This is a genomic window from Bacillus sp. OV166 (genome assembly GCF_900177675.1).
In the GTDB taxonomy this organism is placed as follows: Bacteria; Bacillota; Bacilli; order Bacillales; family Cytobacillaceae; genus Neobacillus.
Genome location: NZ_FXWM01000001.1, coordinates 6,093,673 through 6,151,343, shown reverse-complemented (window position 1 = coordinate 6,151,343; position 57,671 = coordinate 6,093,673). Strand labels below are relative to the sequence as shown.

Genomic DNA, 57,671 nt, shown 5'->3' with positions numbered 1-57,671 from the left:
TTCCAAGATGTTACGTTCCACTATCAAATGGAAGAAACAGCAGCCCTTCAGCATATTACCTTTGATGCGTCTCCGGGTGCAACGATTGGCCTTATCGGTGCGACCGGTTCAGGGAAAACAAGCATTATCCAGCTTTTGTCACGCTTTTATGAGCCAACGGAAGGGACCATTCTCATTGATGGCCGCCCGATTCAGGAATATGAATTGAAAATGCTGCGTTCACAAATTGGGGTTGTCTTACAGGAAACCTTCCTTTTTTCATCGACGATCAAAGCGAATATAGCATACGGAAGACCAGACGCGACGATGGAAGAGATTATCGATGCAGGAAAACGTGCTCAAGCCCATGATTTTATTATGGAATTGCCTAATGGATATGACACCATGCTTGGCGAACGGGGAATGGGTCTCTCAGGGGGACAAAAGCAACGAATTGCAATTGCCCGCGCCATTTGTACCAATCCTACTATTCTCATATTAGATGATTCGACAAGTGCGGTGGATATGGAAACCGAATTTCAAATTCAACAGGCCCTTCAGGAAGTGATGAAGGGGCGGACCACATTTATTATTGCCCATCGGATTTCATCGTTGAAGCATGCAGATGAAATATTAGTCCTTGAAGACGGGAACATCATTGAACGAGGCACGCATGAACAGCTAACCTCCGATAATGGTGCCTATCAAAGAATTTATACCCTTCAATACCAGGATCAAGCAGCGATTATCGAAAAGGCAGTAAGGTAGGTGGAACATGAAAGAAAATCGAAAGAAACAACTGATATTAGAGCGATTTCATTACTCTGAGGATCTAGTGATTGATAAACCGTTTAACTGGAAGCAAATGTTGCGATTGTTACTGTATTTAAAACCCTATGTTAAAAATTTACTGCCGCTTTCGTTTGCCGCTGTTATTATTTCAACGGCGATCCGTTTAATTATCCCGATTTTAATTGGAGTATACACGCTTGATCGGGCTATTATTGAAAAAGATACAACCCTGTTGATGCAGCTTGTGTTTATCATTTCAGGATTATATTTGTTATCGTATTTGAGCAATTCGTTAAGAATTCGCTGGATGAACAGGCTTGGCCAAGATGTAATTTATGATTTACGCAGGCATTTATTTACACATGTACAATCCTTATCACATAGATTTTTTGATCAGCGTTCAGCTGGATCCATTCTAGTAAGGATTATGAATGACATTAATTCCTTACAGGAGTTATTTACAAGTGGGGTCATTAATCTTTTAACCGATTTTCTCCTATTGTTCGCTACTATTTTTATCTTATTATCACTGAATGTAAAGCTCACCATTGCGATTATGATTATTTTGCCGATTATGTTTTTCATTTCAACCAGCTTGCGAAAAAAAATCCGGTTATTGTGGCAAGACGTTCGGCTTAAACAGTCAAAAATAAATTCTCACTTAAATGAGAGTATTCAAGGTATTCGAATTACACAATCCTATACGCAAGAAAAAGAAAATATCCAATTTTTTAAGGGGCTCAACCAAGAAAATTATCAAACATGGAAGCAAGCAGTCCAAAAAAATGCGATGTTTGGCCCGCTTATCGAGATGACGAATGCTGTGGGGACGGCTATTCTTATCTGGTATGGGGCGGTTCTTGTTGCACGAGGCGAGTGTACCATCGGAGAATTTGTTTCGTTTGCCTTTTATTTAGGCATGTTCTGGGAGCCGATATCTCGTCTTGGGCAATTGTATAACCAGCTTCTAATTGGAATGGCTTCTTCTGAGCGTGTCTTTGAGTTTTTAGATGAACGACCTAGTGTGATAGAATCTCCTAATCCTATTAAACTTTCCTCGATTAAAGGCCATATTGATTTTGAAGAGGTGGAGTTTTCTTACGATGGAAAACGTAAAGCGTTAAATGGAGTTTCTCTTACGATTAAAGCAGGTGAGACGACAGCGCTTGTCGGGCATACTGGTTCAGGGAAAACAACCATTGCTAATTTGGTGAGCCGATTTTATGATGCTACAGAAGGTATTGTCAAAATTGATGGCTGTCCTATACAAGATTTATCGATTGCCAGCCTACGTTCGCAAATTAGTGTGGTGCTGCAGGATACGTTTATCTTTTCGGGTACCATTATGGAAAACATTCGCTATGGGAATCCCAACGCCAGCGATGAGGAAGTGATCGCAGCGGCAAAAGCAGTAGGCGCTGATCATTTCATTACTCAAATTTCGAAAGGGTATCAAACAGAAGTGGAAGAACGAGGCAATGTCTTGTCAGTAGGGGAACGTCAGCTTCTCTCCTTTGCAAGAGCACTCCTGGCTGACCCGAAAATTCTCATCCTTGATGAAGCAACAGCGAGCATTGATACAGAGACTGAGGTAAAAATTCAAGAGGCATTAAAAACATTATTAAAAGGTAGAACCGCCATAATGATTGCTCATAGGCTCTCAACCATCAGAGAAGCAGACAAAATTATTGTACTGGACCATGGACATATCCTTGAGCAAGGAAATCACAACACACTAATGGCAGAACAAGGAGTTTACTATGAACTAGTAAAAGCCCAATACAAAATGCTAGGCTAGGTGCCTGTGCGTTGCAATCCCAAAAGTAGACAAAATAAAATAGGATTTAGAGAAAGGAATCAGGAATAATCGCTCTGGTTCCTTTCTTCTTCTCATCATTTCGAAGGGTTGAATTTGGTTATGATTCGAGAGGAAGGGGGTGTTATCTCAAAAAAGCTTTGAGGAAATGAACAGCCGATTAAAAAAAAGAAAAACTTTCTGTTGCATAAGTAAATCGAAGGTGCTATTATAAGGAAGTTGCTTTTGACGGCAGTTTTATTAGTTAAAAGTGATGCGAAAAAAGTTAAATTATTATATTGACATAGTGAAAGAGATTCGATATAATAATAAATGTCGCTTCTGACATGATTGATTGTTCTTTGAAAACTAAACAAACAAAAACGTCAACAAACAATAAAAAAATCGTGTTTCTTCTATTAATATGAAGAACATGAGCCAACGTAACAAAATGAGCTAATCAACTTTCTTGGAGAGTTTGATCCTGGCTCAGGACGAACGCTGGCGGCGTGCCTAATACATGCAAGTCGAGCGAATCAATAGGAGCTTGCTCCTGTTGGTTAGCGGCGGACGGGTGAGTAACACGTGGGCAACCTGCCTGTAAGACTGGGATAACACCGGGAAACCGGTGCTAATACCGGATAATCCTTTTCCTCTCATGAGGAAAAGCTGAAAGTCGGTTTCGGCTGACACTTACAGATGGGCCCGCGGCGCATTAGCTAGTTGGTGAGGTAACGGCTCACCAAGGCGACGATGCGTAGCCGACCTGAGAGGGTGATCGGCCACACTGGGACTGAGACACGGCCCAGACTCCTACGGGAGGCAGCAGTAGGGAATCTTCCACAATGGACGAAAGTCTGATGGAGCAACGCCGCGTGAGCGATGAAGGCCTTCGGGTCGTAAAGCTCTGTTGTTAGGGAAGAACAAGTATCGGAGTAACTGCCGGTACCTTGACGGTACCTAACCAGAAAGCCACGGCTAACTACGTGCCAGCAGCCGCGGTAATACGTAGGTGGCAAGCGTTGTCCGGAATTATTGGGCGTAAAGCGCGCGCAGGCGGTCCTTTAAGTCTGATGTGAAAGCCCACGGCTCAACCGTGGAGGGTCATTGGAAACTGGGGGACTTGAGTGCAGAAGAGGAAAGCGGAATTCCACGTGTAGCGGTGAAATGCGTAGAGATGTGGAGGAACACCAGTGGCGAAGGCGGCTTTCTGGTCTGTAACTGACGCTGAGGCGCGAAAGCGTGGGGAGCAAACAGGATTAGATACCCTGGTAGTCCACGCCGTAAACGATGAGTGCTAAGTGTTAGGGGGTTTCCGCCCCTTAGTGCTGCAGCTAACGCATTAAGCACTCCGCCTGGGGAGTACGGCCGCAAGGCTGAAACTCAAAGGAATTGACGGGGGCCCGCACAAGCGGTGGAGCATGTGGTTTAATTCGAAGCAACGCGAAGAACCTTACCAGGTCTTGACATCCTCTGACACTCCTAGAGATAGGACGTTCCCCTTCGGGGGACAGAGTGACAGGTGGTGCATGGTTGTCGTCAGCTCGTGTCGTGAGATGTTGGGTTAAGTCCCGCAACGAGCGCAACCCTTGATCTTAGTTGCCAGCATTCAGTTGGGCACTCTAAGGTGACTGCCGGTGACAAACCGGAGGAAGGTGGGGATGACGTCAAATCATCATGCCCCTTATGACCTGGGCTACACACGTGCTACAATGGATGGTACAAAGGGCTGCAAGACCGCGAGGTTTAGCCAATCCCATAAAACCATTCTCAGTTCGGATTGCAGGCTGCAACTCGCCTGCATGAAGCCGGAATCGCTAGTAATCGCGGATCAGCATGCCGCGGTGAATACGTTCCCGGGCCTTGTACACACCGCCCGTCACACCACGAGAGTTTGTAACACCCGAAGTCGGTGGGGTAACCGTAAGGAGCCAGCCGCCTAAGGTGGGACAGATGATTGGGGTGAAGTCGTAACAAGGTAGCCGTATCGGAAGGTGCGGCTGGATCACCTCCTTTCTAAGGATAAAGCTGGACATATGAGCCAGACAAAACAGTTTGTTTGATAGACGTTTCTTGTTTGTTTAGTTTTGAGAGTGCAATTCTCTCAAGACACGTTCGTTCTTTGAAAACTAGATAATCGTAATGAAGAAGTCAATGTAAGAACCGAGTCAATGCCATTTTAGTTTTCTCTCTTATATAAGTAAGAGAATAACCTTTTAGGTTAAGTTAGAAAGGGCGCACGGTGAATGCCTTGGCACTAGGAGCCGATGAAGGACGGGACTAACACCGATATGCTTCGGGGAGCTGTAAGTAAGCTTTGATCCGGAGATTTCCGAATGGGGGAACCCACTGTTCGTAATGGAACAGTATCTTTACCTGAATACATAGGGTATGGAAGGCATACCCGGGGAACTGAAACATCTAAGTACCCGGAGGAAGAGAAAGCAAACGCGATTCCCTGAGTAGCGGCGAGCGAAACGGGACATAGCCCAAACCAAGAGGCTTGCCTCTTGGGGTTGTAGGACACTCAACATGGAGTTACAAAGGAACGGGGTAGATGAAGCGATCTGGAAAGGTCCGTCATAGAAGGTAAAAACCCTGTAGTCGAAACTTCGTTCCCTCCTGAGTGGATCCTGAGTACGGCCGGACACGAGAAATCCGGTCGGAAGCAGGGAGGACCATCTCCCAAGGCTAAATACTCCCTAGTGACCGATAGTGAACCAGTACCGTGAGGGAAAGGTGAAAAGCACCCCGGAAGGGGAGTGAAATAGTTCCTGAAACCGTGTGCCTACAAGTAGTTAGAGCCCGTTAATGGGTGATAGCGTGCCTTTTGTAGAATGAACCGGCGAGTTACGATCCCATGCAAGGTTAAGTTGAAGAGACGGAGCCGCAGCGAAAGCGAGTCTGAATAGGGCGTATGAGTATGTGGTCGTAGACCCGAAACCAGGTGATCTACCCATGTCCAGGGTGAAGTCCAGGTAACACTGGATGGAGGCCCGAACCCACGCACGTTGAAAAGTGCGGGGATGAGGTGTGGGTAGCGGAGAAATTCCAATCGAACTTGGAGATAGCTGGTTCTCTCCGAAATAGCTTTAGGGCTAGCCTCACGTAGTAAGAGTCTTGGAGGTAGAGCACTGTTTGGACTAGGGGCCCTCATCGGGTTACCGAATTCAGACAAACTCCGAATGCCAAAGACTTATCCGTGGGAGTCAGACTGCGAGTGATAAGATCCGTAGTCAAAAGGGAAACAGCCCAGACCACCAGCTAAGGTCCCAAAGTATACGTTAAGTGGAAAAGGATGTGGAGTTGTTTAGACAACCAGGATGTTGGCTTAGAAGCAGCCACCATTTAAAGAGTGCGTAATAGCTCACTGGTCGAATGACTCTGCGCCGAAAATGTACCGGGGCTAAACGTATCACCGAAGCTGTGGATTGACATCTTAGATGTCAGTGGTAGGAGAGCGTTCTAAGGGCGTTGAAGCTAGACCGTAAGGACTGGTGGAGCGCTTAGAAGTGAGAATGCCGGTATGAGTAGCGAAAGATGAGTGAGAATCTCATCCACCGAATGCCTAAGGTTTCCTGAGGAAGGCTCGTCCGCTCAGGGTTAGTCGGGACCTAAGCCGAGGCCGAAAGGCGTAGGCGATGGACAACAGGTTGATATTCCTGTACCACCTCTTTATCGTTTGAGCAATGGGGGGACGCAGGAGGATAGGGTAAGCGCGCTGTTGGATATGCGCGTCTAAGCAGTTAGGCTGAGAAGTAGGCAAATCCGCTTCTCGCGAAGGCTGAGCTGTGATAGCGAGGGAAATTTAGTACCGAAGTTCCTGATTCCACACTGCCAAGAAAAGCCTCTAGCGAGATAAAAGGTGCCCGTACCGCAAACCGACACAGGTAGGCGAGGAGAGAATCCTAAGGTGAGCGAGAGAACTCTCGTTAAGGAACTCGGCAAAATGACCCCGTAACTTCGGGAGAAGGGGTGCTTTTTGAGGTGAATAGCCTCGAAGAGCCGCAGTGAATAGGCCCAGGCGACTGTTTAGCAAAAACACAGGTCTCTGCGAAGCCGCAAGGCGAAGTATAGGGGCTGACGCCTGCCCGGTGCTGGAAGGTTAAGAGGAGGGGTTAGCGCAAGCGAAGCTCTGAATCGAAGCCCCAGTAAACGGCGGCCGTAACTATAACGGTCCTAAGGTAGCGAAATTCCTTGTCGGGTAAGTTCCGACCCGCACGAAAGGCGTAACGATCTGGGCACTGTCTCAACGAGAGACTCGGTGAAATTATAGTACCTGTGAAGATGCAGGTTACCCGCGACAGGACGGAAAGACCCCGTGGAGCTTTACTGTAGCCTGATATTGAATTTTGGTACAGCTTGTACAGGATAGGTAGGAGCCTGAGAAGCCGGAGCGCTAGCTTCGGTGGAGGCGTCGGTGGGATACTACCCTGGCTGTATTGAAATTCTAACCCGCACCCCTGATCGGGGTGGGAGACAGTGTCAGGTGGGCAGTTTGACTGGGGCGGTCGCCTCCTAAAGAGTAACGGAGGCGCCCAAAGGTTCCCTCAGAATGGTTGGAAATCATTCGCAGAGTGTAAAGGCACAAGGGAGCTTGACTGCGAGACCTACAAGTCGAGCAGGGACGAAAGTCGGGCTTAGTGATCCGGTGGTTCCGCATGGAAGGGCCATCGCTCAACGGATAAAAGCTACCCCGGGGATAACAGGCTTATCTCCCCCAAGAGTCCACATCGACGGGGAGGTTTGGCACCTCGATGTCGGCTCATCGCATCCTGGGGCTGTAGTCGGTCCCAAGGGTTGGGCTGTTCGCCCATTAAAGCGGTACGCGAGCTGGGTTCAGAACGTCGTGAGACAGTTCGGTCCCTATCCGTCGTGGGCGCAGGAAATTTGAGAGGAGCTGTCCTTAGTACGAGAGGACCGGGATGGACGCACCGCTGGTGTACCAGTTGTTCTGCCAAGGGCATCGCTGGGTAGCTATGTGCGGACGGGATAAGTGCTGAAAGCATCTAAGCATGAAGCCCCCCTCAAGATGAGATTTCCCATAGCGCAAGCTAGTAAGAACCCTGAAAGATGATCAGGTTGATAGGTCAGAGGTGGAAGCGTGGTAACATGTGGAGCTGACTGATACTAATCGTTCGAGGACTTAACCAATTTTTAAGGCAACTTGTTTTTACAACTTCTTCTGCATTATCTAGTTTTGAGGGAATGATTCCTCTAAAAAAATAGTCTGGCAGCAATGGCGAGAAGGTCACACCCGTTCCCATACCGAACACGGAAGTTAAGCTTCTCAGCGCCGATGGTAGTTGGGACACGCGTCCCTGTGAGAGTAGGACGTTGCCAGGCTTACCCTTTGGGGTTATTTTTTTGCCAACATTAAATATGGCCCCTTGGTCAAGCGGTTAAGACACCTCCCTTTCACGGAGGTAACACGGGTTCGAGTCCCGTAGGGGTCACCAAATTTGGAGGATTAGCTCAGCTGGGAGAGCATCTGCCTTACAAGCAGAGGGTCGGCGGTTCGATCCCGTCATCCTCCACCATATTTACCTTTCATACTTTACGCCGGGGTAGCTCAATTGGTAGAGCACGACCGAATAATCTTCCTGAATACACTTCAGCATACAGACCGAGCTGCTGCTTGCATAAGCTTTCTGAGGTCAGGATGACGATAACTAGGACAGCGTGAACAATTTTAATATTTTTCCAAACTATTTGCCGGGGTAGCTCAATTGGTAGAGCAACTGACTTGTAATCAGTAGGTTGGGGGTTCAAGTCCTCTCGCCGGCACCTTGTACGAGCGAGCCATTAGCTCAGTTGGTAGAGCATCTGACTTTTAATCAGAGGGTCGAAGGTTCGAGTCCTTCATGGCTCACCATTTTAAATGAATATGCGGGTGTGGCGGAATTGGCAGACGCACCAGACTTAGGATCTGGCGCCGCAAGGCGTGGGGGTTCGACTCCCTTCACCCGCACCATTTAATTTTCATACGCGGAAGTAGTTCAGTGGTAGAACATCACCTTGCCAAGGTGGGGGTCGCGGGTTCGAATCCCGTCTTCCGCTCCAATTGTTTTAAGCCGGGGTGGCGGAACTGGCAGACGCACAGGACTTAAAATCCTGCGGTAGGTGACTACCGTACCGGTTCGATTCCGGTCCTCGGCACCATTTAAGTTCATTAATTTCATATGCGCCCTTAGCTCAGCTGGATAGAGTGTTTGACTACGAATCAAAAGGTCGGGAGTTCGAATCTCTCAGGGCGCACTTTAACGGGAAGTAGCTCAGCTTGGTAGAGCACTTGGTTTGGGACCAAGGGGTCGCAGGTTCGAATCCTGTCTTCCCGACCATTCTTCACTTATAGCTTTATGGGGCCTTAGCTCAGCTGGGAGAGCGCCTGCTTTGCACGCAGGAGGTCAGCGGTTCGATCCCGCTAGGCTCCACTTATTCGGAGGAATACCCAAGTTTGGCTGAAGGGATCGGTCTTGAAAACCGACAGGCGGGTCATACCGCGCGGGGGTTCGAATCCCTCTTCCTCCTCCATATATTTCATTAATATATAATTTCTATTGTCGCGGGGTGGAGCAGTCTGGTAGCTCGTCGGGCTCATAACCCGAAGGTCGCAGGTTCAAATCCTGTCCCCGCAATATGGTCCGGTAGTTCAGTTGGTTAGAATGCCTGCCTGTCACGCAGGAGGTCGCGGGTTCGAGTCCCGTCCGGACCGCCATTTTTATCCCAGTAGGTTAACTACTGTTATTATAGATTTTTTTTAGAAAAATACATATTCTAGGCTCAGTAACTCAGTGGGTAGAGCAGATTGCTTACATCACTGAAAAACATCTGCGGCAATCTGCGAGAAAGTACGTGAGTTCTTTCGAGCAAAGGACGTACGGAATTATATATTTAGGGAATCATCCTAATTACGGCTCAGTAGCTCAGTCGGTAGAGCAAAGGACTGAAAATCCTTGTGTCGGCGGTTCGATTCCGTCCTGAGCCATCATTAAATATAAGACTCTATTAGTAGTCTTATATATGGAGGGGTAGCGAAGTGGCTAAACGCGGCGGACTGTAAATCCGCTCCCTCAGGGTTCGGCGGTTCGAATCCGTCCCCCTCCACCATTCTAGTTAGGCAGCATAGCCAAGTGGTAAGGCAGAGGTCTGCAAAACCTCCATCCCCGGTTCAAATCCGGGTGCCGCCTCCAAATTTTTAATGCGGGTGTAGTTTAGTGGTAAAACCTCAGCCTTCCAAGCTGATGATGAGAGTTCGATTCTCTTCACCCGCTCCAAAGTGGGCCTATAGCTCAGCTGGTTAGAGCGCACGCCTGATAAGCGTGAGGTCGATGGTTCGAGTCCATTTAGGCCCACCATAATATTATTCCGCAGTAGCTCAGTGGTAGAGACGAGCAAAGGCATCATGAATATGCTGCGAGTTGTACACGCCGAGCCGCTCCTTGCGTTACTTACTGAGGCGTGACATGGTTGTAATATAACAAAGATTAGGGAACATATTTAATTATTCCGCAGTAGCTCAGTGGTAGAGCTATCGGCTGTTAACCGATCGGTCGTAGGTTCGAGTCCTACCTGCGGAGCCATTTTTTTAAACTGAAGGGACCGTTCGCTTGTTCCTTTTTATAAAAACCACCTTTTAAAAAAGAAATTATTTTTTTAAAGGTGGTTTTTCTGCGTCTAAATAGAGATAAAATTCCTGCAGTTGGGAACTAACTACATAATTTTGGAGAGTTTACAACATAATTACGGATACTTACAACATAATTACAGACGCTTACTACATATTTTATAAAACTTACGACATTCGCTGGATGAAAATTAGGAATTCATTTGGGCAGAGGATATTTACTACCTAATTTTGGTGACTTATACCATCGCAGTAATAGTTTTAGGCACGAATCATGGTTCAGCAACTAATCTTAGTTCCTTTTTAAAAGTGTCATGTTGAGGACAGTTCTCGACATTCTTCACAGGAATTTGGAGTACTAAATCTAGTAATGGAGCGGTCTGAGGCTTCTTTTAATCAAGCGTTTGGATAGTATCAAAAAGCCACGATTTTAATAGAATCATGGAGGTTTAGGAGAAACTGATCAGTTTTTGTAGAAAGGTGGGTTATTTCCTGCGGAATGTCCAAACGCATCTCGACAATCTACATGCAGGAGTTGTAAGGGAATTCCTTTTATTTCAGTACTTTCAGCTATTTCAATCAAACGTTTAAATAGTATAGCTTATACGGTATTTAGTCGAAAGAGTGTCGTTTCGTGACGTTATCGGTTTGATTGCTATTATCCCCCCTTTTTTCTTACATTTTTCAACATTAATTATATGGATTGGGAAGGATGCATCGATATATATCAAGGATGTAGGCGATTTTAATCAAACGTTTGATTAGTGAGGAAACTTGGGAGAAAAGGGGGAGATTTGTCAGTTCATAAAGACCCGAGGACGGTTCTTGGAGGTTATGGGAACCATCGCTGAGGACATTGAAACTCCCTGAGGCATTATTTCTGCTGCTTAGCCCTGAAAAGGTGCTTTCTTAATTCAGGTGCCAGTCGCCGAGCGATAAAGATATAAAAACCATGCTGTTTTTTTACCAGCATGGTTTTTAGACTATGGTTCGGAGTTTATTCCTCGAACGCTTCCATCAATTCCCGTAAAGCTTTGATGGCCAGTTTTACACTCTCTTTTTTATTTTTATGAACTCCAGTTCCTAATAATTCATCGTGTTGAGGGAAGGAATTATTCGCTAAGCTTTTGTAGCCCTCTGGAACTGTGAATATTTCTACAGTAATCGTAAATCCCAGGCTTATATAGATTTTTATAATTTCTAGTTCTTCATTTTTAACTTTTGTTACAATTCTCATACGATAATCCTCTCCAGATAGAAAGCAATAAAATTCATAGATTTAGAATGTATATATTTATATTTACTTAAACTAGTATACGCTAAAATCCTACCCTATTTCCAGTGCCTGTTATGCCCCGATATTTGTTGAGATTGCATGTGGCCAGGGTTTTGGTTGTTGATTTAAAAAGATAAGATATTGTAATCTCAAGAAATAGTTTTAAGGAAGTGAACTTTCCTAAAAAAAGAAAAACTTTCTGTTGCATTTGTAAATTGGAGGTGTTATGATAGCTAAGTTGCTTTTAACGGCGGTTTTAATAGTTAAAAGTGGAAACAGAAAAGTTAAATTATTATATTGACATTGTAATAGAGATTCGATATAATAATAAATGTCGCTTCTGACATGATAGATTGTCCTTTGAAAACTAAACAAACAAAAACGTCAACAAACAATAAAAAAAATCGTGTTTCTTCTATTAATATGAAGAACATGAGCCAACGTAACAAAATGAGCTAATCAACTTTCTTGGAGAGTTTGATCCTGGCTCAGGACGAACGCTGGCGGCGTGCCTAATACATGCAAGTCGAGCGAATCAATAGGAGCTTGCTCCTGTTGGTTAGCGGCGGACGGGTGAGTAACACGTGGGCAACCTGCCTGTAAGACTGGGATAACACCGGGAAACCGGTGCTAATACCGGATAATCCTTTTCCTCTCATGAGGAAAAGCTGAAAGTCGGTTTCGGCTGACACTTACAGATGGGCCCGCGGCGCATTAGCTAGTTGGTGAGGTAACGGCTCACCAAGGCGACGATGCGTAGCCGACCTGAGAGGGTGATCGGCCACACTGGGACTGAGACACGGCCCAGACTCCTACGGGAGGCAGCAGTAGGGAATCTTCCACAATGGACGAAAGTCTGATGGAGCAACGCCGCGTGAGCGATGAAGGCCTTCGGGTCGTAAAGCTCTGTTGTTAGGGAAGAACAAGTACCGGAGTAACTGCCGGTACCTTGACGGTACCTAACCAGAAAGCCACGGCTAACTACGTGCCAGCAGCCGCGGTAATACGTAGGTGGCAAGCGTTGTCCGGAATTATTGGGCGTAAAGCGCGCGCAGGCGGTCCTTTAAGTCTGATGTGAAAGCCCACGGCTCAACCGTGGAGGGTCATTGGAAACTGGGGGACTTGAGTGCAGAAGAGGAAAGCGGAATTCCACGTGTAGCGGTGAAATGCGTAGAGATGTGGAGGAACACCAGTGGCGAAGGCGGCTTTCTGGTCTGTAACTGACGCTGAGGCGCGAAAGCGTGGGGAGCAAACAGGATTAGATACCCTGGTAGTCCACGCCGTAAACGATGAGTGCTAAGTGTTAGGGGGTTTCCGCCCCTTAGTGCTGCAGCTAACGCATTAAGCACTCCGCCTGGGGAGTACGGCCGCAAGGCTGAAACTCAAAGGAATTGACGGGGGCCCGCACAAGCGGTGGAGCATGTGGTTTAATTCGAAGCAACGCGAAGAACCTTACCAGGTCTTGACATCCTCTGACACTCCTAGAGATAGGACGTTCCCCTTCGGGGGACAGAGTGACAGGTGGTGCATGGTTGTCGTCAGCTCGTGTCGTGAGATGTTGGGTTAAGTCCCGCAACGAGCGCAACCCTTGATCTTAGTTGCCAGCATTCAGTTGGGCACTCTAAGGTGACTGCCGGTGACAAACCGGAGGAAGGTGGGGATGACGTCAAATCATCATGCCCCTTATGACCTGGGCTACACACGTGCTACAATGGATGGTACAAAGGGCTGCAAGACCGCGAGGTTTAGCCAATCCCATAAAACCATTCTCAGTTCGGATTGCAGGCTGCAACTCGCCTGCATGAAGCCGGAATCGCTAGTAATCGCGGATCAGCATGCCGCGGTGAATACGTTCCCGGGCCTTGTACACACCGCCCGTCACACCACGAGAGTTTGTAACACCCGAAGTCGGTGGGGTAACCGTAAGGAGCCAGCCGCCTAAGGTGGGACAGATGATTGGGGTGAAGTCGTAACAAGGTAGCCGTATCGGAAGGTGCGGCTGGATCACCTCCTTTCTAAGGATAAAGCTGGACATATGAGCCAGACAAAACAGTTTGTTTGATTGACGTTTCTTGTTTGTTTAGTTTTGAGAGTGCAATTCTCTCAAGTCACTTTCGTTCTTTGAAAACTAGATAATCGTAATGAAGAAGTCAATGTAAGAACCGAGTCAATGCCATTTCTTATTAAATAAGAAGAAACAAACCTTTTAGGTTAAGTTAGAAAGGGCGCACGGTGAATGCCTTGGCACTAGGAGCCGATGAAGGACGGGACTAACACCGATATGCTTCGGGGAGCTGTAAGTAAGCTTTGATCCGGAGATTTCCGAATGGGGGAACCCACTGTTCGTAATGGAACAGTATCTTTACCTGAATACATAGGGTATGGAAGGCATACCCGGGGAACTGAAACATCTAAGTACCCGGAGGAAGAGAAAGCAAACGCGATTCCCTGAGTAGCGGCGAGCGAAACGGGACATAGCCCAAACCAAGAGGCTTGCCTCTTGGGGTTGTAGGACACTCAACATGGAGTTACAAAGGAACGGGGTAGATGAAGCGATCTGGAAAGGTCCGTCATAGAAGGTAAAAACCCTGTAGTCGAAACTTCGTTCCCTCCTGAGTGGATCCTGAGTACGGCCGGACACGAGAAATCCGGTCGGAAGCAGGGAGGACCATCTCCCAAGGCTAAATACTCCCTAGTGACCGATAGTGAACCAGTACCGTGAGGGAAAGGTGAAAAGCACCCCGGAAGGGGAGTGAAATAGTTCCTGAAACCGTGTGCCTACAAGTAGTTAGAGCCCGTTAATGGGTGATAGCGTGCCTTTTGTAGAATGAACCGGCGAGTTACGATCCCATGCAAGGTTAAGTTGAAGAGACGGAGCCGCAGCGAAAGCGAGTCTGAATAGGGCGTATGAGTATGTGGTCGTAGACCCGAAACCAGGTGATCTACCCATGTCCAGGGTGAAGTCCAGGTAACACTGGATGGAGGCCCGAACCCACGCACGTTGAAAAGTGCGGGGATGAGGTGTGGGTAGCGGAGAAATTCCAATCGAACTTGGAGATAGCTGGTTCTCTCCGAAATAGCTTTAGGGCTAGCCTCACGTAGTAAGAGTCTTGGAGGTAGAGCACTGTTTGGACTAGGGGCCCTCATCGGGTTACCGAATTCAGACAAACTCCGAATGCCAAAGACTTATCCGTGGGAGTCAGACTGCGAGTGATAAGATCCGTAGTCAAAAGGGAAACAGCCCAGACCACCAGCTAAGGTCCCAAAGTATACGTTAAGTGGAAAAGGATGTGGAGTTGTTTAGACAACCAGGATGTTGGCTTAGAAGCAGCCACCATTTAAAGAGTGCGTAATAGCTCACTGGTCGAATGACTCTGCGCCGAAAATGTACCGGGGCTAAACGTATCACCGAAGCTGTGGATTGACATCTTAGATGTCAGTGGTAGGAGAGCGTTCTAAGGGCGTTGAAGCTAGACCGTAAGGACTGGTGGAGCGCTTAGAAGTGAGAATGCCGGTATGAGTAGCGAAAGATGAGTGAGAATCTCATCCACCGAATGCCTAAGGTTTCCTGAGGAAGGCTCGTCCGCTCAGGGTTAGTCGGGACCTAAGCCGAGGCCGAAAGGCGTAGGCGATGGACAACAGGTTGATATTCCTGTACCACCTCTTTATCGTTTGAGCAATGGGGGGACGCAGGAGGATAGGGTAAGCGCGCTGTTGGATATGCGCGTCTAAGCAGTTAGGCTGAGAAGTAGGCAAATCCGCTTCTCGCGAAGGCTGAGCTGTGATAGCGAGGGAAATTTAGTACCGAAGTTCCTGATTCCACACTGCCAAGAAAAGCCTCTAGCGAGATAAAAGGTGCCCGTACCGCAAACCGACACAGGTAGGCGAGGAGAGAATCCTAAGGTGAGCGAGAGAACTCTCGTTAAGGAACTCGGCAAAATGACCCCGTAACTTCGGGAGAAGGGGTGCTTTTTGAGGTGAATAGCCTCGAAGAGCCGCAGTGAATAGGCCCAGGCGACTGTTTAGCAAAAACACAGGTCTCTGCGAAGCCGCAAGGCGAAGTATAGGGGCTGACGCCTGCCCGGTGCTGGAAGGTTAAGAGGAGGGGTTAGCGCAAGCGAAGCTCTGAATCGAAGCCCCAGTAAACGGCGGCCGTAACTATAACGGTCCTAAGGTAGCGAAATTCCTTGTCGGGTAAGTTCCGACCCGCACGAAAGGCGTAACGATCTGGGCACTGTCTCAACGAGAGACTCGGTGAAATTATAGTACCTGTGAAGATGCAGGTTACCCGCGACAGGACGGAAAGACCCCGTGGAGCTTTACTGTAGCCTGATATTGAATTTTGGTACAGCTTGTACAGGATAGGTAGGAGCCTGAGAAGCCGGAGCGCTAGCTTCGGTGGAGGCGTCGGTGGGATACTACCCTGGCTGTATTGAAATTCTAACCCGCACCCCTGATCGGGGTGGGAGACAGTGTCAGGTGGGCAGTTTGACTGGGGCGGTCGCCTCCTAAAGAGTAACGGAGGCGCCCAAAGGTTCCCTCAGAATGGTTGGAAATCATTCGCAGAGTGTAAAGGCACAAGGGAGCTTGACTGCGAGACCTACAAGTCGAGCAGGGACGAAAGTCGGGCTTAGTGATCCGGTGGTTCCGCATGGAAGGGCCATCGCTCAACGGATAAAAGCTACCCCGGGGATAACAGGCTTATCTCCCCCAAGAGTCCACATCGACGGGGAGGTTTGGCACCTCGATGTCGGCTCATCGCATCCTGGGGCTGTAGTCGGTCCCAAGGGTTGGGCTGTTCGCCCATTAAAGCGGTACGCGAGCTGGGTTCAGAACGTCGTGAGACAGTTCGGTCCCTATCCGTCGTGGGCGCAGGAAATTTGAGAGGAGCTGTCCTTAGTACGAGAGGACCGGGATGGACGCACCGCTGGTGTACCAGTTGTTCTGCCAAGGGCATCGCTGGGTAGCTATGTGCGGACGGGATAAGTGCTGAAAGCATCTAAGCATGAAGCCCCCCTCAAGATGAGATTTCCCATAGCGCAAGCTAGTAAGAACCCTGAAAGATGATCAGGTTGATAGGTCAGAGGTGGAAGCGTGGTAACATGTGGAGCTGACTGATACTAATCGTTCGAGGACTTAACCAAATTTTAAGGCATACTCATTTTTACAACTTCTTCTGTATTATCTAGTTTTGAGGGAATGATTCCTCAATTAAATAGTCTGGCAGCAATGGCGAGAAGGTCACACCCGTTCCCATACCGAACACGGAAGTTAAGCTTCTCAGCGCCGATGGTAGTTGGGACACGCGTCCCTGTGAGAGTAGGACGTTGCCAGGCATATTAAAGACAACCTGAAAAGGTTGTCTTTTTTTGTTTTTCAACGTATATGTATGGTGTTCACTGTAGTTATAAATATAACTGAGCATTAGTCTACTCCATTGTTCTATGTAGATCCTACTTTTTTGATATTATAAAGGCCGCTCTTTGTTTTCGATAAAATACAATTTCCATTATTTATAAAAAGAGGCTGGGTTCATGTCCATCATGAATCCAGCCTCTTTTCCTTATTAAACAATCACGTAATCCGTCACATTGCGATCAATCACTCTTGCTCCTTTTGCAGCTACAAACTTGCCACTGGCCGTTGTGAAAACTTCAGATGCAATAATCTGCGCCATCGATAATTTTACAACTTCTTCATCAATCGGCTCTTTAGGGTTATCGACGGAAAGACTTGCAGTCTTTCCAAACTCCGTGGTAAATTGCAATTCCAATGTTTTTGCCATTTCTTTCACCTCCACACCCTTTATTATTTTGTTAGACTATTAACCTAGAATCGTGGAGCTGTCATTTCTCTCCACTTTGTTTAGCGGGTCATTGCATAGAGCAGCTACTGCTAGTGCCGCTTGCGATAGTTGATCTGCGGTAGCAGCCTTGGTGACATTGCTAAACGTTTTTGCTTTGAGGATGGGATTTCCTTCGTCATCCATGCCCGCTTCAAACACGATGCGAAGCTTCGTAACCTCTAATAATGCTTGTGCCATTGTCTCTCACCACCTTTCACCTTCTATATATAGAAAAGTCGGCAAAAAGGACAGGGTAGGGAGAGGAAAGTTTTAATTGAATGTAAGACGTGTAACGAATGGTTGAAGAGGCCGAACATATTTCAATTTCTATGGACGTGCAAATAAAAGCCGTCAATCCACAAAAAAAGCCGAATTTGCGCAAATAAAGCTAACTTTTAGTCGGATGAGGGAGCATGGAGTGGGATAATTAGCTCCAATTAGCAGCTTCCCAGCGAATTGTTGAAGGATATCAGCGAACTGGACCATTTTATCAGCGGTAAATACACTTTTATCAGCGATAAACCTATTTTTATCAGCGAATCTATTTTTCGCATACAAAACTGGCAATTTTCTCAGATGTAGGTCGGTAAAAGTATAAGTTGCGAAGAGAAATGTGGGCAGTACTTCACTTTGAGTGCCTGACACCACCAAAAAGTTGTAGGCACTATGGAGACGGTTCTTATGATCGGCACAAATCTCATAAAAAGTCATAAGAACCGAATCTCCCCATGTCCCTCCTTATGCTGCTCGCCGTAGGATGGCTTCCTTCTGTCGTGTTTCCGGGAAGGTCGCCACCAAGAAGATGTACACACTGGAGGCAGCGATAAAGAAAATCATCGCCGCAGTGTATCCGGAAGAGCCTAATATAAAGCTCCACACAATCGTCGCGATGGTTTGGCCCGCATACGCGATCGCCCAGAAAAGTCCGAACATAATCGTCAATTTTTGTGGATCATCCCTTTTAATTCATGAGGGAGATTCAAAAAGATTGGGTACTGAATATACATCGCAAATCCTGATATCGAAATGAGTGTGTAGGAAAGAAGCGGAATCTTGTTAGCAAACACAATGGCAAGGGCAAAGGTTCCTACCATGACAATCCCTGAGAACAGAAGGATTGGCTTCCGTGGCACGCCCTTATTTCCGATGCGAATCCCTGCAAATGTTCCGAGAATGCCAAAACCTGAGATTAATAGGTTTGTTACAGAGCCATTTAACAAGGTATATTGATCAAAAATGGCTTTAAAGCTCACGAGCGATAAAACATACAAGGTTAAAAAGGAAGCAAACGCCAGGCCATAGCGCCAGAGAAATCCATCTTTGAGCGCCTCTTTATAGCCATACTTTTCAGCGGTACCACCCATTTCTTTTGTTTCAAAGGTCTCTGCTTTCCAAAGCCAAGCGATAAAAAACAAGATCGTTAAAGAGGCAAAGAACGTTAATGTTAAACGCCAGTTGGAAACCATTTGCTTGGCAAAAACTGTGAATAGGACGGCGACAATAAAGGCACCTGCATTATAGGCCACCGTATTGGCGGCATTAATGCGCAGCTTTATGTTTGAATTTTTAACATAGTGAGCAACGATGGGGTTCATGTAGACAATGACCATCGAGCCCCCAACGGCCATGACCATCCTAGCGACGGTATAGGCCCAATAATTCGGGAGATAAATCGCGACAAGTCCCATCATTAAAAGGCCAATCGCGATACCTGCCGCTTTTCTAGGTCCTAATTTCATGAGCACCATCGCTGCTAAGATGTTGGCAAAGACACGCGCGGTTGTAATCGAATAGTTCACTAATTGAGAAATAATAGGATCCACGGGTCCACCGAAAAACGTTTCGGTTATTTGCGGTGTCAAGGAAGAGCCCGCCACCCAATTCATGGCAAAGGTTACATAAGCCAGCCATAATACTGCCATCATAAAATATCCTTTTTTTGTATGATTCATCGTTTCCATACTCTCATCTGCTTTCATTCGTGTTTTCAACTCTAAACAAATCTAGATGACAGGTTTCATTGTTTCTTTTAATACGGTAACCGAGTGGCTGAATTGTTCCTTTTCCTTTTCATTTAGCTGTATTTCAATCACTTCACGGATTCCTCCGCGGTATATGACCGCCGGAACACCGATAAACACATCCTCCTGTCCATATTGACCATCTAGATAGGAGGAGACCGTTAGGATACAGTTTTCATTGTTTAAAATTGCCTTCGTAATTCGAACGAGGGACATGCCGATTCCATAGTACGTTGCACCTTTTCGTTTGATGATTTGATAAGCCGCATCACGGACATTAACGAAAATTTCTTCTAAACAATCTTTGTATGGTTCGTTTTTCCTTGCTGAAAGTTCTTCAAGCCTTTCAACACCCACAGAGGCACGGCTCCAAACGGGAAGTTCTGTATCCCCGTGTTCGCCAATGATATAGGCATGAACATTTCGTGTGTCCATATTGAAATGCTGACCAAGCGCAAAGCGGAGACGCGCTGAATCTAATACGGTACCGGAACCAATCACCCGTTCCTTTGGCAGCCCAGACTCCTTCCAGGTCACATAGGTTAGAATATCAACAGGGTTTGTTGCAACTAGGAAGATTCCGTCAAATCCACTGGCCATAATGTTTTTTACGATTTGTTTAAATATTTTCGTGTTCTTTTCCACTAATTCTAATCGGGTTTCACCAGGCTTTTGAGCCAATCCCGCAGTAATGACCACTAAGTCTGCACTTTCACAATCTTGATAAGACCCGCTCCATACGTTGATAGGTGACGAAGCAAACGGAATCCCGTGATTCAGGTCCATCGCTTCCCCTTCTGATTTTGCCTCATTGACATCAATGAGAACTAACTCTTCCGCCACTCCTTGATTAATCATTGAATATGCATAACTGCAGCCGACAGCACCTGTTCCAATTAAGACCACTCGATTTACTTTTTTATTTCTGTTCTCCATTATGATCAGCTCCTATATATAAATGTCATCATTAGATAGTAATTAATAAGTTAACGGTGTTAGTATATCACTAGTTTGTGAATAATTTCACAAGAGTTATGACATAAATATGACTCTTTTCATGGAAGCCTTTACATTTTTGAAAAAGCGTGATTAAGTGTGGGGATGGTTATTTTTTGAAAAAAAGCGTGATTAAGTATGGTGACGGTTATTTTTCGAAAAAAGCGTGATTAAGAATGGTGACGGTTATTTTTCGAAAAAAGCGTGATTAAGTATGAGGACGGTTATTTTTCACAAAAATCATAAAGGTGCCTTAGGATAGGAAGGCATTTACGTTTGTTTGGGATCCAGGTTCATCATTCGCATTGTTTTAATTGATTAGCAGACAAAATAAAGATACACTTACCTATATTGTTTTTAGAGCGGGTGCACGGATGAATAATAGACAAAAAGAATTGCTACGAATATTGCTTGTTCATGAAGAAGGAGTATTGCATATTAAGGATTTGTCGGAAGAGCTTGATTGTGCGGAAAAAACGGTCCGGAACGATTTAGATCGATTGGAGGAGTTTCTCCTCGATTATCCAAGTGCCAGCCTCATCCGGAAGCCGGGCCTTGGGATTGCGATTGAAAGTGATGAAAGTGCTCGGTCGCAAATTTTGCGCAGTCTTCTTTCGAGCGAACCTAAGAGTAATGAAGAGCGGCTGTTTGAAATGGCCTATCAGCTGTTAACAAGTGATAAGGCAATCACCTTACAGCATTTTGCCGATCGATACTATGCTCCTAAAGCGGCGATAAAAAAAGATATCGAGACGATTACGAATTGGCTCGAGCGGTTTGAGCTGGAACTCATTTCGAGGCCGCGGGTGGGAAATGTGATTCAAGGATCAGAATTGAAGAAACGTAATGCTTTGGCGCACTTGTCTGAGCTGTTTTTACACGAAAAAAATGTCGTGTTGGATTTATTTTTACCCTATGAGATTTCGACTGTTAGGAATGCCCTTAAGGATATGCAGGGGCGGTTTTCAATTGCTTTTTCAGACGATGCGTTAGAGAGCTTGCTCGTTCATGCACTGATTATGGTGAAACGGACCCGGCAGCGGTCTCCTGTATTTGTCCAAGAGTCCGAAAAGGTGATGGCGTTTGAACGGAAAGAATATCAATTTGCCAGCTGGTTTTTTGATAAATTGGAATCGGCCTTTCGGTTAACCTTTCCGGACGTGGAGCAGGTTTATTTCACTTGGCACCTGATTAGCAGCAAGCGTGTCGGAGAGGAATTCCACCAAGATTTAACAGTGGATGAAGAGGCAACTGCGTTTGTTCTTGCTTTCGTTCGCAAGATGGAAAAGTTGACTTTCATTCATCATGAAGCGGATCCGATTTTAATCGATGGCCTTGCCGTTCATTTGCATTCGGTCATCAATCGCATCAAATATGGTTTTCCGATTAGCAATCCGCTTCTATCGAATATTAAAAAAATGTATCCCTATATGTTCAATATGGTGATGTTAACGCTTGAAGAAATCAAACAAACTTTTCAGATCGAAATCCCTGAGGATGAGGCGGCCTATATTGTCCTTCATTTTCAAGCCTCTGTTGAAAGACTGGAAAAAAAGAGAGATATAAAGAAGAAAGCGTTGATTGTGTGCCATATGGGGATTGGCATGTCGCATTTGTTAGAGGCGAAAATCGAACAGCAGTACCAGAACATTGAGATTGTCGCCTGTATTGGAAAGGCGGAAGTGCCGGATTATTTGAGTACGCATCCAGCGGATTTTATTATCTCAACGGTTCCACTTGAGAAAGTAAACATCGAGCACATCGTGATTTCACCGTTGTTTGGACAAGAGGATAAGAAAAAGTTAAATCAGTTTGTTGAAGTGTTGAAGCAAAAAAGTACCGAACACCATGGCCCCCATGTATTTTCTCCATTCTTGAAGGAAGAGCTCGTGTTTTTTAACGTGGAAAAAGAACACCGCTATGAAGTCGTCGAAATGCTGGCGGACGCTCTTTTTAAAAAAGGCTATGTCAGTAAAGAGTATATCCATAGTGCGGTCAATCGAGAGAGGAAATCAGCTACAGCTATCGGCGGGGGAATTGCCATCCCGCATGGAAACCCATCGATGATTCACCAATCTGCTTTAGCCACGGCGATCATGAAGGAGCGGATGGAGTGGGGGAATGAACGAGTGTCCCTTGTCATCATGCTGGCCATTGCCAAAGAAAATCAAGGAGAGCTTCGCGGGGTAATTGGGAAGATTTCTGCCCTGAGTGAGGCGCCTTTGGTTGTACATGCGCTAACAGCTGCACGGGATTATCAAGAATTTTTACTAGTAATCGACCAATTCGCCTAGCGGGTTGGTTGTTTTTGCAATTCTCCGCTAATTGTTACCGTTAGCTCCGTTTTGTAGGAGGAGGGTTCTACGTGACCGAAGTGGTAATAGAACTAAGATTGGGGTAACGTAGGAGGGTTCTACGTGACCGAAGTGGTAATAGAACTAAGATTGGGGTAACGTAGGAGGGTTCTACGTGATCGAAGTGGTAATTGAACTAAGTTTGGGGTCACGTAGGAGGGTTCTAAGTGACCGAGTTGGTTATAGAACTAAGTTTAGGGTAACGTAGGAGGGTTCTATGTGCCTGAAATGGAGCTACAACTAACATTAAGGTCACGTATGAACGTATTAAACTTTTTTTACCGCAGTCTCCGGTAAAAAGATGAAAAATTAACAGGACAAGATTGGTATATTATAAGTTTAAGAAAGCGATTACTTAGTTATTTTTACAATAGGAGGTAACACGATGGGGAAAATATTAGCTGTTACAGCTTGTCCAGTGGGAATTGCTCATACATATATGGCTGCTGAAAACTTACAAAAAGCGGGCAAAGCGTTGGGCATCGATATAAAAGTGGAAACACAAGGTTCGATTGGCGTCGAAAATGCGTTAACGGATCAAGATATTGCCGAAGCAGATGGCATTATTATTGCAGCGGATAAAGAGGTTAAGAAGGACCGTTTTGCCGGCAAAAAATTAATTGTCACCGGTGTCCAAGATGGCATTCGTAAACCAGAAGAATTGATTAAACAAATTCAAAGTGGTGACGTTCCTGTTTATAAACCTGAATCCGCCCCAGCTGGTGAAGAAAAGAAAAGCAAACAAAAGGAAAACGGCTTTTATAAGCACTTAATGAGTGGGGTTTCCTACATGATTCCCTTTATTGTCGTTGGGGGATTATTGATTGCGATTGCCTTAGCTCTAGGTGGTGAGCAAACGCCAGGTGGAATTAAGATACCAGATGGTTCCTTTTGGAAACAAATTGAAGGTCTTGGCGGTACTGCTTTCATGTTCATGGTACCGATCCTGTCTGGTTTCATTGCGGTAAGTATTGCTGACCGTCCAGGACTCGTACCTGGTATGATCGGCGGTTATATTGCTGCCAATGGTAGTTTTTACGGAAGTGAAGCGGGTGCAGGATTTATCGGCGGGATTATTGCTGGTTTCTTAGCGGGTTATGTTGCCCTTGCTATTAAAAAAATTAAAGTGCCAAAAGCGGTTCAGCCCGTTATGCCGATTATTTTTATCCCAATTCTATCAAGTGTTATTGTCGGTCTATTATTTATCTTCGTCATTGGTCATCCGGTTGCAAGTGTGTTCGAAGCATTAACAACTTGGCTTGCTAGCATGCAAGGCGGAAGCTCGATTGTCTTAGCGATGATTCTCGGTGCGATGATTGCGGTCGATATGGGTGGCCCATTTAACAAAGTTGCTTTTCTTTTCGGTTCGGCCATGATTGCAGAAGGTAACTATGAAATTATGGGACCCATTGCAGTAGCGATTTGTATCCCGCCAATTGGACTTGGACTTGCTACTTTTATCAACAAACGCAAATTTAGTCAGTCAGAAAGAGATGCCGGTAAAGCATCCTTTACGATGGGGTTATTTGGTATTACAGAGGGTGCGATTCCGTTCGCCGCACAAGATCCATTTCGTGTGATTCCAAGTATCGTTGTCGGTTCGATGGTAGGCGCAGTGATCGCTATGCTTTCTAGTGTGGGAGACAGAGTTGCTCACGGTGGTCCGATTGTTGCTATATTAGGTGCTGTTGACAATGTGGTTATGTTCTTCATCGCTGTGATTGTTGGTGTGATTGTAACGGCCCTCATGGTTACGGCATTAAAGAAAAACGTAGATGGTGCTGTGCCGGTTGCAGCGGGTGTTGGTCCTGTGACTAGTGCTGCGGCGCCAGTACGTGAAGAAAAAGTCGAAGCTGTTTCTAAAACCGATATTAGCAAGTTAACAGATATTACAACAATAGAGTTAATTGATACCGATTTAGCTGGCAACACACGTGATGATGTAATCGATGAATTGATTGCAAAGTTTGATACAGCTGGTGTCTTACGTTCAAAACAAGAATATAAACAAGCGATCTTAAATCGTGAGAGTGAAAGTTCGACTGGGCTTGGCATGAATATCGCCATCCCCCATGGTAAATCAAATGCGGTTAAACGCCCAGCTGTTGCCTTTGGTATCAAACGTGACGGTGTAAATTGGAATAGTTTAGATGGCGCCCCGGCAAAATTAATCTTCATGATTGCCGTACCGGAAAAAGCAGCAGGAGATGCCCATCTAAAGATTCTACAAATGCTATCACGAAAATTAATGGATGATGGGTTTAGAGAGCAACTATTAAAGGTTACGTCGAAAGAGGAAGCCTATAAACTTCTTGAGACTATTTAGGGGTCAGTGGGAGGTAAACTGAATCTAACAGTAAAGCAGAGAGCAATGTCTCTCTGCTTTTTTTGTGTCTTTGAGACCATGGGAACGGTTCTCTTGGTCAAGCCGCATTTGAGTTTGCGATATCAATGATGATGAGATCAGAAAGCATCAACAATAGACAGAAAACTTTGTAGAATTTTGTAAGAATATATTGATTTTTATAAATATTTACTCTAATATAATGTTTATTAATTTTATTAAAATAGTTGGAATTAATTTATAGGGGGAATTGTTTTGGAAGTCATCGAGAAAATCAGCAGCTTTGCTGGGAAAACATTTACGTTATGGGTATTGATCTTTGCGGTAATTGCTTATCTTAATCCTGGTAACTTTGTGTGGCTGGGAGGCTATATTGTTCCTCTACTAGGAATTGTTATGTTTGGAATGGGCCTGACACTCGAGCTATCGGATTTTAAAGAAGTATTTAGAAGACCGAAAGAAGTGGCGCTTGGGGTCATCGGTCACTTTATCATTATGCCGTTACTTGCCTTTTTATTGGCGGTCGGACTCCATTTACCTGAAGAAGTTGCTGTAGGTGTCATTTTAGTAGGATGCTGTCCAAGCGGAACTGCTTCCAATGTTATGGTGTTTCTAGCAAGAGGAAATGTAGCTCTAGCCGTTGCAATTGCCTCAGTTTCTACGATTCTTGCACCAATTGTTACACCATTGCTTATTCTTCTGTTTGCGAGCAAATGGGTTGATGTCAGTGTTGCTTCCTTATTCCTTTCGATTGTACAAGTTGTCATTGTTCCATTAGCAGCTGGCTTTATCATTAAAAAGTTCTTTGGCAAACAGGCAAAAGCCGGTGCAAAAGCATTGCCGCTTGTTTCCGTTATTGCGATTGTGTTAATTGTATCTGCTGTCGTAGCAGGCAGCGCGACCAAAATTGCTGAATCGGGTCTACTTATTTTTGGTGTAGTAATCCTTCATAATCTGCTTGGATTCTTCCTGGGCTTTTTCTTTGCCCGTTTATGCGGGATGGACCTTGCAAAACAAAAGGCTGTAGCAATGGAAGTTGGTATGCAGAATTCGGGCTTGGGAGTCGCTATCGCTACCGCTCATTTCTCGCCTTTAGCGGCAGTACCAAGTGCCATTTTCAGCGTCTGGCATAATCTATCTGGTTCCGTTCTCGCTAATATTTTCAGCCGTATGAAAGAAAAAGATCAAAATGATCAAAGTATCAAACAAGCAGTCTGATCCTGAAGACCATTCGCCTAAATTAGTAAAATAGAAGAGATCAACCACCTTTTAAGATTTTAAAAGGTGGTTTTTCTATGTTTAAAGGGGGAAATAGTGCAAATGGTGTCAGGCACCACGAAAAGACATTTGTCCATTTGTGGTGCCTGACACCAATAACTATTTATTCCTCTTATTTTTGGTACTTATCTAACTTAGAGGTTACGGTGCTGGGCTTTCTCTCCTGAGGTTTGGCTTTTAGGGTTGATGCCCAAGCTATTTTTGATTCATATTTCTGGGTATGTTCCTTTTTGACTAGGTTCTGTAACCGATCTTTGTTTTTTTCTAGCGATTCCTCAAGGGCATGCAGGCGCCGTGAAGGAAAAGCGAGTCCTGCCAAAATAGTCGTTACTGTAGGATCTGATTCCGAGAAATAGGTCCCTTCGAATAATTCGATTGGTTCTCCAATCCGTTCAAAAATGGATGGAACATTAATTAGTTTAGCCATTTTTTCCGGGCCTTCGTAGATTAACCCCGCACGGATTACACCGGTTGACTCCACCGGACAGAATACGGAGGTAGCCCAAGATTGTTGTATTTTACTTGTAACATCTGAGGTTGTTTTTGCATCGGTAATTGCGGCAGAAGATATAATCGTTACTCCTCTGGTTCCCAATATATTCATCAGATCAGTTTCATCAAAGTTTCCGTAAAACGAGCTCTTTTTCGTTACTTGCAACACACTTTTAATGGCTTCCATGACTTGCTGATTAGAAGAAAGGTAGATTTGATGTTTACTGGATTGTGGGTTTAACTTTCTCATTTGATCATTATCAACTAGGAACACCGATGAAAGCGAGTTTATCTTGGAAAGCTCTTCAATACACTCTGTAGCATTGATGCGATTACCTGTTAATACATTTCGATCAGGAACAATTGGAATGGCACCTATGTTAACGCCGGACATATGTTCCAATAACAGATCAATCAATAACGGGCTCATCCCTGATCCAGTACCACCATCGGTAGAGAAGGCCACTAATAAAAGTTTAATTTTCTTAAAGGAATTCTTTACAAAGTCGACAATCTCTCGGTAGTTATCGTTAACCGCTTTTAAACCGATGGATCGATCCTGCCCAGCACCATTGTAACCAGGAACAAAATACTTCCTTTCCACTTTTGTGTTCACTATGCCATCGCGTTTGTTCGTATTGATAAGTGCGGTTTGAAACCCCATCGATGAGGCAATTTCCGCTAAATTACCGCCTGCTTGCCCGACTCCTAAAATCCCAACTGATTCCATCAGATCGCCTCCTTCATTACTAAAATGATACTCATGTTTTTCGAAATTAGACTTTTTCATTTAAAAAATGCCTAAAAATAATAGTTAAAAAATGAATGAACCAACTGGGACTTAACAATCGCTACATATTAAAAATGGTGTCAGGCACCATGGAAGGACATTTGTCCATCTGTGGTGCCTGACACCAAGAACCCTTTTTGTATTCAAATCTGGTTCAGCAGCTAAACATGGTTCCTTTTCTAAAGAGTCATTTTTGAAGATTTCCCTCGACATTCTTCGCAGGTACTTAGAGTGAGAAATCTTGTATTGAAGCATGTTGAGGCACCTATTAATCAAACGTTTGTGTAGTCTCGAAAAGGCGGAGTTTTATTAGAATAATGTAAGTTCGAGAGAAACCCATCTGATTTTGTAGAAAGATGGGTTATTTCCTGCGAAATGATTAAACGCATCTCGACAATCTTCATACCTGTTTAGCAGAGGGAATCCATTCCCTTCAGTACTTGCAGCGATTTTAATCAAACGTTTGTGTAGTAGGGAATTTGTGAGAAAGATAGTTAATAATCCTTATTGACGACCGAACTAACGGTAAATTCGCTAGTCCGGTAGTTAATAGGCGGTATTGAAGCCCCAACTCATGGCAAATTTTCTAGAACGGTCTGGTATTGCCGACCGGGTGCACGAATTTTTTGTTCTCGTATTCTACTCCCGTATTAAATTCTTTACTTTTTCTCTGGCACCACTGCGCCAACCTTTCACGGCTGATAAGGATACCTTTTCTAGTTCGGCAATTTCCTTGACCGATAGGCGATCACGGATGGTATACAGGAGCCATTTCTTTTGATTCGGTGTCAGCGTTTCGCAGTAGGATAATAGAATTTCCTCCTGCAATGGGTCATCCGAATAGGGATCTGCTGCCAGGTACCAGAATTGCTCATCAGCGTGAACATATCGTTCTTGATCTTGGTGTAATTTTTTCAATTCCATCAGAAGATAGCCTTTGATATAGGTGTAAGCATAGTTGGTGAAGCTCCCTTTTTGGGGATCGAAGCGTTGGCTGGCTTCCCAAAGGGCGATGAGACTGTGCTGATAGAATTCCTCATGGTGTTTGTAAAGGTGGAGTGAGTGCATGATTTTATGGAGCATGGGCTGGTACTTATCGACTAACTGTTCAAAGCTTTCCAAGGGAAAGTCCTTTCACAAAGCGCGCTTTTCATGTATTCCCGGGTACCTCTACCATAGCGGCAATGCTCGATTGTATCGAACGGGCAATATTCACTTTTGGAAGGGATTTTGGGCTAAGTGAGGCGATTTTTGCTAGCAAATTTTATTTTTGGAGGCGTTTTTTGGAGTTTCAGTCGATTTTGGGGTGAATTGCAGATGCTTACTACCTAACTAAAGGGACTTACTACATAATTTCTTACACTTATTACATAACTATAGGGACTTACTACGTATATGCGTACACCTACTACATAACTATAGGAACTTACTACAAAATTTCGTACACTTACTACATAACTAAAGGAACTTACTACAAAATTTCGTACACTTACTACCTAACTATTGGAATTTACTACATAATTCCGTACAATTATTACATAATGTACGAAACATACGACATTCGCTGGATAATTATTGGAAATTAGTTAAAAAAAGAAAGCTCAGTCCGAACGAACCCTGCCTTCAGGCAACCAAATTACAAAAAGACAAAAAAAATTTCACGCAGATACAAAATGTGACAAAGTTCACACTTTATATCTAGTAGAATAGTAGTAAAATTTAAGATTTGATACTATAATTTATATTTATGATGCAAAACCAAAAGCTACAAGTCGAAAGACGTCGATAGCTTGATTGTTAGGTATGCGGGGGGAATTTTAATGGAAAATGCAGTGAAAGAATCAGTGGAAGAAATTGGAGAACGGCGGGCAAAATCTTTTAAATGGTATACGAACTGGAAGTTTATCACAACGGGTATAATCATTATTATAGCGCTCATTTTTGGGGCAATCAGCTATTATCAGGCAAACCACTTTAATGCAAATATCAAGATTAATGGCGTAAATGTCAATGGACTGACTGCTGATGAGGCACTTAACAAATTAAATACATCTGTTTTAAAAAACGTCGTCTATGTCGGGAAACAACAAATTTTTGATGGACAAGATACGAAGATGGGTTTTACAGATAAGGATCTAGCGGGTGTTAAAAAATTATTAAGCAGCCAGCGAACGTATTTTCCTTCTTCAAAGGCCAAAGAATTTTCATTAATGCCTAGCCAACCCGATCAGTATCGCAGCCAAGAGATGAAGAAACAAGTCGAAGAAAAGCTACTATCAATGAATAAGAGTTTAACAGCGCCTAAAGATGCGAAGGCTAGTTTGGAACAAGGTAAAGTTGTCGTCTCAAAAAGTAATGATGGACAGCAGCTTGATTTCGCCAGTCTATTAAAGGACTACGAAAAGCAGGGATATACGAGTGAAATCCGTTTGAACCCTGTATACATCCAGCCAATCAAAACAGACAGTCCGATTGTAAAAAATGAACAGAAAAGGCTAGAAGAACTCCTACTGCAAACCGTTGATTATAAGGTACAGGATAAAGTTTTTTCGTTAAAAGGCAGCGAATTAATTAAAAATGCCTCTGTGACAAAAGACTTGAAGGTCACGATTGACCCAAGCGATATTAACGAGAAAATTGCTGAAATTAATAGTTCTCAATCCACATTAGATAAAGATTTCACATTTAAGACCCATTCAGGTGCAGTCAAAACCGTAAAAGGAAAAGGCTATGGCTGGGCATTAGATGTGGATAAAGAAACAACACAGATTAAGAAAGCTTTTGAAAAAGGCGAGAAATCAATCGCTGCTACTAATATTATCGGACATGGCTGGAGTGGTGAAGGCTATGGTTATGAAACGACATCAAACAATGGCATCGGTGATACATATGCTGAAGTTTCGATTGCACAACAGCGGATTTGGATTTACAAAAATGGTAAATTAGTCGTCACATCGAATGTTGTGACCGGGAAACACAGCACCGGTCATGATACATCAAAAGGAGTGTGGTATATTCTTTATAAACGCACACCTTCGATACTAACGGGCAGAGAACTCGGAGGAAGTCCGGGTTATTCCGTAAAAGTTAATTACTGGGCTCCTTTTACGAATGATGGACAAGGATTTCACGATGCGGGCTTCCGGTCAAACTGGTCAAGCCAAGCCTATCTTAATGCAGGATCGCATGGTTGCGTCAACACACCGCCAGATGTTATGAAAACCGTATATAATAATCTCAGCACATACGAGCCAGTGGTCATATACTAAACAATCGATAAAATCAGGATATCGCAAATGATTTCCTGATTTTTTATTTGGAGTCTACTTTTTTGAACTTCATCAAGTAAAAGACAAAAAGCGAACTTCCATCCTGACTGCCTATTAAGAAATCCAAATCCAAATATATTTTTCAAAACTGAGGTACTATAGGGATAGGTTCAAAATTCATAAATAAGTGAGGCAGAAAAAAGATGGAGTTAAATAGAGAATGTATGTATTGCATGAAGGATGAAAGACGAGACAATCTTATGATTGAAATATGTGAGTTGGAGGTTTCAACAGTCTTTCTTTTTAAAGAACAGACGTATACTGGGAGATGTAATGTAGTTTATAAAGATCATGTTAAAGAACTATTTCAGCTCAGTCATGATGAATTAGCGGCCTTTATGAACGATGTAAAAAAGGTAGCTGCAGCGGTCGATCAGGCTTTCCAGCCAAACAAGATTAATTATGGAGCGTATGGTGATACATTACATCATCTACATATGCACATTGTGCCTAAGTATGAAGGAAGAGAAAATTGGGGGTCCACTTTCGAGATGAACCCAGGAAAAACATACTTAACAGAAGAAGAATATCATAACATGATCGAGACAATAAAAGGAGCTCTGTAACATCTATTGAAAGTTATTTGTAAAAGTGATTCAGGGTCGGTACCGAGTTAAATTTCCGTGCCGTAAGAGGGGAGAGGTGTGAGTGTAGCACACTTCTCTTTTGTTTGCCTTAAAAGAATGGCTTAAGGTATAACAAAAAAAAGATGGGAACATATTATTCCCCACGTGAAAGATATCCGAAACTACGAAATTATCGTTACCAATCAGCTTATTACATAATAACGGGCACTTATACATAATTATTGAGACTTACAAGGATGTCGGATTGAGGTCCTAATTGACTCCCTATAATAGTGGGCGATTATAACGTTTTTTAGTCCCACCAAAAATACCAAACCGAAGAATTGATAAGAGTTCCTGCTAGGGAATTTACTGTTCCAACCCCTTGCCAGACTATATCACCACAATATCCAAATTGTTCCCAAGCGAGTAATTCTGATTCTTCTTGTGTCTTAGGAGGGTTTTCAACAAATAATTCCCATACATCTGTGGACACTAAAGCGGGAGTAGCTCCATATTTTTCGTACCAGTATTTGAATACTGCAACTTGCTCCTCTGGCATAGGACAATCATTAAACCCGCCCATTGGAACCCAAGCAGCTACTTCCCAAGGTTTATCCGTTGGAATCTTTGCGATAATTATTTTCTTATTTATTACATCTTCAATGGACAGAAAATGGTCCATCTGATCCTCTAAAGAAAACTCACCAGTGATATCATCGTCTTCCTCCATGGGCATGACCTCATCAAGCAGTCTCTTTAATAATTCTTTTACATCAATATCCTTCGCTTTGGCTATGATTGATTCTCGATCATCGTTCAAGTATTCTTTATCCGCATTGGTATCAACGATTTCTAACATCATCTCTGAAGGGATAATGATAAGTGGTGTATATCCTTCTCTTTTTCCCTCTATGAGAGATTGATGATACCTCGTCATAACTCCTTTAACATCGTCCTCTTCAATAATCGAACAGTCACAATCCAATTTAGTAATTATTTCATCAATATAATCAATCTTTTCTTTTTTTTTCTTGAATTTATCGAATATTCCCACGTTCCTCATCTCCTACAGGCTTTGTTATTGGATAAAGATGGTCATATTAATAAATTCAATAAAATATATTTATTTCCTCTTAGAAATTAATCAACTCAAAAAGGTGATACAGAAATTTGTATCATCTCTAATTATTGCTTCTTTAAAACCGCTCTATTTATGATAAGGTCCCCCCGTAACAAGGCTATCCCAAAATTTTTATCCAAGTTAATTTAGCTCCTTAAAATTGGAACGGTATATGAATAAATCAAATACTAGTATCATATGTTTTTTCCGTGTTGCTTAATAGATTTCCGAAGAATTATCCCGTGGTTAGCAAAAGGGGAAGCCGCAAGCAATATCGTTCCTGTCGAAGGAATCAATTTTGAACCATGCAAACTTGTTTTTCCTCTCCGTATCATTCTTTTCTTCTCAAGTAATTGTTTCTCGGGTTACTAGATCTTAGGGGGGATTCACATTGAAAAAAACCTATTTACTTCTCATTGCAATTATCATTTTTCTGGGATTTTTCTTTTTATCCTCCAATACCGATAAAGCGTACGCACATTCCGGAAGCTACGGCTTTGCTAAAATCGCGGCGGAAGGAGATACGGTAAAAATTACCCTCCTGATTGATTCATTATCCATCGCCGAATTCCCGGGTGTGGATGCCAATCATGACGAGATAATCGATCAAGATGAATTGAAAAACGCCTACGACGAGGTGCTTCGTCCCTACATTGAAAAAGGATTGGCAGTAAAAAATAACGGCCGCGTTTTGTCAATGAGCCATGAACTTCAATCCGTCCCCCAACTGTCGATGATTCAAATCGATTTATTTTTTAAGGATTCTTCCAAAATCGGGACAGTGTCAATTCTATATAATTTGTTTTTTGACCGGTCGGAGAACAAACATACGAATGTTGCCACATTTAAAACGTTAGACGGAAAATCGTTCGAATATATATTTTCTAAAGATAAAATGGAGTGGACAGGAACGTTTGGTGAAGCCCCGGGATTTTTTGACACGGCTTTTCAGTTTATACGGCTTGGAATCGAACATATATTAACTGGGTACGACCATATGTTGTTTTTGCTGGCCCTTCTTTTGGTAAAAATGAAGTTTCGAAGTGTGGCGGCCATCGTCACCTCCTTTACTATTGCACACAGCATCACACTCATTCTAGCAGCTTTGGACATCGTGTCCCTGCCTTCCCAGATTGTAGAAGCGACGATCGCCCTCACCATCGTTTACGTAGCGCTGGACAATCTTTGGTCACGGGATTATCAGCATCGCTGGGCGTTAACGTTTGCCTTTGGATTGATACACGGATTTGGTTTTGCCGGAGTACTTCAGGAAATCGGTTTGCCTAAAAATCACGAACTCACTGCGCTGCTTACCTTCAACCTTGGAGTTGAATTGGGTCAATTGCTCATCTTGGTCTGCATCTACCCTCTGATTCGAAAAGTGGAAAATTTCCGCTGGTGGCCAAGAGCAGTACAAACCGGTTCCGTCCTGGTGGGACTTGCCGGATTGTATTGGTTTGTGACGCGTGTTTTTACCTGAAATTTTTCAACTTATAAATTAACTTAAAATTTATGGGAATGTTATCTAAATTTAACAATTCCTCCTTATCCTAAAGTAGTAATCCACTAAAGGATTGGGAGGGGAGAACTGAGTGAGGGCAACTTTGAATTGGGACGCAGTGAAAAAAGCAATTCCTGCTATTGTTCTTACGACCACAATATCTGCGGGTTTTGTTTTGGCCAACGGAAATTCTGAATCTCCAGGCATACCCAAAAACACCGAGAATGATAAGAACCGTTTCATTCAAGTACAATTACTCGGCCTTAACGATTTGCATGGACAATTGGACAGGACCCGTAAATTTAACGGAAGGTATATGGGCAAAGTCGAATATCTAGCAGCCTATTTGAAGCAAAGGAAAGGGGAAAACGAAAACACTCTTTTGGTCCATGCAGGTGACATGGTTGGTGGAAGCGCACCCGTATCTTCGCTTTTGCAAGAGGAACCTACAATTGAAGTGTTGAACAAAATAGGCTTTAATTTGGGAACGTTAGGGAATCACGAATTCGATCGGGGTGTGAAAGAAATGATGCGCCTGATCCACGGTGGGACCAACCCGAAGTCCGGATACTTTGAAGGTGCTCAATTCCCTTATGTATGTGCCAACGTTATTGACGAAAAGACGGGTAAACTGATTCTCCCTCCCTATGAAATTAGAAGGTTTAATGGCATACCGATCGGATTTATTGGAGTTGTATTGAGCGATACCCCCAAGATTGCGAATGCGAGTGTATTAGTGGGAGTAAAGTTCACAGATGAAGTGAAAGCCATTAATAAAGCAGTGGCAGAACTCAAAAAACAAGGCGTTAAAGCTATCGTCGTTCTTGCACACAATGGTGGCAGTCAGTCCGCCCTGACAGATGCCGCTACCGGAGAAGTCATTGATATCGCCAAAAAGGTAGACGATGAAGTAGACGTGATGTTTGGCGGTCATACTCACACGTATCTAAACGCCAAAGTGGACGGAAAGCTGCTTGTTGAAGCTTATTCTTACGGAACAGCTTTCTCCGACGTCGACTTGGAGCTTGATCCGGCAACTAAAGATATTGTGACCAAAAAAGCTGAGATTGTATACGTCTATCAGGACGCCATCAAACCGGACGAGGAAATTAAGCAAATGATGAAAAAGTACGAGGCCAAGGTCGATCCCATCGTAAGTAAAGTCGTTGGAACGACTGCAAATGACATTACTGGCATTAGGAACAAAAACGGTGAATCCGCTTTAGGAAATTTGATTGCCGATTCCCAACGAAAAGCCATGAAGTCTGACTTCGCTTTTATGAATCCTGCTGGAATCCGGGCTGATATTCAAGCTGGGGAGGTCAATTGGGGAGAGCTGTTCACCATTCTACCGTTTAAAAACAATCTAGTTAAAATGACTTTGACCGGCGACCAAATCCGCCAAGTCTTGAATCAGCAATGGCAGCCGAAGGGAATCGTGCGTATGCTGCAAATTTCCGGACTGAAATACACCTGGAGCGGAACTAAAGGTACGAAAAGAAAAGTCCTTGATATCTTCCGTGCTGACGGGACCCCTATTAACCCTGATTCCAAATATACAGTTACGGTTACCAGTTACCTGGCTAATGGCGGTGACGATTTCACCGTTTTCCTTGAAGGGACAGACAAAGTGGCCGGTCCGGTTGACATCGATGTCTTTGAAAATTATGTGAAGCAGCTGAAGCAGCCATTTACTTCTTTGATCGAAGGACGGGTCACGAAAATTAAATAACCCCGTGTTAGGAGACCTGTTCTACTTTTTCAACGGTTGGAAGCAGAAAATGAAATTCCCTGGAAGGGATATATGTTAAACGGCAAAAATATGATTCTATGACAATTGGACCGTTCAGATTTATTCGGAACTGTGTTTTTTATTTGTGATCTCGACGGTTAAACTGGACTAATTTTTTTAGGGAATTTACAAAGTCTTTAGAAACTTTTTGAGAGTTCTTAATCCTTGCCATTTGTTTATTTGCTAAAAAGTATTTCCAATCCCGGTAATCCACTTTTTCTCTTTCAAAATTTTACCATATAAAAATTTTTTATTTGTAACTATAACTTTATTGCATTTTATTTATTTCCATTATTGCATTATCATTGGTTTGAGGAAATGAATAATTACTTCTTTAAATCCTAGAGTGCGGATTTCATCATGCTAAATCATCCTTGAGGTTAAACATAGCTTATGTATATTTAGCCAAATTTTAGACGTCTGCTGGTAGGACAGAAATGATTTATAAAAATAGGAGGAATTTTTATGTGGATTATCACTCGTTATTTAGATTCAAATATTTCCATGTTTGAATTTGAAACAGAAGAAGCAGCAAGAGAGGCTCTCAAATACATGAAGGGCTGTAAAATTCTTTCTGAAGTTGTATACTACAATGATCCTTGTTTCCAGCAGGAAGCAGCTTAAGATATTTGCGTACTAATGAAGAATAGAAGGTTGAAAATGAGGCTAACTCTCCAGTGCCTAACTGAACAGTCAGCCCTCATTCACAATCTAGAATATTAACGAAACACACTTAATAAAGGGCAAGTCGTTAGTTGTCTATTGATCTTCTAACGATTTACCCTTTTTTAATAAACAATTACTTTCATTTGTATCAAAAAGTAACTCGTAAATTGACTCAAAATTGGTGACAGACAGGTAGTACTGATTTTTCCTTCGAATTACTCAATATTAAAAAATACCTTTTCTACATTCCTTTATGATAAGAGCTTTAAAGACCTCATTTATATATGGTAAAGTCATCCTCAGTTTTCAACCTTCTAATTTAACTTCACTTATAATATGGCTCTCTTTTAAAAAAAATGTTCAGAAAAACCTCATTTACTTATGATACGGTTCACATGTCTGATGTTAACTCACATGGGTTGTAATCGACTCACTTTTGTTATCGTTTTCGTTAGAAAACGCATGTCTAACAGGTATGATAGCTAGGGCCGCTGCTGCGATTAAACCAGGGATGGCAAAGGCAATGAAATTTAAGTGAATCGGTAACGAAACAGATAACAGGAATCCGCCTAAAAGTGGTCCGAGCATTCCACCAAGTCTTCCGATGCCAGATGCCATTCCTAATGCTGTCGATCTAATATTTGGAGGATAGTATTGTGACACATAGGCCTGGACTATATTTTGGGCACCGATGGTCGCAGCACCTGCAATAGCTACTAAGAGATAGATCAAAAATGAACTTCCGCCAAATCCGAGCAATGTCAACGCTACTGCCCCTGATGCATACATCGGAATGAGCATTTTTTTGGAGCCGTATTTATCACAAAGTCGTCCAATGATAAGCGTTCCGATAATGGCACCGCCTTGAAGGGTAATGAGGAAGGTTAAGCTGGAATTAAGTCCATATCCTGCTTCAATCATCAACTTAGGAAGCCAAGTATTTAAACCGTAAACCATCAATAAACAGCTGAAAAAGGCGATCCAAAACATAACTGTACTTAATGCTCTTTTTTCTTTAAATAATCCAATAATAGGAACTTTTGTTTCTTGTAATTTTATTTCTACGATTTCATCATGTTTATTAAATTTTGATCCGGGGCTTACCTTAGTAAGTGCAGAGATCAATTTCTCCTTTTTGCCTGTCCGTATCAGGTAGCTTGCTGTTTCAGGTAGTTGCTTATACATAAAAGGCACCAGTAATAGAGGCAGACCTGCAAACCAAAAGATCGATTCCCAGCCGAACTTTGGCATTAAAAAGATTCCTAATAACGGAGCAAGGATTCCCCCAATCGAATAGCCGCATAATACGATGGAAACGATCATACTTCTCATGGTTTTAGGGGCATAATCTGTCAATAATGCGATGACATTTGGCATGATTCCTCCCAGTCCTAATCCTGCTAAAAAGCGAAAGGTTGAGAAAACAGTGGGTGTTTCTGCAAAGCCGCATAAGAAGGTAAAGAAACTAAACAACACTAAGGTAATTGCAATTACGTTTTTTCTTCCAATCCGGTCTGCGAGTGTTCCGAATAGGATGGCACCGAACATCATCCCAAATAATCCATAGGTTCCGATGGCTCCTGCTTCAACAGGGGAAAGGTTCCATTTCTCTATTAAAGTTGGGACGACGGTTCCATAGACGACTAGATCATACCCGTCGAACGATATGATGAAGAAGCTCCATAGTAGTAAGCCTAGATGAAAACGGTTAAATTTACTGTTAGCAATAATCTCTGTCGAATTAATTGTTGCCAAATTTTCTCCCCCTTTTTTCATTTCAAACTTAATGATAGCGCTTACGGTAATACAATTAAGCTCGTAAGCAACATATTCATTATAGATATAGTGAATGCTGTTATCTAATTAGAGATTATAAAGGGCGATTGCTTTATTTTCAATATAAAAATTATAATATTTAAAGTTTTTTGTAAATTTAACATTTTTATAATGGTTAAATACACACAAAAAAAGCGGGGATTATCCCGCTTTGAGTTTAAAGATAAGAGAGTATAAATTTCAACTTTGGGAATTGTCCAGCTTCAGCGCCCTAGCGGCTAGTGTCCTTCGCTCTCCGCCCTACGATAAGTCAAGCACGAATGCGCCCTCGGCTCTTCGTGTTTCCTTTATCTCAGTTGGAGCGCTCCAGGCCATACGCCGCTGAACAGGGCGCTTGCGCTTTTCTTATTCCTCATTTGATAAAAATCCGAAACTACGGGATATTTCTTTGCTGGTTTGGATGAAAAATTGACTTAGTTCTTCTTCTTCATTACTGGGGATTAACTCGGAAAAACCTACGATCGTTACAGCTCCAAGGAATTTCTTTTTAAAATTAAAGACTGGGAACGAAACGGAGGACACGGATGATACCAGCGGCTCCCTTGCAAAAGCAATTTCTTTCTCCTGAATCAATCTGCGTTCTACTTCCAGTTGGCTAACCTTTTCTGGAGGACTTTGTTGCAATTCCCTCGCTTTCCACTCACGAATCGTTTGCTCATCCATGAAGGCCATAAATACTTTCCCGGCTGAGGAATAAATGGGAAGTATGGTCCCGATCTGAGCTCCAATATTATATCCTCGATTGGTGTTAATATCTTTAACGATCATTGGACCATTATGGGTCCAACTGGAATAAAGGACAGTGCTTGCACTCTTTTCGTTCAGCTCTTGTAAGTAAGGGGTGATCCGATCGATAACGTTTTCGTGATCGACTGCTGCCATTCCGTATTCAATTAACTTACTTCCCAGTACATAGGATCCGGTAGCTTTATCACGATAAAGGATTCCTAATTGTGTAAAGGTATTTAAGTATTTATAAAGATTACTTTTTGTAATCTGTGTTAGATCCTGAATATCGGTAAATTTTAATGGCCTTCCTTGTTGGGCCATTATATCTAGGATACCCATTCCGATTTGTAATGATTGAATGGTCGTTCCTTTTTTGGTGACTTCCATTGTGACCCCTCCTTTAAACCCTCGTTATTATTTCCTATATTAGCATAGCCGTGAATCATATCCCACAGTTATTCATGACCAATGATACGTAGTAAAGAAATACATAATTAGGGGAACTTACTACATAATTTTTGGGACTTTAGACTAAAAAAAGAGGTGGAGGTCTTCACATATTTATAAAGTCGATTTATTTAGGAGTATTTTTACATTTCTTTAATCTTATTTACTTAATCCTTACAAAATTTCCATTAATGCTTAAAGATTGCTAGTTAAACTATAAATAGATAGAAAAGGCATTAATGAGGAGGAATATTTACATTATGGAAAATCAAGTATCTAAAGATGGCATGAATCGACGAGATTTCTTAAAAGCGGGAGGAATGAGCACACTTGCAATTACGCTTGGATCAACCGGAGTGTTAACACTCGGTTCAAAAGCATTTGCGGATACTACCAATAATCCAACCAGCGGTTTTGGTGGGTATGGTCCTTTGGTTCAGGATCCGAATGGAATTCTAGATCTTCCAAAAGGATTCCATTATAAGATTATTTCCGAAGAGGGCGGTCAACTGACAAACGGCGGAAAAATCCCTGGAGCCTTTGATGGAATGGCAGCTTTTGAAGGACCTAACAATACAACCATTCTTGTTCGTAATCATGAATTGAGTCCAGGTGCAGCAAATCCAGTGATTGGAACCAAGCCTTATGATTCCGCAGCTGCAGGGGGGACAACAGCACTAGTTGTTAGCCCCAATCGAAACGTCATCAAAGAATATGTAACCTCTTCAGGTACCATTCGAAATTGTGCAGGAGGAGCGACACCTTGGGGTACGTGGCTGACTTGTGAAGAAACACGTTCGGCGACGCACGGATATGTATTCGAAGTGGACCCGCAGCAGCCTGAGAATGAAATGTCCAGAACTCCAATTAAGGAAATGGGACGCTTTTCTCATGAAGCCTGTGCGATTGATCCGGCGACAGGATATGTTTACTTGACTGAGGATGCATCGCCAAGTTATTTCTATCGTTTTATCCCAAATGATACCACCCAACAGCCGGGTGCCCTGCAAAAAGGCGGCAAGCTTTATGCGGCGGCGATTGAAGAGGTAGCTGGCCCTTCAGCAAGCACATTTAAAACAGGACAAACCTTTAAGATTGTCTGGAAGGAACTAGATCCTCATTTATGCCGCGAGGATGCCAAGGCACAAGGCTGTATTGAATTCAAAAAATTAGAGGGAGCGTTCTTCCAAGCGGGTGTGTTTTGGTTCGATGACAGCTCTGCCGGCGAAAAAAATCTTGGACGCATTTACCGCTACATTCCAGGCACCAATACCTTGGAGCTTTTCTATGAGGCAACAGATGCAAAAGAAATGGAATCTCCGGATAACATTGCTATGACTCCATGGGGCGACCTTTGGTTTGTGGAAGATGGAGCAGGTGATGATCGACTTATGGGAATTACACCTGAAGGCAAAATCTATCCTTTTGCTCACAATCGTCTCAATGGATCTGAAATGACAGGGCCTACCTTCTCGCCTGACGGAAACACGCTTTTTGTTAATATTCAAAGCCCAGGCAGAACCTTTGCCATCTGGGGTCCATTTGCCCGCAGTAACTCTGCTCGTGCAAGGGAAATGTCTTACGCTGTTCCTTCGAAAAATTTTGCACCACAGGTTTCTAACAAGGTTGCCCAGTTTGCCGAGAGTCAAGGAATGTCGATTCTAGAAGCCGCAGCATTTGAGCGCCACGGCCTGAAGATTTAACCTTTATATGAATCTATACAAAGATGTAAACCGGCCCCGTTGGTTTACATCTTTTCTTTTTGACTTATGTTGGTTAGTTCGTTGATGGTCTATTTCATAAAAAAAAGTCTTAGCACATGGACTAAGACTTCTTTTTCATTTACGCAGCTAGATTCATTTGTAGTTTTCGCCGATACACGACCTTGGATAATAGAACGCTGCATTCATATAGGAAAATCAGGGGGATGATTACCAATATGTCTGATAGAAAATCCGGCGGGGTGATGAAGATTGCGATTAAAATTAGTACAAAATAGGCGTATTTCCGAATCTTTTGCAATCTATATGGGTTCAGCACCCCGACACTTGTTAGGAACATGATAATCACTGGAAGTTCAAATAAAAATCCAAATGGAAGCGTCATATGAATTAAAAACATAAAGTACTTTTCTGTAGTAAAAAAGGTCATAAACATTTCCTCTGACATGGAGAGGAGGAATTGAAATACCGTTGGAAAAATGACAAAATAACCGAAGCAAATTCCGATAATAAATAGAAGGAATAGTGCTGGAATATAAGCCAGCGTTGCCTTACGTTCCGTTTCTTTCAATGCGGGACGGACAAACAGCCATGTTTGATAGGCGGCCATTGGGATGGTTCCTGCAATGGCCACGACACTTGATAGGATCATGTAGACCCATAAAATGTCGCTCGGTCCTAATATGGCCAGCTGCACTTCTAAGTCCTTCACTAGCCAGTGATAAATGTCCTGTACATAGATAAAGGATACAATGAAGAACAGGATAAAAGTTCCTAGAACGAAAATGAGACGTTTACGTAATTCTTCAAAATGACCAATCAGGGCCATATCGTGGTTTTTCATCTGGTCGGTCCTCCTTATGAAAAAGAAGATGCAAGCCTCCTTACATCTTCCTAAAAAATGATTCGGATTAAATGGCTTTGTCCTCCTTTTTGAGCTGTGCTTTTGCCGGCTCTTCATCGGAAACTAAATCTCTTGTTGATTTTTTGAATTCCTTTAATGTGGAGCCAACCGCGCGGCCTAATTCCGGTAATTTTGAAGGGCCGAAAATGATTAAGGCGATTACAAGAATAAGAATCAAACCAGGAATCCCAATATTTTGTAGCATTTAAAATTTCCTCCTCTTATTTGGCTGTATACGCAAGAATAAAGTACGTAGTGGACTTTCATCTCCACCTATGATTATAGGTTACTACCATCACTATGTTAATTAAGTGAGTGTAAAGAATTGTAAATAAACTATTAATTGTTTTAATTGCCTGTAAATATGTTCGGAGGCTGACAAAAGGGCATGCTTGGAATATGAGGGAATATTAAGGAAATAATAGTTTATATTCAGCTTTTTTAAGGAGTTTTCATTAATGAGTTTCTTTAAGGAGAATACATCTTTATCTAATGAACTTGGAAAAATTTCTGATGATATTGATAAAAATATAATGACTTTACAAGAGTATTTTTGCCATACAGAAGATCTAATGAAAAAAGAACTACGATTTCATAACCAGAAGTGTGTCATTCTTTATCTTGAATCGTTGGTGAAGAAAGAACTTCTCCAATCTTCTATTATAGAGCCTATTATAGAAATGCAAGCGGGTGAAATTGAAAAAACCGTCCATGCCGCAGAAATCAAACAGACTTCGATGATTTCAGAAGCAGGGAAACAATTATTAGATGGGGCCTGTATGATTTTGATAGAAAACAATCCGCAAGCCTATTTGGCTTCAGTTGGAGGAATAGAAGGAAGGTCTCTTCAAGAACCAAATAACGAGCGGAGTATTAAAAGTGCTCATGATGGATTTGTAGAAAGTTTTAGTTCGAATCTGCAACTTTTAAGAAAGAGAATTAAAAGCCCACGGTTAAAGGTGAAATATTTTACGATTGGCAACCTTTCGAATACGAAAGTGGGCATGGTATATCTAGATAAACTTGCGAATAAAGAGCTGATTGACGAAGTGGAGCGGAGATTAACTTCCATTGAATTGGATCAGCTTTATTTAACAGGTGATGTAGAGGAGCTGATTGAAGATCACCCCTTTTCTCCTTTTCCACAAATTTTAGCTACAGAACGACCAGACAGAGCCGTGTCCTATCTAACTGAAGGGAAAATTACCATCATTGTGGATGGAAATCCCCGTGTGTTAGTCGTTCCGATTACTTTTTTTGCCTTTTATCAAGCACCTGATGACTATAATAGCAGATGGCTGATTGGTTCGTTCTTTCGCATAACTCGCCTCTTTAGTTTTATTATCGCGATTAGCCTGCCTGCTATCTACATCGCCATCGTTTCGTTCCATTCAGAGGTCCTTCCGATTGGAATTCTATACTCCATCAGGACTTCATTAGAGTATGTTCCATTCCCTCCCTTTGTGGAGGCGTTAACGATGCAAATCATTTTGGAACTATTAAAAGAAGCTTCGATTCGGCTGCCTTCACCTATCGCTCAAACTATTGGTATTGTTGGGGGATTAGTCATTGGGACAGCGGTCGTAGATGCACATATTGTGTCGAATATGATGATCGTGGTGATCGGAATTACAGCCATTGCCTCCTTTGTCGCACCGATAAATGAAATGGGGACGAGTGCAAGGTTATTAGGATTTCCAACGATGCTGGCGGCATCACTGCTTGGATTTTTTGGGATTGTATTCGTGCTAATGTTGATCTTTATGCACTTAAGTAAATTAGATTCTTTTGGAACGCCATATTTTGCACCCTTAGCACCATTTAAGAAAGAAGATTTAAAGGATTCATTCATCAGGCTTCCTTTTTGGAAATTAACAACTCGTCCGATGGACGCAAGGCCAGCCTATGCAAAACAATTAGGGCGAACAAGGACGTGGAAAAAGAAATGACGAATAACATTACAAAATTTCAGCTATTTTTTATGTTAATTCAAACTCAAATTGGTATCGGTCTTTTATCATTGCCACATGATGTTCAAAAAAGTGCTAATAGTGACGGATGGATCTCTACACTGATTGCTGGGGTGGCTGTTCAAGCTATGCTGGTCATCTATTGGAAATTACTAAGACGGTTTCCTTCGCTCATTTATACAGAAATTACTCAAAAGATCCTGGGAGTTTTTTTAGGGAAATTGCTTAACATTATCATTTATATGAATTTCATCCTTGTCGGAGGTTTAGTAACGATATTATGTATTAAACTTATTAATTCATGGTTATTGCCGCTAACACCTGGATGGATCATCTCGTTACTGATCCTGACCGCTTGTGTTTATTTAGCGATCAGCGATTTAAAAATGATAGCAAGATTCTTTGTCTTGGCTTCTTCCTTATTCCTGTTATTATGGTTTACTTCTATTTTAAGCTGGCCTACTCCGAAAGAGATTCAATACATCCTTCCCTTTGGCAGTTCGGGAATCAAGAGTATTTTCATGGGAAGTAAGGATTCACTTCTTGCGATGCTGGGATTTGAAGGGCTGTTATTTTTCTTCCCCTTCATTATTGAAAATAAAAAAGGAGTATTAAAGACGATATCCATGGCCAATCTCTTTCTCACTCTTTTTTACACCTACTTTATCTTTATCACTCTCATCACTTTTAGTACAGAACAGTTGGCTCAAATGAGAGAACCAATTTTAATTTTACTTAGAGGCATCTCTTATAAAATGGTCGATCGCGTGGACCTCATTTTTCTTTCGATATGGATTGTCCCAATGACCACATCCATCATTAGTTATTTATATTTTGCGAGCAGGAGTATGAATGCAAAAAAGAAACATTATTCAAAGTTCGTGTTATTGAATGGATTCATTCTTTTTTTGATTACCTTGATACCTAACGATGACGCCTTCATTACTCTATTTAACAAATATGTTTCGTATTTAAGTTATGTGGTCGTATTTTTTATCCCCACTTTGTTATTAATCCTTTCGTTCCTATTGAAAAAGCATGAAATGAGTGAGTCCACATGAGAAAAAAATCGCTTATGATTTTAATTATAGTCCCCATCCTATTGACTGGCTGTTGGGACCAGCGACTTCTCGTGAATCGAACACTTTTGAACGGAATTAGTTTCGACCTAACGGAAGAAGGGAAAATTGCTGCATCGGTTCGAGCATTAAACATAAAAAGTATGGGAGGAGGTATATTTGAATTACATGATGAATTAGTAGAAGCTGAAAAACCAACAGTTGTTGGGTTAGGTTTAGATATGGACAGTAAAATTTCGGGTGAGATCGATGCAAGTAAAGCGCATGTTGTAATCATTGGTGAAGAACTAGCGGAAAAAGGGATTCATCAATTCATAGAGTTTTTTTATCGGAATAGAGATTCTTATGTATCGTCCAAAATTGTCATCAGTAAAGGGAAAGCGAAAGAGATTCTCTCTATGGAAAAAGAAAAAAGCCCCATCGCCTTCGTCATCCTTCAAATACTACAGGGTGCTGAAGTGGATACGGTCATACCGAAAAAAACGACCTTTACGGTTTGGAATAATATATTAGATCCGGGTAAAGATATGATATTACCTTATCTTGAAAGAGTAGAGTCTGATAAAGTGCAAGTGGCTGGAGTGGCCTTATTTAACGGTGATCACTATACAGGTACAACATTACCAAAAGAGAAAAGCGGTTTACTCCTGTCTTTAATGAATCAATTTAGTAAGACGAACAGAATGGCATTAATTCTAGGTCCAAAAAGCAACAGACAATCCATTTCTTTTTCAACTAGAGGAGTGAGACGAAACCTAGAAGTCCAGGTCGATAAGGATGATAACATAACGTGCAAAATTGATCTCAAGCTGAATGTTGAAGTCATAAGCTATCCTCAAGATTTTAAAAATCCACTTAATATAAAAAAGATAAATCAAGACCTGTCTGATGAATTGACCAAACAAGCGAAGGAAATCACCAATACATTACTACAGGCCAATTGTGATGCGTTGGGAATTGGCCGGCAAATTTCAAGCTTTCACCCTCAATTATGGAATAAAATCCATTGGGACGAAGAATATAAAAATGTTCAATTTGAACCGAAAGTAAAGGTAAATATCATAAAAACGGGGAATGTTTTTTAGACTTTAACACTTGTGGGCAATCGAATAATTTAATAAAGTTAATGTACAAAAAACTGCAACCCCTTGGTACAAAAAGGGATTGCAGTTTTTTGTACATAAATTGAGATCCTTAATAGATTTAATCCAGGATGATAAGATGGGTAGTTAATTTGTTCCATTCTTTAAGTTGCAAAACAGTTACATGATGATCCATGGATATATCCCATAATGTATCACATTTTTAACAGTATAATGTTTTTCCGGTGCAATGGTTATTAAATAGAGTTCCTGTTATTTATATTTCTTTAAATAGCACGATTCAATCTCTTTCATTCCCTGGCATTCTATTTCATAAAAGAATTGTTTCTAGATTCATTAAAAAGCTGTATTATACAAAGGTATGAATCATATTTGTATGTTACAGCACTATTTTTGGTCATTAAGTTATTAATACACTATTTAGGTATAATGGATAAACAAGACATGGTGTAAGCACTAGCAAAAAATTATGGCAATTTCGCCTAAGAAAGGATAAGGAATCATTATATGTCAAAACGTAATAATCCCATCGTAAAACCACTTATTTTGTCAATCCTTTCTTTCCTTATTATTCTAGTTGTTGGAATTTATGCTTTTGATAAAGACAGGGGCGTGAAACAGTCAACAAAGGTAAACTCTAAACCACCCCAAACCTCAACCGATGGTCCAACAGAATCAGTTGAAGACAAAAATAAGCAACTACATGCCTATAGTAGGGAAATCTTTTCACTTTCAAAAGAAGGAAAGGTGGTCAACATCCCTTTCATTTCAGGTAAGACAAATATTAAGGCAGTACATAATGAATGGGGAAAACCGAACCAAACAACGGAAACGGCAAGTGGAAGATACGAAGAATATGAGGATCGAAATGTCGTCATAGGCTATCTGGGTGAAGTTGTCTCGGATATCAGGTCATATGATCCTGAATTACAAAAAATCCCGCAAAGTGAAATCAAACTGACGTGCGGAAAACCAGATGAGATTAGGTCCTACAAAGATGATACTCATGACCAAGTTATTCTTGTATATCAGGTTACCCCTTTAACAGAGTTAAAGTGGATCTTACCAAAACCAACCGATCAGGAGCCGAATCCAAAAGTGGACCATATTTCAGTCTATACACAAGTAAAAAATCAAGCGAGTCAACCCAACCAACAAAAGAGCATATCGGACATGATATCAGGTATGAGTTTAGATGAGAAAATTGGGCAAATGATCATCGCAGGTATTTCCGGCACAACCATGGATACAAATACAAAAAATTTACTAACGAAATACAAGGTTGGCGGTATTATTTTTTACCAGAACAATTTAGTAAACCCAACGCAAGCAGTTCAGTTTGTGAATCAAATGAAATCTGAAAGTGATCCGAATTTGCCGCTTCTATTAGGAGTGGATCAAGAAGGCGGCCGTGTAACCAGGCTTCCCGGCGGTTTGGTTAATTTTCCAACAAATAAAGAAATTGGTTCCATTAATAATTCTCAGTTTTCCTATAATGTCGGGACGATTTTAGGGAAGGAGTTAAAAGGATTTGGTTTCAATCTTGATTTTGCTCCTGTTCTTGACATCAACAGTAATCCCAAAAACCCGGTTATCGGGGATCGATCATTCGGGAATAATCCGGAAGTTGTTAGTAAGCTTGGTATTCAAACCTTTAAAGGTATACAGTCGCAAAAAATTATCCCAACCATTAAGCATTTTCCGGGTCATGGAGATACGTCTGTTGATTCCCATCTGGAGCTGCCAATTGTCAATAAAAGCCTTGCGCAACTAAAAGAATTCGAATTAATCCCGTTTGAGCAGGCAATCAATAGCGGGGCTGATGTGGTGATGGTTGCCCATATCTTACTGCCCAAACTGGATGCTGCTTTTCCATCTTCCATGTCCAAAAATATTATAACAGGGATCTTGAGAGAACAGCTGGACTATAGCGGTGTTGTCATAACGGATGACATGACCATGGAGGCGATTATTGACCATTATTCGATTGGCAAGGCTTCCGTTGAATCAGTCAAGGCTGGCAGCGATATTATTTTAGTGGGACATGATTATAACAAAATAGTGGAAACCATTTCTTCTTTAAAGACCGCTGTCCAAAAAGGGGAAATTTCTGAACAAAGAATCAATGTTAGTGTCACTAGAATTTTGAAGTTAAAAAAGAAATATGGAATAAATAATGCGAAAGTGAAAAATGTGAATATAGAGGAATTAAACCAATCGATAAATAAACTCCTGGATGAGTATTCAAAATAATTGTTAGTATATCTCAACCAGGTAACTAAAACATTCCTTATTAGAGCATGGACCAGTTTATCTGGTCCTTTTAGCTATAACCGCTTTATATCGTGCCAATGACCACAGGAAAAAGGAGTCAGTGGTAACGATTAATGAATCAACCCACAAATCAGTTAGTTTTTTTATAAAAGCAAAAAATGGCTCTAATAAAGGGCATGGCGAAATTTTCCTCCCTTGTCAGCACCTTTCGTTTGCCAAAAACTCGTATTTAATATATTATGAATTCGAGATAAAAATAAAATACGATTTTTAAGGAGAGTTTAAATAGATGAATATATTAGTAGTGAAAGCAAACAACCGTCCAGCTTCTGAAGCTGTTTCTAGTAAAATGTACGAAACTTTCATGGAGAACTTAGAGGGCGTAAATGTAACAACTTACGATGTTTTTGCAGAAGAGATGCCTTACTTTGGTCAAGATTTATTCAACGCGTTCGGTAAATTACAATCAGGCGAAGAGATGACAGATGTCGAACAACGTATTTTAGCTGCTAAACAAAAAGCAATGGATGCCTTAACTGCCGCAGACGTAGTGGTATTTGCCTTCCCGCTTTGGAATTTAACGATCCCTGCTAAATTACAAACGTTTATCGACTATGTATACGCAGCTGGTTTCGCATTTAAATACAGTGAAACTGGACAATTAATCAGCTTAATGACTGACAAAAAAGCCGTTATCCTAAGTGCTCGCGGAGGCATTTACTCAACGCCTGAAGCTGCACCAATGGAAATGGCTGCAACTTATGTGAAAAATGTTTTTGGAGGAGTATTTGGTATGGAGATCGTTGATGAAGTGGTTATCGAAGGTCATAATGCGATGCCAGATCAAGCTGAAACGATTATTGCTGAAGGTTTAGCAAAAGTGGCAGAGGTAGCTAAGAGTTTTTCCGCTGTGACTGCCTAAGTCTGAGAAATAGATTAGATTATTGTAGCAAAATGCCCTGGCGAGTATACCACTCCCAGGGCATTTTACATAACTCAGATCCAGAAGTTACAGAACCAAGGTAATTCTCTACGTAAAAAAGAGGTAAAACAACTTTATCCTGATTTAATGCGAAGTGCTTTGTATTACTACCCAAGTTGGCAACATGCCATAGAAGAAAATAAAGTAGGTTAGAATATCTAATTCCATCAAGACAATAGATTAACATGAACGAACACGCTGTAAAGGCGTGTTATTTTTTTGATTCCATGTGTACATAAAATTAAAAAGCTCTTTCCATTTTATCGGAAAGAGCCTTTTTGCAGTTAAGGTGCAAAAAAATAAGGATAGTGCCAAGAAATTTGGCAAATTGTTTTCAAAAAAAGTTAGTAAAGATGCCTTAAAGCTGCATGGGATTAACCGGCAATTTAATGAAGCGTCATTACTAGAATTAGTCGGCTTTTACAATCTTTATCGAGATGAATTCGATAAATGGGACTTACTATACGCCAATGAAGCTAATCAATATGTATTTTTGGCAGGTTGGTTTTTTGATGGATACTGTTGATGAAAGTAATATTGAACTAGTAAAAATTAAGGAATTTGCTGCTCCATTTTCTAACATTAGAGGTAGGCAATACAATAATGGAGGATTAGTTATGCAAAAATTTATTAAAAATCCAGGATTAACGGATAGAATTCGAGAGTTTATTATTAGTGATTAAAACAAGCCAAAGAAGAGGGAATTACTTCAATTAAAATCATGTCTCCAGTTTGCTCCGTATCACACTTTTAGAGAAGAAAGAAGCCAAGGAGTTCAAAATGATTGATTGGTTGTATGGCTGTAAAAAACTTTCAGCTAAAATTTGATTGGTTGTATAGGAGGGGCACCATCCTTGTTGGGGATATTGTTGTGCCCGTCATAGAGGAAAGAATTCGGATAGGGTAATTATTGGGACTTACTACATAATTAGGGGAACTTACTACATAATTTTGGTCACTTACTACATAATTTTTGGACATACGAAAAGATTGCGGTCACTTACTACATATTCTACGAAACGTATGACATTCGCTGGGTATCAACTGGAAATTATTTTGGGAATCTAATGGTCTAGGGGGGATTTTTCGGATTAATTGAGGTGAACCGTATCATAAGTAAATGAGGTTTTTTTAAGAAGCCGGAAAAGGCTTCTTTTTATAAGTGTTTTTTCATATAAAAATTGTCCCTTTAATATAGTAATTAATATATACTTGTCGATTTTTTTGGTAGTCCTTGAATGTTGCAGTATGAAGGAGATGAGGAGATTGCCCGAGAGCTCCGATAAGAAATCTGATCTTAATGTCATCTATATCGTTCTGGATGACGTGGGTTATTCAGCATTAGGCTGTTATGGTTCTGAGATCGAAACACCTAATATTAATTCATTAGCAGAAAACGGTCTTAGGTACAATAACTTTAATGTAACCCCTTTGTGTTCACCTACCCGCGCTTGTCTACTAACAGGCCGTAACTGCCACTCGGTGGGAGTGGGAATCATAGCGGATATAGATTGGGGGCCTCAATATCCTAATAAACGAGGAAGAATTTCAAACTCGGCTGCCACCCTGGCTGAAATTTTAAAGTGGAATGGGATGGCTACTTATATGGTTGGAAAGTGGCATCTGGTTCCAGGTCATGAAGCTGCATCGAGCGGGCCATTTGAAAACTGGCCGCTCTCTAAAGGCTTTGAGCGGTATTATGGCTTTTTATTAGCGAATACGGATCAGTATGCGCCAGATTTAGTTTTTGATAATCATCGTGTAGGCAAACCTGATAAATCTAATTACCATTTATCAGAGGACCTGGTTGATAAGTCGCTCGAATTTTTGACGGATCATCTCTCTGTTACACCTGACCGTCCCTTCTTTCTTTACTTAGCCTTCGGGGCCACGCATGAGCCCCATCAGGTACCAAAGGAATTGATCGAAAAGTATGAAGGGGTATACGATAAAGGCTGGGATCAAATCAGGGAAGAGAGATTCAACGTGCAAAAGCAAATGGGAATCATCCCGCCGTACACCGAACTCGTAGAACGTAATCCAGGAATTAAGCCATGGGACGAACTGACAAAGAAAGAAAAATTATTGTTTACCAAATTCCAACAGACGTATGCTGGATTTCTTACTCACACAGATCAGCAAATAGGGAGATTACTCGATTTCTTAAATTCAAAAAACAAGATGGGTGATACCATTATTGTGTTACTTTCTGATAATGGAGGAAGCCAGGAAGGAGGCTGGAACGGTTCTATTAACGATTCTGCCTACTTCAATGGGATTGAGGAAAGTGTAGATCAGATGTTTACTCAAGTAAATGAAATAGGAGGTCCGTTCACAACCCCCAATTATCCTAAAGGTTGGGCGCAGGTTAGTAATACACCTTTTAAATATTATAAGCAGAATACGTTTTATGGAGGGACTCACGTTCCCCTGATCATCCAATGCCCTCAAAGTATTTTAGATCCTGGTTCCATTCGTTCACAATTTTATCATGCGATTGATATTACTCCTACTATACTAGAACTCCTAAACATTGAAGCACCTAAACTATACGAAGGTGTTCCACAAATGCCGCTCCATGGTGTGAGTATGTTGGATACATTTACAGAACCGCTTGCCCCATCAAAGAGAAAAACTCAGTACTTTGAAATGCTCGGACACCGTTCTATTTGGCAGGATGGATGGGTGGCTGTTACCTATCATGAAAGAGGTGTCCCTTTCCAGGAGGATCAATGGGAGTTATACCATGTAAACCAGGATTTTTCCCAAAAGTATAATTTAGCAAATAAGTATCCAGATAAATTAAAGGAGCTTCAAGCAATTTGGTGGGAAGAAGCTAAGAAGTACGGTGTTCTTCCTTTAAATGACAATCCGTTTATAAAAGGTTATTACGGCTTGCAGGAGGGAAGAACAACGTTCACATTCTATCCTGGAATGGCTCATTTGCCATCAACTGCTGCTCCACAACTAACCCTTTCTTCTTATTCCATCACCATTCCCATCTTTCGTTCCAATCCTTCAGAAGAAGGAGTGTTACTTGCTCATGGAAATCATTCAAGCGGCTATACTTTATATATAAAAGATAACTACCTATTCTATGAATATAATTATGTTGGCTCCGTCTATAAGATTCAATCGTCCGTACAAGTACCTACTGGGTCTTCGACTGTAAGATTTGATTTTAAACGAGGTCAAGAAACGAGTGGAACGGGTAAGCTTTCTATCAATGGACTGCAAGTTGGCACACGTTACATGCCTCGTACATTACCATTTCTTATTTCTATTGAGGGAATGGATATAGGCCGGGATCGATTAACTTCTGTGAGCGCTAACTATCCAGTTCCGGAATTTCCGTTTACCGGGCAAATACAGAAAGCGGTTATTGAACTGTATAATGACCCGATGTTTTTTAAAAAGAAAAAAAGAGATCCAATCTCCATTAATATAAATGGTTCGATTTCTTATCTTTAGAGAAAGGAGGTAGACAATTGGGGAGTTTTCACATTCTTGCTAAGCCGACAGGTCCAATCTGTAACCTTGATTGCAAATACTGTTTTTACACAGAAAAGGAAGTGTATTATCCGAAAAATCATTCATTCCGAATGCCTGATGATGTTCTAGAGTCGTATATTAAACAATATATTGACTCACAGGATACACGGGAAATTATCTTTGCCTGGCAAGGAGGGGAGCCAACATTAATTGGCTTAGATTTCTTTCTAAAAGCCGTTGCGCTGCAAAAAAAGTATGCTAACGGGAAGCGAATCACTAATACGATTCAAACAAATGGAACATTATTAAATGATCACTGGTGTGAATTCTTTTCGACCGAACGTTTTCTGGTAGGTATAAGCTTGGATGGACCCGAGCCTATTCATGATAAGTACCGGATTGACCGTGGGGGAAAACCTACGTTTGAATTGGTCATGAAGGGCATATCTCTGTTAAAGAAACATCACGTCGAGTTTAACGTCCTAGCCTGCGTCACGAGACATTCCGCTTATAAAGCTCTGGAAGTATATCATTTTTTTAAGCAGCAAGAAATTAAATATATACAGTTTATCCCTATTGTAGAAAGGGAAGTGAATGAAGGAGCGGCAGAGCTGTCTCTAAGCCATGCGACCCCGCCTTCTTTTTTAGTAGAAGAAGCACAACAAACAGTCACTCCTTGGACGGTAGAACCTGAAATGTATGGAGACTTCCTCATTCAAATATTTAATGAGTGGGTTCTGAAGGACGCAGGTTCCGTTTTTGTCATGAATTTTGAATGGGCGTTAGCTTCTTGGATCGGGATTCCGTCACCAATTTGTATTTTTGCAGAAGAGTGTGGCCGAGCAGTAGCGATGGAACACAATGGGGAACTGTTTTCCTGTGATCATTACGTGTATCCTGAATATCGATTAGGAAATATTACTGACGGCTTATTAAATAGTATAAATCATCCAGCGCAGCTTGCCTTTGGCCGAAAGAAAAGGGACACACTTCCCTCCGTGTGTAGAAGCTGCCAAGTTCGATTTGCTTGTCAGGGGGAATGTCCTAAACATAGATTTCTCCTTTCAGATCAAAATGAACCAGGATTAAATTATTTATGCGCATCCTATAAAAAATATTTTACACATATTACTCCGTACATGAAAATAATGAAGCAACTGCTACAAGATCGATTGCCTGCTTCCTATATTAAAGAAATACTTATGAACCAAGGTGGTTTATAAAAATCTAAAAAAGGGTTTTTATACCTCATTTTGATTAGTCAGGGTGAACCTTATCATAAGTAAGCACAGATTTACTTTTAGTGAAAGTTTTAAAGAACTATTCACTGTTCTTGACACTTCTTTCAACTGGTGAATAGCTTTCATTAAAGGCTGTTTTTTAATGAAGTAAATCTTTTTGTTTTTGGTAACCAAATGGAAATATTTGATTTTATGTAAATAAGTCGAAAATATATAAGGTGAACAAAGCTTTGTATAATTTCGACTTGATGCTAAAATACCAGTTTATCATTCACATCTGTACTTGAACTTAGGCTCTGTCTGAATATAAAAAGCATTTCTTACTTGTGCACTCCAATTTTCAAAGGCTGATCTCCATTCAGCAGTGCTAAAGAATTGATCAACAGTTTGAGTTTCAGAATGCCAAACTATAAAGAGGTTAAGTGGGGCAATTCCGCCTGCCCAAATTCCATTATTTGCGTCAGTATCTTCTTCCCTTACTAATAATAAGGGTAGACCAAATTGAAAAGCCATAGAAGGTTCAACTTGTGAATAAACTGATCCTACCCAGATTGGAGTGGATGGTGGAAGGGGTCCTGCATTGACGTCAACTGTTTGAATTTTAAAACGACGAAGGTTTACAGCCAACATTCCATAGCTTGATGAAACTAACCGACGAATATCAGTTAAAATGGATTCGGGATAACTTTCGCTTAAAGGCAATGTACGCGGAAAAAGCAAAGCATTCTCAATCTCTAAAATTAGACGGTTTAGAAACCGTTGTTGGTTGTCATTTAAATGAGTTGTCGTACTTAAAAATATGGGAATACGATAAGCACGGTCAATACACTCTTGGTGTGCCGATTCTATTTTTGCTATATCTTTACGTAAAGAGCTTTGCTCATTATTACTCACTTTCTCTTCATCCTTGCGTGAAGAGCTATCCTTTTTTTTTCTCACTTTCTCACCTCCTTTTTTATTACTATATGGAAAAGGAATAAGTGAGCTTGGACTTAACACCTAGATTCCATAATATAGGGGCTTAATAGAAAGAATATAAATATTTTTTTCATTTGAATAATTTTACTGAAGCAGGAAATAAGTAATTATCATTAGCTATCCAAAATAAGCTTTTTGAATGAAGGCAATGTTGAGGTAAAATATAACCCACAACAAGATTGTGGGAAAATGCTATATAGATATGAATACTTTGTGTTCAAAATTAACCATGTTATTTTATTTTGTTCGGTGAACCTTATCATAAGTAAATTAGGTTTTTTATCGTATTGAGGTGGCTTATGGCCTGGCTGGGTTGGATAGAAGGGTTCACCATAGCGTTGCAGGGCGTTGACAGTTTGGATAATAGTAGATTTTATTAACGAATTTCGACCCAACATGTTCAAAATTCTGTGTAAGCCCTGCCTCTGGATACCGTCATTTTCCACAACCCGACCTTCATTTTCTATTTTGCATCTACATATATATTTTTAAGTGATTTGTCCATACCTAACAATTTCCCAATGTGAGATGCATTGCCAAATATAAATTTCTGTATAAATAATGGAACATCTGCTAAATTGGTATCCTGCATTTTTAATAGCATAGATAAATGAAAGAAGTTCTGAGGAAATCCCTTCTTATTTATTTTTCCATCTGCAATTAAGCCGTATGTTTCTAGAAAGAGTGGTTTATTTGAATATTAACTTTTGGAGTAGATTTTGAGGCGAAAGCAGGGAAAGTGTTCCAAGTAATATTTATTAAAAAAGCGGAGGATACAAATGGCGAATACCTAGAAGTCGAACAAATTATATAGGAAAATTCAGTTTTGCCGGGCTTTTAGAAAGCAGATGGGTAAAGTGAACAAACGAAAGAGGCTTACTCCTTGTTTTTAGGAGAGTTAGCCTCTTTTTATTTGATAATAAATCCACTTTAGGACGTTACTTGAAGGAAAAATTTAAATTACACTCATCATTAATTTTACATCGATATTCCCTTTTGTTGCTTTAGAGTAAGGACAAACACCATGAGCTTTCTTTACTAATTCCTCAGCCTCTGCGAATGATACCCCTTTTATTGACACGTTTATGACCGCAGCTAATTTGAATTCGCCATCATGATCTTTTCCAAGTGAAACTTCCGCAGTAACTTTAGAGTCGATTCGTTTTCTCTCTTGTCTTGCGACCAAATTTAACGCACTATCGAAGCAAGCTGCATAGCCAGCAGCGAATAATTGTTCAGGATTTGTTGCATTTTCTTTTCCTTGACCGCCTAGTGATTTCGGCATTGATAGTGCTAAATTTAAGGTTCCATCACTACTTGTTACTTTCCCAGCTCTACCACCCTCTGCTGTAGCACTTGCAGTGTACAATGTTTCCATAAAAAATCACTCCAAAATATAGTTTTATAAAATTAAGTTGCGCACAATTTAATTTATAAAACTATATTAGCAATAAAATAATATGCAGTCAACAATTAAATTGTGTAAAATTAATTTGTGGTTTAAATAACTGTTTGATGTATTATAATGGTACTGATGATAGAAGAAAGGACAAAAAAATGGACAACAATAAATTAAAGCTAGAGAACCAAATTTGTTTTAAGATTTATTCAGCAGAACGTGAAATCACTAAATTATACAGAAGTTTATTAGAAGAGTTGGATGTCACATATCCTCAATACTTAGTAATGTTAGTACTATGGGAGGAAAAATCGGTGACTGTTAAAGAGCTTGGGCAAAAGTTATTTTTAGATTCGGGAACATTATCTCCTATGCTGAAACGAATGGAAGGGAATGGTCTCATTGAACGCCGGAGATCATTACAGGATGAAAGAACAGTTATCATTTCATTGACTAAAAAAGGCGAAGACTTGAAGGACAAAGCTCAATGTATTCCGTCTCAATTGCTAGAAAATCTGTCTTTGGACTTGGTGGAATTAAATCATTTAAACCAAACGCTATCAACCATTTTAACCAGAATACAACAGATTAACAGTTGAAAGTAGTAGTTTTGCATGATTGAGGAAGATATGAAATTGACAGTGGTCAAATTAAAAACGGCAGCAACGTATATAAAAAATGTATTTGGCGGCGTATTCGGTATGGAAATCGTTGATGAAGTAATTATCGAAGGTCATAACGCGATGCCAGATCAAGCTGAAACGATTATTGCTGAAGGTTTAGCAAAAGTGGCAGAGGTAGCTAAGAGTTTTTCCGCTGTGACTGCCTAAGTCTGAGAAATAGATTAGATTAGTGTAGCAAAATGCCCTGGCAATTATACCACTCCCAGGGCATTTTACATTACTCAGATCCAGAAGTTACAGAACCAAGGTAATTCTCTACGAAAAAAA

35 protein-coding genes, 19 tRNA genes, 6 rRNA genes and 2 pseudogenes (1 of these 62 running past the window's edge) are annotated in these 57,671 nt (G+C 41.7%); 47 read left to right on the top strand and 15 right to left on the bottom strand.

Annotated features, from left to right (window positions below; all coding sequences use genetic code 11):
• From CCK98_RS30165 to CCK98_RS30050, 24 genes are all read left to right on the top strand, one after another.
• Positions 1 to 747: the 3' portion of an ABC transporter ATP-binding protein gene (locus CCK98_RS30165; protein WP_088089950.1), read on the top strand. It extends 1,008 nt beyond the left edge of the window; 747 of the gene's 1,755 nt are visible here — the last part of the coding sequence; the start codon falls outside the window, past its left edge; its stop codon occupies positions 745 to 747.
• Between the two features lie 7 nt (positions 748 to 754).
• A complete protein-coding gene (locus CCK98_RS30160) occupies positions 755 to 2,569 on the top strand; it encodes an ABC transporter ATP-binding protein (RefSeq protein ID WP_088089949.1) in 1,815 nt (604 codons plus the stop codon).
• 463 nt (positions 2,570 to 3,032) lie between these two features.
• Positions 3,033 to 4,582: ribosomal RNA gene (locus CCK98_RS30155) — 16S ribosomal RNA — on the top strand.
• Between the two features lie 203 nt (positions 4,583 to 4,785).
• Positions 4,786 to 7,720: ribosomal RNA gene (locus CCK98_RS30150) — 23S ribosomal RNA — on the top strand.
• Positions 7,721 to 7,795: 75 nt separating this feature from the next.
• A 5S ribosomal RNA gene (gene rrf, locus CCK98_RS30145) occupies positions 7,796 to 7,912 on the top strand.
• The 16S, 23S and 5S rRNA genes sit together here with 19 tRNA genes alongside, the layout of an rRNA operon.
• Positions 7,913 to 7,950: 38 nt before the next feature.
• Positions 7,951 to 8,025, top strand: a tRNA-Glu gene (locus tag CCK98_RS30140).
• A 5-nt stretch (positions 8,026 to 8,030) separates the two neighbouring features.
• Positions 8,031 to 8,106, top strand: a tRNA-Val gene (locus CCK98_RS30135).
• A gap of 174 nt (positions 8,107 to 8,280) precedes the next feature.
• Positions 8,281 to 8,353, top strand: a tRNA-Thr gene (locus CCK98_RS30130).
• Between the two features lie 12 nt (positions 8,354 to 8,365).
• Positions 8,366 to 8,441, top strand: a tRNA-Lys gene (locus tag CCK98_RS30125).
• 14 nt (positions 8,442 to 8,455) lie between these two features.
• Positions 8,456 to 8,540, top strand: a tRNA-Leu gene (locus CCK98_RS30120).
• A gap of 14 nt (positions 8,541 to 8,554) precedes the next feature.
• A tRNA-Gly gene (locus CCK98_RS30115) sits at positions 8,555 to 8,629 on the top strand.
• A 10-nt stretch (positions 8,630 to 8,639) separates the two neighbouring features.
• Positions 8,640 to 8,728: transfer RNA gene (locus CCK98_RS30110), tRNA-Leu, on the top strand.
• Positions 8,729 to 8,750: 22 nt separating this feature from the next.
• Positions 8,751 to 8,824, top strand: a tRNA-Arg gene (locus CCK98_RS30105).
• Between the two features lie 6 nt (positions 8,825 to 8,830).
• A tRNA-Pro gene (locus CCK98_RS30100) sits at positions 8,831 to 8,907 on the top strand.
• A 20-nt stretch (positions 8,908 to 8,927) separates the two neighbouring features.
• Positions 8,928 to 9,000 (top strand) — tRNA-Ala (locus tag CCK98_RS30095).
• Between the two features lie 7 nt (positions 9,001 to 9,007).
• Positions 9,008 to 9,100: transfer RNA gene (locus CCK98_RS30090), tRNA-Ser, on the top strand.
• Between the two features lie 30 nt (positions 9,101 to 9,130).
• Positions 9,131 to 9,204: transfer RNA gene (locus CCK98_RS30085), tRNA-Met, on the top strand.
• 3 nt (positions 9,205 to 9,207) lie between these two features.
• Positions 9,208 to 9,284 (top strand) — tRNA-Asp (locus CCK98_RS30080).
• Positions 9,285 to 9,481: 197 nt separating this feature from the next.
• Positions 9,482 to 9,554, top strand: a tRNA-Phe gene (locus CCK98_RS30075).
• Between the two features lie 37 nt (positions 9,555 to 9,591).
• Positions 9,592 to 9,676 (top strand) — tRNA-Tyr (locus tag CCK98_RS30070).
• Between the two features lie 9 nt (positions 9,677 to 9,685).
• Positions 9,686 to 9,759, top strand: a tRNA-Cys gene (locus CCK98_RS30065).
• A 10-nt stretch (positions 9,760 to 9,769) separates the two neighbouring features.
• Positions 9,770 to 9,843 (top strand) — tRNA-Gly (locus tag CCK98_RS30060).
• Positions 9,844 to 9,847: 4 nt separating this feature from the next.
• Positions 9,848 to 9,924: transfer RNA gene (locus CCK98_RS30055), tRNA-Ile, on the top strand.
• A gap of 150 nt (positions 9,925 to 10,074) precedes the next feature.
• Positions 10,075 to 10,149: transfer RNA gene (locus tag CCK98_RS30050), tRNA-Asn, on the top strand.
• A gap of 1,041 nt (positions 10,150 to 11,190) precedes the next feature.
• Here CCK98_RS30050 and CCK98_RS30045 read toward each other — a convergent pair.
• Positions 11,191 to 11,430: a hypothetical protein gene (locus tag CCK98_RS30045; RefSeq protein WP_088089948.1), complete on the bottom strand. Its 240-nt coding sequence runs from the start codon at positions 11,428 to 11,430 to the stop codon at positions 11,191 to 11,193.
• Between the two features lie 504 nt (positions 11,431 to 11,934).
• Between CCK98_RS30045 and CCK98_RS30040 the strand changes: the two genes are divergently transcribed.
• The 3 genes from CCK98_RS30040 (at position 11,935) to rrf (CCK98_RS30030) (ending at position 16,805) form a co-directional block, all read left to right on the top strand.
• Positions 11,935 to 13,484 (top strand): 16S ribosomal RNA (locus tag CCK98_RS30040).
• A gap of 194 nt (positions 13,485 to 13,678) precedes the next feature.
• Positions 13,679 to 16,613, top strand: a 23S ribosomal RNA gene (locus CCK98_RS30035).
• A 75-nt stretch (positions 16,614 to 16,688) separates the two neighbouring features.
• A 5S ribosomal RNA gene (gene rrf / locus CCK98_RS30030) occupies positions 16,689 to 16,805 on the top strand.
• Between the two features lie 230 nt (positions 16,806 to 17,035).
• Here rrf (CCK98_RS30030) and CCK98_RS30025 read toward each other — a convergent pair.
• From CCK98_RS30025 to CCK98_RS30000, 4 genes are all read right to left on the bottom strand, one after another.
• Positions 17,036 to 17,254, bottom strand: a complete 219-nt coding sequence (locus CCK98_RS30025; RefSeq protein WP_088089947.1) for a DUF2922 domain-containing protein — start codon at positions 17,252 to 17,254, stop codon at positions 17,036 to 17,038.
• Positions 17,255 to 17,293: 39 nt separating this feature from the next.
• On the bottom strand, positions 17,294 to 17,512 hold the full coding sequence (locus tag CCK98_RS30020) for a DUF1659 domain-containing protein (RefSeq protein WP_088089946.1): 219 nt from the start codon (positions 17,510 to 17,512) through the stop codon (positions 17,294 to 17,296).
• A 740-nt stretch (positions 17,513 to 18,252) separates the two neighbouring features.
• Positions 18,253 to 19,293: a sugar MFS transporter gene (locus tag CCK98_RS30005; protein ID WP_088089943.1), complete on the bottom strand. Its 1,041-nt coding sequence runs from the start codon at positions 19,291 to 19,293 to the stop codon at positions 18,253 to 18,255.
• 24 nt (positions 19,294 to 19,317) lie between these two features.
• Positions 19,318 to 20,271 (bottom strand): L-lactate dehydrogenase, encoded by a 954-nt coding sequence (locus CCK98_RS30000; protein ID WP_088089942.1) that lies wholly within the window; start codon positions 20,269 to 20,271, stop codon positions 19,318 to 19,320.
• Positions 20,272 to 20,705: 434 nt separating this feature from the next.
• Between CCK98_RS30000 and CCK98_RS29995 the strand changes: the two genes are divergently transcribed.
• The 3 genes from CCK98_RS29995 (at position 20,706) to CCK98_RS29985 (ending at position 26,247) form a co-directional block, all read left to right on the top strand.
• Positions 20,706 to 22,625 (top strand): BglG family transcription antiterminator, encoded by a 1,920-nt coding sequence (locus tag CCK98_RS29995; protein WP_088089941.1) that lies wholly within the window; start codon positions 20,706 to 20,708, stop codon positions 22,623 to 22,625.
• A gap of 445 nt (positions 22,626 to 23,070) precedes the next feature.
• Positions 23,071 to 25,011: a PTS fructose transporter subunit IIABC gene (locus CCK98_RS29990; RefSeq protein WP_088089940.1), complete on the top strand. Its 1,941-nt coding sequence runs from the start codon at positions 23,071 to 23,073 to the stop codon at positions 25,009 to 25,011.
• 273 nt (positions 25,012 to 25,284) lie between these two features.
• The gene (locus tag CCK98_RS29985; protein ID WP_088089939.1) at positions 25,285 to 26,247 is read left to right on the top strand and encodes a bile acid:sodium symporter family protein; all 963 of its coding nucleotides are present in this window, start codon (positions 25,285 to 25,287) and stop codon (positions 26,245 to 26,247) included.
• A gap of 172 nt (positions 26,248 to 26,419) precedes the next feature.
• Here CCK98_RS29985 and CCK98_RS29980 read toward each other — a convergent pair whose 3' ends face one another.
• A complete protein-coding gene (locus CCK98_RS29980; RefSeq protein ID WP_088089938.1) occupies positions 26,420 to 27,529 on the bottom strand; it encodes a cell division protein FtsZ in 1,110 nt (369 codons plus the stop codon).
• A 699-nt stretch (positions 27,530 to 28,228) separates the two neighbouring features.
• A complete protein-coding gene (locus CCK98_RS29975) occupies positions 28,229 to 28,711 on the bottom strand; it encodes a sigma-70 family RNA polymerase sigma factor (protein ID WP_088089937.1) in 483 nt (160 codons plus the stop codon).
• A 698-nt stretch (positions 28,712 to 29,409) separates the two neighbouring features.
• On the opposite strand from CCK98_RS29975, the gene CCK98_RS29970 reads away from it, so the two are divergent.
• Positions 29,410 to 30,858 (top strand): L,D-transpeptidase family protein, encoded by a 1,449-nt coding sequence (locus tag CCK98_RS29970; RefSeq protein ID WP_088089936.1) that lies wholly within the window; start codon positions 29,410 to 29,412, stop codon positions 30,856 to 30,858.
• Positions 30,859 to 31,061: 203 nt separating this feature from the next.
• Positions 31,062 to 31,484 carry an HIT family protein gene (locus CCK98_RS29965; protein WP_088089935.1) on the top strand — a complete coding sequence of 141 codons (423 nt, stop codon included), beginning with the start codon at positions 31,062 to 31,064 and terminating at the stop codon, positions 31,482 to 31,484.
• A 313-nt stretch (positions 31,485 to 31,797) separates the two neighbouring features.
• Here CCK98_RS29965 and CCK98_RS29960 read toward each other — a convergent pair whose 3' ends face one another.
• The gene (locus CCK98_RS29960; RefSeq protein ID WP_179195968.1) at positions 31,798 to 32,541 is read right to left on the bottom strand and encodes a DUF4253 domain-containing protein; all 744 of its coding nucleotides are present in this window, start codon (positions 32,539 to 32,541) and stop codon (positions 31,798 to 31,800) included.
• 457 nt (positions 32,542 to 32,998) lie between these two features.
• Between CCK98_RS29960 and CCK98_RS29955 the strand changes: the two genes are divergently transcribed.
• The 3 genes from CCK98_RS29955 (at position 32,999) to CCK98_RS35745 (ending at position 36,524) form a co-directional block, all read left to right on the top strand.
• A complete protein-coding gene (locus CCK98_RS29955; RefSeq protein ID WP_088089933.1) occupies positions 32,999 to 34,087 on the top strand; it encodes a HupE/UreJ family protein in 1,089 nt (362 codons plus the stop codon).
• Between the two features lie 112 nt (positions 34,088 to 34,199).
• Positions 34,200 to 35,840 (top strand): bifunctional UDP-sugar hydrolase/5'-nucleotidase, encoded by a 1,641-nt coding sequence (locus CCK98_RS29950; protein ID WP_088089932.1) that lies wholly within the window; start codon positions 34,200 to 34,202, stop codon positions 35,838 to 35,840.
• A 525-nt stretch (positions 35,841 to 36,365) separates the two neighbouring features.
• A complete protein-coding gene (locus CCK98_RS35745; RefSeq protein ID WP_179195967.1) occupies positions 36,366 to 36,524 on the top strand; it encodes a hypothetical protein in 159 nt (52 codons plus the stop codon).
• 447 nt (positions 36,525 to 36,971) lie between these two features.
• On the opposite strand, the gene CCK98_RS29945 is transcribed toward CCK98_RS35745, so the two are convergent.
• Together CCK98_RS29945 and CCK98_RS29940 are read right to left on the bottom strand one after the other, a co-directional pair.
• Entirely contained in the window at positions 36,972 to 38,321 is a 1,350-nt protein-coding gene (locus CCK98_RS29945) for an MFS transporter (RefSeq protein WP_088089931.1), read from the bottom strand.
• Between the two features lie 426 nt (positions 38,322 to 38,747).
• The gene (locus CCK98_RS29940) at positions 38,748 to 39,518 is read right to left on the bottom strand and encodes an IclR family transcriptional regulator (protein WP_088089930.1); all 771 of its coding nucleotides are present in this window, start codon (positions 39,516 to 39,518) and stop codon (positions 38,748 to 38,750) included.
• Positions 39,519 to 39,838: 320 nt separating this feature from the next.
• On the opposite strand from CCK98_RS29940, the gene CCK98_RS29935 reads away from it, so the two are divergent.
• A complete protein-coding gene (locus CCK98_RS29935) occupies positions 39,839 to 41,281 on the top strand; it encodes an alkaline phosphatase PhoX (protein WP_088089929.1) in 1,443 nt (480 codons plus the stop codon).
• Between the two features lie 139 nt (positions 41,282 to 41,420).
• Here CCK98_RS29935 and tatC read toward each other — a convergent pair whose 3' ends face one another.
• Positions 41,421 to 42,143, bottom strand: coding sequence for a twin-arginine translocase subunit TatC (tatC, locus tag CCK98_RS29930; RefSeq protein WP_088089928.1), 723 nt, complete (start codon positions 42,141 to 42,143; stop codon positions 41,421 to 41,423).
• Between the two features lie 67 nt (positions 42,144 to 42,210).
• A complete protein-coding gene (gene tatA, locus CCK98_RS29925; RefSeq protein ID WP_088089927.1) occupies positions 42,211 to 42,408 on the bottom strand; it encodes a twin-arginine translocase TatA/TatE family subunit in 198 nt (65 codons plus the stop codon).
• A gap of 253 nt (positions 42,409 to 42,661) precedes the next feature.
• Between tatA and CCK98_RS29920 the strand changes: the two genes are divergently transcribed.
• From CCK98_RS29920 to CCK98_RS29910, 3 genes are read left to right on the top strand one after another with little or no spacing between them, the layout of a single operon-like run.
• Positions 42,662 to 44,152: a spore germination protein gene (locus CCK98_RS29920; RefSeq protein ID WP_088089926.1), complete on the top strand. Its 1,491-nt coding sequence runs from the start codon at positions 42,662 to 42,664 to the stop codon at positions 44,150 to 44,152.
• On the top strand, positions 44,149 to 45,234 hold the full coding sequence (locus tag CCK98_RS29915) for a GerAB/ArcD/ProY family transporter (protein WP_142292209.1): 1,086 nt from the start codon (positions 44,149 to 44,151) through the stop codon (positions 45,232 to 45,234). Before CCK98_RS29920 ends, CCK98_RS29915 begins: the two co-directional genes overlap by 4 nt.
• Positions 45,231 to 46,337 (top strand): Ger(x)C family spore germination protein, encoded by a 1,107-nt coding sequence (locus tag CCK98_RS29910; RefSeq protein ID WP_088089924.1) that lies wholly within the window; start codon positions 45,231 to 45,233, stop codon positions 46,335 to 46,337. Before CCK98_RS29915 ends, CCK98_RS29910 begins: the two co-directional genes overlap by 4 nt.
• Positions 46,338 to 46,455: 118 nt before the next feature.
• Here the strand turns inward: CCK98_RS29910 and CCK98_RS29905 are convergent.
• Positions 46,456 to 46,539 (bottom strand): annotated as a pseudogene (locus CCK98_RS29905) (hypothetical protein); the annotation flags it as partial.
• Between the two features lie 323 nt (positions 46,540 to 46,862).
• Here CCK98_RS29905 and nagZ point away from each other — a divergent pair.
• The 6 genes from nagZ (at position 46,863) to CCK98_RS29880 (ending at position 54,326) form a co-directional block, all read left to right on the top strand.
• On the top strand, positions 46,863 to 48,608 hold the full coding sequence (gene nagZ / locus CCK98_RS29900) for a beta-N-acetylhexosaminidase (protein WP_088089923.1): 1,746 nt from the start codon (positions 46,863 to 46,865) through the stop codon (positions 48,606 to 48,608).
• A gap of 310 nt (positions 48,609 to 48,918) precedes the next feature.
• On the top strand, positions 48,919 to 49,551 hold the full coding sequence (locus CCK98_RS29895) for an FMN-dependent NADH-azoreductase (RefSeq protein ID WP_088089922.1): 633 nt from the start codon (positions 48,919 to 48,921) through the stop codon (positions 49,549 to 49,551).
• A 349-nt stretch (positions 49,552 to 49,900) separates the two neighbouring features.
• Positions 49,901 to 50,137 carry a hypothetical protein gene (locus CCK98_RS29890; protein ID WP_142292208.1) on the top strand — a complete coding sequence of 79 codons (237 nt, stop codon included), beginning with the start codon at positions 49,901 to 49,903 and terminating at the stop codon, positions 50,135 to 50,137.
• On the top strand, positions 50,124 to 50,294 hold the full coding sequence (locus CCK98_RS35740; RefSeq protein ID WP_179195966.1) for a hypothetical protein: 171 nt from the start codon (positions 50,124 to 50,126) through the stop codon (positions 50,292 to 50,294). The genes CCK98_RS29890 and CCK98_RS35740 overlap by 14 nt, the downstream gene beginning before the upstream one ends.
• Before the next feature lie 574 nt (positions 50,295 to 50,868).
• The gene (locus CCK98_RS29885; RefSeq protein WP_088090598.1) at positions 50,869 to 53,082 is read left to right on the top strand and encodes an arylsulfatase; all 2,214 of its coding nucleotides are present in this window, start codon (positions 50,869 to 50,871) and stop codon (positions 53,080 to 53,082) included.
• Between the two features lie 17 nt (positions 53,083 to 53,099).
• Positions 53,100 to 54,326: an anaerobic sulfatase maturase gene (locus CCK98_RS29880; RefSeq protein ID WP_088089920.1), complete on the top strand. Its 1,227-nt coding sequence runs from the start codon at positions 53,100 to 53,102 to the stop codon at positions 54,324 to 54,326.
• Positions 54,327 to 54,611: 285 nt separating this feature from the next.
• Here CCK98_RS29880 and CCK98_RS29875 read toward each other — a convergent pair whose 3' ends face one another.
• Both CCK98_RS29875 and CCK98_RS29870 read right to left on the bottom strand, forming a co-directional pair.
• Positions 54,612 to 55,238, bottom strand: a complete 627-nt coding sequence (locus CCK98_RS29875; RefSeq protein WP_088090597.1) for a hypothetical protein — start codon at positions 55,236 to 55,238, stop codon at positions 54,612 to 54,614.
• 1,039 nt (positions 55,239 to 56,277) lie between these two features.
• Entirely contained in the window at positions 56,278 to 56,700 is a 423-nt protein-coding gene (locus CCK98_RS29870; protein WP_088089919.1) for an organic hydroperoxide resistance protein, read from the bottom strand.
• A 179-nt stretch (positions 56,701 to 56,879) separates the two neighbouring features.
• Between CCK98_RS29870 and CCK98_RS29865 the strand changes: the two genes are divergently transcribed.
• Positions 56,880 to 57,320, top strand: coding sequence for a MarR family winged helix-turn-helix transcriptional regulator (locus CCK98_RS29865; protein ID WP_088090596.1), 441 nt, complete (start codon positions 56,880 to 56,882; stop codon positions 57,318 to 57,320).
• Between the two features lie 51 nt (positions 57,321 to 57,371).
• A pseudogene (locus CCK98_RS29860) lies at positions 57,372 to 57,551 on the top strand (FMN-dependent NADH-azoreductase); the annotation flags it as partial.
• Positions 57,552 to 57,671: the final 120 nt, after the last annotated feature.

Coding starts and splice junctions, on each gene's coding strand:
- CCK98_RS29995 (WP_088089941.1), top strand. CDS start 20,706: ATGAATAATAGACAAAAAGAATTGCTACGAATATTGCTTGTTCATGAA.
- CCK98_RS29865 (WP_088090596.1), top strand. CDS start 56,880: ATGGACAACAATAAATTAAAGCTAGAGAACCAAATTTGTTTTAAGATT.
- CCK98_RS30025 (WP_088089947.1), bottom strand. CDS start 17,254: ATGGCAAAAACATTGGAATTGCAATTTACCACGGAGTTTGGAAAGACT.
- CCK98_RS29980 (WP_088089938.1), bottom strand. CDS start 27,529: ATGGAATCAGTTGGGATTTTAGGAGTCGGGCAAGCAGGCGGTAATTTA.
- CCK98_RS29940 (WP_088089930.1), bottom strand. CDS start 39,518: ATGGAAGTCACCAAAAAAGGAACGACCATTCAATCATTACAAATCGGA.
- CCK98_RS29970 (WP_088089936.1), top strand. CDS start 29,410: ATGGAAAATGCAGTGAAAGAATCAGTGGAAGAAATTGGAGAACGGCGG.
- nagZ (WP_088089923.1), top strand. CDS start 46,863: ATGTCAAAACGTAATAATCCCATCGTAAAACCACTTATTTTGTCAATC.
- tatA (WP_088089927.1), bottom strand. CDS start 42,408: ATGCTACAAAATATTGGGATTCCTGGTTTGATTCTTATTCTTGTAATC.
- CCK98_RS29885 (WP_088090598.1), top strand. CDS start 50,869: ATGAGGAGATTGCCCGAGAGCTCCGATAAGAAATCTGATCTTAATGTC.
- CCK98_RS35745 (WP_179195967.1), top strand. CDS start 36,366: ATGTGGATTATCACTCGTTATTTAGATTCAAATATTTCCATGTTTGAA.
- tatC (WP_088089928.1), bottom strand. CDS start 42,143: ATGAAAAACCACGATATGGCCCTGATTGGTCATTTTGAAGAATTACGT.
- CCK98_RS29915 (WP_142292209.1), top strand. CDS start 44,149: ATGACGAATAACATTACAAAATTTCAGCTATTTTTTATGTTAATTCAA.
- CCK98_RS29920 (WP_088089926.1), top strand. CDS start 42,662: ATGAGTTTCTTTAAGGAGAATACATCTTTATCTAATGAACTTGGAAAA.
- CCK98_RS30005 (WP_088089943.1), bottom strand. CDS start 19,293: ATGAAAGCAGATGAGAGTATGGAAACGATGAATCATACAAAAAAAGGA.
- CCK98_RS35740 (WP_179195966.1), top strand. CDS start 50,124: ATGGATACTGTTGATGAAAGTAATATTGAACTAGTAAAAATTAAGGAA.
- CCK98_RS30000 (WP_088089942.1), bottom strand. CDS start 20,271: ATGGAGAACAGAAATAAAAAAGTAAATCGAGTGGTCTTAATTGGAACA.
- CCK98_RS30020 (WP_088089946.1), bottom strand. CDS start 17,512: ATGGCACAAGCATTATTAGAGGTTACGAAGCTTCGCATCGTGTTTGAA.
- CCK98_RS30045 (WP_088089948.1), bottom strand. CDS start 11,430: ATGAGAATTGTAACAAAAGTTAAAAATGAAGAACTAGAAATTATAAAA.
- CCK98_RS29990 (WP_088089940.1), top strand. CDS start 23,071: ATGGGGAAAATATTAGCTGTTACAGCTTGTCCAGTGGGAATTGCTCAT.
- CCK98_RS29895 (WP_088089922.1), top strand. CDS start 48,919: ATGAATATATTAGTAGTGAAAGCAAACAACCGTCCAGCTTCTGAAGCT.
- CCK98_RS29965 (WP_088089935.1), top strand. CDS start 31,062: ATGGAGTTAAATAGAGAATGTATGTATTGCATGAAGGATGAAAGACGA.
- CCK98_RS29910 (WP_088089924.1), top strand. CDS start 45,231: ATGAGAAAAAAATCGCTTATGATTTTAATTATAGTCCCCATCCTATTG.
- CCK98_RS29870 (WP_088089919.1), bottom strand. CDS start 56,700: ATGGAAACATTGTACACTGCAAGTGCTACAGCAGAGGGTGGTAGAGCT.
- CCK98_RS30160 (WP_088089949.1), top strand. CDS start 755: ATGAAAGAAAATCGAAAGAAACAACTGATATTAGAGCGATTTCATTAC.
- CCK98_RS29935 (WP_088089929.1), top strand. CDS start 39,839: ATGGAAAATCAAGTATCTAAAGATGGCATGAATCGACGAGATTTCTTA.